The organism is Sulfuricurvum sp., from assembly GCF_041651515.1.
Lineage (GTDB): Bacteria > Campylobacterota > Campylobacteria > Campylobacterales > Sulfurimonadaceae > Sulfuricurvum.
The window spans coordinates 1-42,858 of record NZ_JBAZJF010000012.1 but is presented as its reverse complement, the minus strand read 5'-3'; the positions used below and the strand labels follow the sequence as shown (position 1 = coordinate 42,858).

Genomic DNA, 42,858 nt, shown 5'->3' with positions numbered 1-42,858 from the left:
TTTGATGACTGGCGACTTCGCGTTTATCTTGGAGTTCTGTATTGAGTTCTTGAATTTCCGAAGCATCATTTGATATTTTGTTTCAGTGATTTGCTCCGAGTTTAATTCTTTGTCGCGGTGTAAAATTCGATCAAGTATTCCCTCACAAATAAGCTGACCACCCATTGCCTGAATCTGTGGGTCGAGCTTGCACAACTCGCGGGTTTTTCTGATAGAGACGGGACCGCGCGTTTCGACAAGCGTATAAACCTGTGCCGAATACATCTCGGGGCATAACGTGGCCGTTATGTTCGTGTACTTCGTGTTGATCGCGGACACTATTTCGCCGAACGTGTTTGTTGCGCTGTCCGCGCAGTTGATTGAATACGCCCCTGACTCCGGGCCACCCACAACGCTGAAATCAATCGTCGTTGCGCCGAATGTGATCGTGACAGTTGTTTCGGAATCCCCGGCGTGTTCAATCGCAAACGCGTAAGGCGCAATCCTCTTGTAGTACCATACTTCAAGCGTCTTGGCCTCACTCGGTATGGGCCACAACGCAATCGTATTTTTCCCAAACCACGCCCATTCTTGCGGTGCTGAAATAACGTCGGATGATGTCATAACCCGCTCTTGGTTCTGTTCAAGCGGTGTGGTGTCGTACTTCATTTTAAACGGTTCAATGCAATCAGCGGGCAATGATACTCCTGCCGCGCTTGCCGTGGTTGTAAGTGATGCCGTGGTTACAATGCAATTTGTTTCTTCTGATATTTCCTGTTCGACAAAGCCACCAATAAGCCGCACATAATACGGCGTTACGCTTTTCCCGGCGGAAACGTCGTAACTGGCTTCTTTGCGGATATATTCTTCAATGTCTTTCCAGAGCATTGCGTGCCCCCGTTAATCCGTCATATATGTAATGCTAAACTGTGCGGTAAAATCCTCATCGTTTGGTGCATCGGATTGTGTGCTTGTAGCCGTGTCCCACTGCTGGAGATACAGCTTTTTATCATTCGAGTTGTCCACATAGCCAATCATGATATTCCCGGCGGTAAGCCCAAACCCCGCCAATGTTCCGACGGTCATGTTTGCATAATATCCGGACGCGGTTTTTTGTGAAATTGGCAATGTAACGTAAGGTGTGCCGGTTGGGGCGATTGCACATGATCCACCTACGGTTAGGCGAATATCGACATGAACCACGTTGCCAATTTGCGTGTATGTGCCGGTCGCTTCGGTTGTGGCCGTGGCACAATCGCCACCATCATCACCGGCGTAGACAACGGTATAAGTCCCCTCGTTGTACGTGTCCATCGGCTCGTCATCAAACTGGAGCGTGTTCGCGGTAACGGGCCACGCCATCGTAATCATTTCAGTGCCGCCGACCATCGTAATGGGAGCGGCGAGAACGCCGTCATCCACGACGCGGAAGTACATGCCGCCGTCAATCGTGCCCGTGGCCGGGGAAACAATTTCCGTGGCAATCTGCCCGTAGGTGTAGAGCGTGGACGTGCCGGTGTCATTAAGCCCTTCCCACGTAACATTGAAAATATCGTCGCCGGCCTGTGCCACCTGATAAATCGAGCCGTCCCCGCGCTTTCTATCCAAGAGCAGAGAGCCACCATCGGCAGTGTTCGCGTTGTTTTGGACCCGCGCGCCGCCAAGTACAACGGTCGTGCTGGCGAAAATGACGTTGGTATTGTCGATGCCAGAGTAGAATCCCGCCGCAATGTGGCCGTAACCTGAAACGGCAAATGCCTGATTCACAACTCCATCAACGCGAGAATTGAACTTCATCAAATCTGATTGCGCCGCCGTGGTCGTTTGGTTGAACCAGTTGTACCCGAAATACGGCGCGGTCGACGCGTAATACGTTTTTGCTGAAACCGCATTATTCCCGGTTGACGCGTGATCAACCAACAGGCTTTCGTTGCCAGAACCATTTTGTTGCGCAATATAAATCCCGCGTGCGTTCGCAGCGTTTGTGTCTATCTGGATGCCGCCCGTGCTTCCGGTATTTGTGATATTAATCCCGTACCCGGCCCGTGTGGTTTTCGTAATATTCAACACGTCGCCGGTGTTCGTACTCGCAAGCCGCGCGGCCACACCCGTGCCAGTCGTATTAGGCATGGTAATCTGAAGCCCGTCGCCGCCCTGCCCTGGCTGCGATGTATGCGTTATCTGCAACGCGTCGTAGGTTGCCGTGGCTGAAAGTTCCATCGTGTTAGCGTCCGTGCGCGCGCCCGTGTTGCCCGTCTCAAGCGTACTCTGGAGCGTTGACGGCGTGCTGCCCGCCACATAGCTATCAGCCACAAGCTCCTGCTGAAACTTGAAGAAGCCGACCGAGGCCACCAGAAAGAACGTGACACATATTTTCGTAATCGCATTTTTCATCTCTTACCTCCGAGCCTGTGAATAAAGCGTGCAGTCGCCCGTGTGCGCATTGTAATACCGAACCCCGGTCGCCGCGATTGCCGCGTCCTCGATAACGATACAGGCGTTCGGGAACAGCGGAACGCCGCTTGTGGCTGACGCGTCAGTGCCGTCAAAGCGCATCGTGACAATGCCCGAGCATGAGTTGCACACCATAACTTTTGTTGAAGTCGCGCTCAATGTAATCGTTCCGGTCGCCGTGGTTGCCACCGTCGCGTAGTCGTACTCCCAATCTGTCAACACCGTGGGACTGGTTGTAACGGTTCCATCAACCGTGAGGCTTGATGCGTTGTCATCCACGCTCACGACATTCGTGATCGTGCCGACTGTGGTTACAGCCGTGAGCGTGCCGGTGGCAATATTCACGTTTTGCGCACTGTCGGTACACCGGAGATATTCCGCTGATAAATCAGTTGTGGTTTCAAGGCACTGGCCTACCGACGCGTCAGCACGGGGCGCAAGCAGCAGCAGTGACACCGCAATCGCAAGGAGAAACCTTTTCATTTTCATCCACGTCCTTTTCAAGTAATTTAACAAGGCTACTCGCTTCACATCTGTAAAAATCCTCGATCAGCCCAAATGAAGCGTCTATCCAAAAAGGCGCATCGTCTTCTGGAACCATGTCGCCGTCTGGAAATACAAGTTTGAGAAATTTCGGCGTGTTCGCCGCCCGCAAAAATCCTTCGTTTGTGTAAACGGTTATTCCAATATCTTTGATATAATGATTTCTCAAATCCGATTCGACAAAACTTTTCATTGCATCTTCTTTGTTGTACCAGCAAAGTTCATTGCCTATTGAAATAATTTGTTTCGCGCCCATCCACATTGCTATTTCGAGTGCGTTTATACCGACAACATTGTGGGCGTGGGTTGCGTAAAGCCGCGTTCCAAACCGCGACTCAATGAGCTTTTTGTTTATGTCTGAAATCATTTTATCATTCGGGTTGAACGTCGCGAATGGGTATATTTTTGCCTTGCCGAGTTTTTCATAAACCATTGGGCTGTTGAATACGTTAAGTGCAAACACGTCGTCATTTTCAATAAGGCTGTCGTCAAACATGTCCACGATAATATTTTGTACGTCAATGGATACCGTGATGTCCGGCTTGATACCGTTCTGTTTCAGGAAATTAAATGACTTGTCCACGGCCATGATCTTTACGCCGTATTCCGCGAGCTTCTTGATGTGTTCAATCTCACTGTAAAGCGACGGCCCCGCGCCGACAACAAGACACGGCTGGCCTTCCCATGAACCGTAAAGACTTTTCAGCGGGGTCAGCTTCTTGATCGTCTCGGTATTCTGATCAATGTTAAACGCCAAGTATTGCCACCAATGAGAAATCCATTTCGCGTGCCATGTCTGCGCGTAGTTCTTCCGGTAGCGCATCTTGAACGCGGCAGACATGCACTTTCTGTAATCGAATTTTCTCATTGGTCTCCTGAAAATCCGAGGGGCCGAAGCCCCCCGGTTATATTTCAGTTACACTTCGTCAGTTGCTTGCGCTCTGGATGATCAGATAGGCCGCAACAGTGTCCTGACTGTCGACGTCTGCGGCGGTCGCAATGCCAAACGCATTGTAAGTCGGCGCGGTTCCGCCAGCCACGGAATCGCATGTACCGGTTGAAGAAAGCCCGATAAGCGAATCACCGGCGGCAATGTCATCGTCGCCGTTGGTTTTGACTGCCGTGTGGTCGCCCCACGTCTGCACCCATCCGAAGCTGCCTGCGGCAATCGCGTGATTGCCAACGCCTTTAACGAGATTCCGCACAGCGGCGGTTCCGCTTGTGGTGAACACGCCCTCCGTGGACGTGTAGTAAAGAACCGAACCATTTGCGCACGCCCCGGACGCTGCCGCAATCTGGCAATAGATGTAACTCTTGTCGCCAACTTTGCGGGTGGTTCCGAGCGTAAACTTCTGATCGGTTCCTGTTACCGTGAGTTCATCAAAAATAAGGCCCATTTCTTTTTTCTCCTTTCGTGGTTTAGCTTGTCACCGTCAGAATGCCCTGATAGCGGGGGTTGCAGCAGATAAGCTGCCCGGTCCACGTGATGTACTTGGTTTTAACAAGCTGCGTGGTTCCCTGTAAGAACGGGGTCGCTACCATGTCATCGTCCTGGTGGACTTTGAGATAGAGGTAGTCGGTGTTGAGCATGTACACATGGTAGTCCGAGCAGTTCTTGTCTACAATCAGCGGCACGCCGTTGAAGTAGATGTTCTGGTAACCCATTTTTGCCACTTCGGCAACGCCAAGCTGCTGGCGCGCGTCGGCCAATTCCCACAGACGGTCGAAAATGGCCTGAGTCGTGACAATCACGTCGGGGTGGTCCGCGCCGTCACTGCACTTGCCCCACAGATTTTGGAGCATCTTCATTGTCAGCGCCGTGGTCGCAACGCCGGTGGCGGTGTACTGGTTTTTCCAGAAGTCCGTCGCCGTGGTCGAGTCGCGCGTGATGCCGCCGTATGCCCCGGCGGTCGGGTTCGAGGTCGGGTCAATCGGAACAGCCGCTTTGAGGCCCACGAGCGGCGCCATGCCGTATGTGGCCTTCACGCCGTCGCCAAACAGCGCGGTTGTCAGATTGTATTCCATCGTTTTCTTGGCGTTCTCGTACTTCGCCTCCAGAAGATCGAACACGGCCGACTTGCCACGGTTCGCGAGATCGTCGGTGTACGACAGGGAAATATCGACCTCGTAGTGCGCGGGCTCGAAAATTGCGTTTTCGACAAGCTGCTTGTCCACGGGGGTCAAGTCCTGCATACCGGTGTAGGAGCCGCCGTTGCCGCGCTTGTTCATGATCGGCTCGGCGAGGAACACGCCGCCGTCGTAGGTCTTCTGCTTTTCGCGGAGCTTGTTCAGAATAAAATGCTTCTTGAAGATCGTGTCTTTCAGGGTGGAATCGAACTGTCCCATCGTGGACGTGTTCAGATTGTCCCATGTGATGGTTCGTGAGGACATTGTTTATTTCCCCTTCCTTTTTTGCTTTTTGTTACGAATCCGATTTCAATGCCGCCGTCAAATCCCTGAAACTGGAATATTTCACTGGCGGCTTTTCCGGGTTCGCCGGTGATCCTGGCGAAGCATGACGCTCGGATGCCCGGGCCGCAGTTGGTTCTTTGGCCTTGACAGCCGCGCTTGTCGAATGCCCATTGCCGGATACCTTTTTACCGAGTCGTTTCAGCCTGTAGGTCGAAATTCGGTGGTGCGCTTCATGCTGTATAAACGTCTTTGGAAACTTGGCGATAGCGGGATCATTCTCTTTCAATCCCTGCTTGGCGAAGTCGCGGATAATGTAGTCTCGCGCGTCCGGGTCTGTAATGCCCTCTTCACGCAAGGCCGTGTCAATCGCGTCCATGAGTTTTGACTTGGCTTGCCCCACGAGGCCGATTGTCTGTGTTTCGGTGAGTTCTGAATAAAGCTCATTGACGGCATACGCGAGATACCGTACCGAGTCACCGACTTCCTTAGAGACTTCGCCTTCCTCGACTTGCGCGGCAATGTTTCTGTCAACCCATTTCGCGACATCCGCGACTGACGGTTTTTGTCGATTCTGCTGCGGTGCCGCCTCTTGTGGAGCGTCCTTTGAATTGGCAATCTTCTCGACGAGATTGTGGTATCTGTCCTTGTAGGACTGTTCCTCTCGCCGGGCAATTTCCGCTTCATCTGGTTCGGCATCCTCATCCTCGAAATATTTCATTCGAAGATCGTCTTCGCTTATGCCGCCGTCTTCGCCTTTCGCCTCCCCGTCAACTGTGCCGTCATCGGGTGATTCAGGTTCCTGATTACCATCCTCGGGCACTTCTGTTTCAGGGTCCAATACTGTTTCGTCTGCGTCCATTGTTGGTTCCCGATTCGATTTATGAACGGCTACCGGATATACCGATCCGTCAATCCTCGACTACCGGGCCTCCTTTGGGTGTTTGTGAAGCCGCCATTTTTTCGGCTGATAGAATCCGTCGTAACTCGTTAATCTGCTTTGTGTTGGCCTCAACTTGCGAAGTCCACTTTTCAGTGTCGTCGCTCATCTGTTGGCGAAGTGTTCTGTATTGCTCTTGAATCTCCATTGACTGTTGCTTTATTTGAGCCGAGCCAGCCTGTGTCTTCATGGCAAACTTGGCGCGTTCAACTTCGTCCTCTGCCTTTTGAAGTGCCGCCGCGTACTCTTGCATTTGCTGCTGTAGCATTTCATTCTGCTGTGTAAGCTCTTGAATGATGTTTTTGAGTCCGGCGGCTTCATCGGCATCGGCCAATATCTCTTCGGCGTTATCAACGCGGAGAGTCTTAATAAGATGTTTGCGCCCGACGACGGGGCCGCCATCTTCGGCAATCATGTTCCCCAATGTCAAAATCGTGTTGGCTTGCGACACAGGGTCAATCGGCATGATCGAGTCCGGCATTACATTTATGTCCGCGCCCCAAAGAAACATGTCGAGCGGCAGCGGTAGCTTGTGCCATTTTTTGTCGTAAATAACCTTATATCCTGCTTTTGCAATGGAGAGAAACAAGCTGAAATATCCCGTTCCAATCCGGCTTAACGTGTTCGCATACTGGTTGACCGACAACGACATGGTTTGCGAGACGCGGCCATTCTCAATCATCATGGCCTTGCCCGAAACCACTTTGCTGTAATTATCGCCCTCTGATGGGGTGTTGATTCCAACGGATTCTTTGGCGTGGCGCGAGAAGAAAATATGCGCGTCCATCGCCTCTGTCAGCATGTTTTGCGGCTTGTGATACTGTATCGCGCCGATGCTGTTTACTTTTTGTTTTATCCCAATTTGATTCGAAAGGTTTTGTATATTTGCTTCTTCGCCTTCTTCGTAGAAAAGAATATCATTCCCGTTGGCGCGGAGGTTGGCCTGACCGAGTTGGACGCATTCCGTGGCAATCAGGTGATCATTCATTGCATCCTGTGCCGGCGCGCGCCCGTGAAGGTCGTCAATCGGGTCTGGAAAGAAACTGAAAACAGGACCGCCAACAACATCATTGGCCTCGTCTTTCAAAATCCATAAGCCTGATTCGGTTTCCTGCCCGGGAATGAAAGTGATTACACGGCCATTCGGGTAAACATATACTTCATCGTAGATTTCAAACTGTGATGCTGTTTCAAGGTCAACGGTTGTATCGTCGTAGCAAAACGCGCGGACAACAAGCGCACGCCTTACTTTGAATTTATTTTCCCCATCGGTTACATCAAAATTTTCCTTGAACTCTGAATATTCAGGGATTGCCTTTATTTTGTCCTCATTGATTCCGTACTCTTTTGCAATGTCGCGGACATCCATCGGCTTAATGTGAAAATATATTTTTCTGTCGCCGATGCTTTTCGCAAGGGGATCTTCAATTATGTTTTCCTGCGGGATATTTTCAAGGATGATGTGCGGCCCGGATCCAGGCCACGCACCCGGCTTGTTCTCCACAATGCGTATCTGTACGTCGCCGCGCCCGTGGAGATACCCATGCGTGCAAAGCACGTTAAGAATGCCCTGTTTTGAATTATCATGGTGGAGCCAACGGATAATATTCTGGTCTATCAGATCGTCAAAAAATTCAAGCGCGCCAGCCTCGTTAATGTCTACGAGTTGCTTTTCCCCGTCCGGCCCATCCTCGTAAACAAAACCATTGTGTTTTTCAATACCTTCCTCAAACCATCCGAGCTTATTGGTCGCGGCATTGTACATGACGTTCTGTTTAAAATTCTCAACGGCGTATGGGTCGATGTCCCAAACAGGAGATTCTTTCAATTGAAACGATGTGTATGTTTTCGCAGTGTCGCTGATAATGTTGCTGTTGAAAAGCATCCGTCCCATCTCTTTTGACCCGTCAGTCTGATCAAAAAAGTCGGGCGGTTTCTTGGCTATGTATTCCGCATCATAAAATTTAATTTCCTTGATTCTGTCTTTGTGGAGTTCGTACGCCTTTTTAAAAACGTCGCGGAGATTGAATAAATACTCGTGGTCCTCTGGTAGTTTTTCGGCGTTCTTAACGCGAAAATGGCTTAGGCACGTCGTGAGTTTTTCAGCGTCGTAGGTCTTTCTACCGGCCAAACCGCTTCACCATTTTCCATTCGTTTTCGGCGACGATGGTTGACAGTGTTGCGCGGAGTGTCACGCCGTCGCTTTTGAATTTCAACAGGTCGGGAATAAGGTCAAAGGCGCGCGGGCCACAGTAAACCTGAAATTCGTCAAGGTTCTCGAAGTTCATGTTGTGTTCTTTGGCGACGTGCCAAATCTCTTTGATCAAAACCGACTCGTAATCGGTAGCGTCCGAAATTTTCTTGGCCGTCTCGGACCCGCATTCTGGGCATTTTTCAGTTTCGCCGAGTTTCTTTGCCGCCATGAAGTCCTTTTTCGTCGGATAGGACCAGTCATGGCCGCACTTTTCATTGAGGCATCGGACCTCGTACACCGGCACGTCGATATTCGCGCCAGAATCCGGCACAATGCCCCTGATTTCAGCCGTGCCGCCACCAAAATGGTTATTGTTGTTCACCCACCCCTTAACGTAAAAAAGCCCGTCAGTGGGCTTTGTGGCTTTGGCTTCGGCTTCGACTGCCTCTGCTCGCGCGGATGATGCCTTGCGGTTGGCTTCGCGCTTGAAGTGCAGAAACACGGCTGAATTAGGATCAAATTCGGGAAGTTGTGCGCTCATATTGTACCCTTTTTACAAAATGTACATTCTGCAAACAATGTACCTTATCATTTCAGGGTACAACAAAATATACACCGTGTCAATAGGTGTATAAAAATATATTCATGTTGGTTTTGGCGTTATTTTACGACGGTCATGCCCTTGTAGGACTGGCCGATGCGAAGTTGCCGCATGTTTTTAAGGTCATTCAGCCGCGCCTCGATGCTGTCTTTGCCTTGCAGGTCGCTGAATGCGCTCTTAACCATTTTCGGGTCGCGGTAGGCCTGGACGGCGATTGCCGCTGACATCAAAGCATCATCCCGGCACCCGCGCGCGGCCTGAAACTTCCCTTTTATGTCAATGAATGTTGAAACCTCTTTGATAAATTCCTTCGAGTAGAAAGAACAGTACCCCAAATTCACGGCTTCGCAGAAATTGTCAATGAGCGGCCCGCGCGTTTTACTGGTGGTCATCCAACCGAGCTTGTTTGTCCCGCGTGTCCGGGTCACATTGAACGTCTGTGAGTTCATCATGCGCGACGATGGGTATTTCAAATCCTTATGCAGCTTTTTAATGACGGATATTCCGTGATTGTTGGCCTCAATCGCCGTGAACGCCTTGAAATACATTTCGGCGATAACGTGGATAATGTAGGCAAGGTCAGTCGGTTCACACTTGCCGTACCAACTCGCCACCTGATACGGTGACAACACGCGGTCCTGACACCCGAGCAACACCGGCAGGTGCCACGACCTTGCAAATATTGCTCCGACATCAATAACCGTTATTGCGTGATTGTCGCGGCTGTACTTTTCATCGTCGTCCACGCCCTCAATTTCAATGCCCTCTGAAACATCGACCCCAATAACATACGAATGCCCCTTCTGCGGCATCTCGAACATTGTGAACCGGCCATCACTGTTCCGTCGCATCCTGTGTTCATAAGAACCGTTGTCGAGCTGGTTAACTATCGTTATTTCCCCGATCCACGGACGCTTGAATTCCTTGAGCTTTTCCATGAGCAGATTGTGATTGTTGTTCAGCTCCTCTTGGATAACGCCGTCAAACACGTTGTGGCCCTTGCCCAAAAATGCCTCGCGCTCGTTGATCGGGTATTCCTGTTTGAACTGGGTATCAGACCCGTTGCACTTTTTGTTTATGATGTACCGACGCCAGTGCATCTGTTCGAGCGTGAGATTGTAGGCCCGCATCAAGGTATGTTCTTCGTCTTTCAACTCCTTGATAAAATCATCCCGGGTAATATCGTCAAGCGCACCGGCAATCTTATCATAGACAAACGGCATGGTGTATTCTTCAATCTCATGCCACCCAACAAATATTCTGGAAATTCCGTCACGGATGTCGCTCGTGTACCGCTTGTGGAAATAAGTCCCCTGCCCCTTGGCCGTCGTTTCAATCCACAGCATCGAAAGAGGTTCCTCGGGTACTGCCTGTAACATGGCAAGGAACGCACCCTCCGGGTCACGCCACAGTTCAATCTCGCTCGCGTGGAGGCCATGTGTGGTCGTTGACTTCAACAAATCATCGTCGTACCCGCTCTCGACGTTTATCTCCCCATCCTCTTTATCCTCAATCGACGATTTCAATATTTTCATTTCTGACTTGTTCGGGTCGTTCTCATACGCAACTTTCAGTTTCTGGTGAATCTTTTTGCTGAATTGTGTCTTGTGCGCAATAATAAATTGCAACCGCCCAGGCATGGCCCGCTGAAACAAATAAAAAAGCAGGGCAATGAATGTGCTGCCGCCGAACTGCCGCGCTTTCAACAGCATAACCGCGATTGGCCGGTCAAGTGTCGCCTGGTCCCACGCCGCTTGAAGCATTTTGCGCTGACCGGTATTAAGTTTTATTTCCTGCTTTTTCCCTTTTTTGTTTACAATCCGAAGCCGCTGAATGACAGCCACGAACCGTTCAATCCGGCATTTGCCGAAACTCCTGATAACCTCATCTTCGTATTCTTTGTCAGCCGCAATGCGACGCTCAAGTTCTTTCTGAAATTCTTTTTCGCTGAGGACGCCCCGCTCGTTTTCTTTCTGTGCGCTTTCCCACCGCGCCTTGGCCTCATCACGTGCCGCTTCCAGTATTTCAAGCTGATGCTCAATTTCAGCGTCGACAACTTCTTTTAATTCAACTTCACTTCGGATTAATGCCTTGTAAACATCGTCTTCGGGGATTGGTCTTAAATTGTCTATCCCATATTCTTCTTGAATTTTATTTTCTTCTTCGGTCATGTGCCAAACACCAAAGCCTTGTTTTGTTTGTTCATTGTTTTTTTCATATCAATTTTTATATCACTCCATTTTATGCAGCCAGTAGCCGGGTAAACATCCACATCAAGAGTCTGTTGGCTCCTTGAGATATCGAAAGTCACATATTCAGGTGGCATCTCTGTCCAAATACATGCCTCCCCGGGATTCTCCAACTTCAATATCCGATATTCCAACTCCGATATTCGTTCATTTAATTTTTTCTTCTTCATTGTCCGCTCCCTTCAAGTTGTATCGCCTCCATCTGCGCCACCACCCACATCACAAAATCACTCTGGCTCTTGCGCTCCCTCTGACATACCGCGTTGAATCGCGCCCGTTCCCCTTGGCTCAACCTGAAATTGATATTCACGTCACGCCCACCATCCACCTTGTTCGGGCGTCCCACTCTGATTCCGTCGTTGTCAGGCATCGAAAAATACCTGCCCCGTCCATGTCACATACGCCACGTACACAGTTTTATCTATGTTGGTCAATAACGGTGTGAAGCAAAGCGTGTCCAGCGAATGGCTTTTAAGTTTGGCCTTGCGTATTCTGATGATGTCAACGCCAACTCTGTCAAGCTCTGGGATTATATCTAATCCGCAGCCAACGATTTTCTTTTCATCGTGCATCAAATAGTGCAGCATGTCTTTCTCAAGCCGGTCAAACGCCGCACCCACTTTGATGTTGAAGAAAAATGCCAACTCATCATTTTCAAGAGCCTCACACATTATCATTTGCTTTCGGGAAAGGCAAATTTCGTTTTGGTAATGCGCCGGCGGCTTCGATACAAACCCGCCACGAACCGAGTTGATTATTTCAACCCCTCCATCATACCGCTCCTTCCCGGCGTCCAAAGCCGCAAGTATCTCATTCTGAAACCCAGCCCGCTGATGTACCTCACAAATATGCCGCACAATCCTTTGTACCCGCTCGCTCACTTCGTAACTCATTCCATTTACCCCCATTCCTTTAACTACCATATCCATTTTATTTAATTTTGTCAAGTAGTCGCCGCTTTCTCGCCAAGGGACGTTACTGTGTGTGTGTATAACAGATTCCTTAACCCGATATATATATATACCCCGCGCCACGTCAAGTCATCCGCTGACCGGGGAACCTAAACGAAATCGAGCCGGGGGCCCCTGGGCGTTTGAAATCGTGACAATGATATGCGGCACGCTCTGGCCAGTCTGTAACAATATGTTCATGGTGCGCGCTGGCCGTCGCCATCACCATGGCCGTGACACTCACAACATAACAAACAATCTATAATAATATGAAATTGTATTGAATACACATTTAATACAAAAAGGTGTATGATATCTATATAATTTTCAGCTTTGATTGAAACATACGCGCGCTTATCTGATAAATTGTACAATAGTGATATTATCGTACACGCACAGAATGCGATTTGCGGGCTTTTTAATGGTATATTGATAGTATGATATCAATTCCCGGAATTTGCGGCTTGCGTGATTGTAGGCGCTCGGGCCTGCCCACTGGCCACTGTCACGATCATGCCGGATATCGACCTTTTAGTGTATAAATATTTATACAGGTATGTTGTGTCGTGTCAACTCCAGGACGGCAAGCTTGTAGTCTTGAGGACTACAACGCTGCAATGAAACGCGTGCGCGCGCGAATAAAAAAATAAGATACCGCTTCTTATGGAATAAAAATATGCTGTTGCTACTATCTACCCATTGGGATAAAAAATAGGACTACCGAAAATATCAATACTCGGACAACTGGCTCTAGAAAATAATACATAAAATCATTTTACCAAAAAGATTAAAAGCATTTAATAAACAATAACAAATGCTTTTTATTATTTGAGTTATGGTTTTTTCCGCCCGTGCGCGCGTGCGCATACGATAATTACTCTTATATATAAGATATATGTCGTGAAAATGCCTTTATTCATGCGGATAAAAAAAACTTTGAAAATATTTATAAATAAGTATTGACATTATTATAAATAGGATTATAATGTAAGTAGGCCAGTGAGACACACGGCGCGGCCACAACTTAGAAAAGAGGATAACGAAATGAAATATCCAACACTTGAAAAGCTTTCAAAAAAATACGGGGACACTGTTGAATCAATTGCCCGCGACATCTTTGAAAATATGGCCTGTGGAAATAATCTGTTTTCGACAAAAGAATGTGCAGAAGCACGCAAATATATTTCAGATCATGAAATCAAAACAGGCCGCTGGAACACTTATATAAGAACAACCGTTTGACCCGTTAACCGGCTGCATTCGTGCGGCTGCTTAACCGGCCATGCTGGAAAAACCCGCGCTGCGGGAAACTTGAAACGAGGTTAAGGACATGACAACAATCTTAAAAGCAACAGCAGACAAAAACCCACGTGGCGGGTATTCATGCATTATGACCTGTACTTTTGACGGGATAAACCAATGCAATACTCATTTCGGCGAACACTCAATAGCTTCTTTTTTGTATGAAGTTTTTCAAGCAAGATCGGGTAAAATTCCAGTTGTTAACGACATTTTTATCAATGGGAAAAAAATCCCGCACTATGAATTAAAGAAAATGATGTTGCGCAAACTGGCAACAGCACGGAAAACGGGACGCGGCAGCGAACACTTTCCCGAAGTCGCAATCATTGGAATTGATGCACAATATCAGTTGACGAAATCAGCCTAACCCCCGCGCGGCGGATCCCTTCGGGGATCTTCCGGGCCGGTGTTGACCGGGCAAATTATCGGAGGTGATTGAAATGAAACGCAAAATAGGAAACACGGTATTCATGAATGAAGACGCATTAGAAAATTATGGCAATGGATATAAAGACAAGCCATTGACCATAACGCACATTGCGACAAAATACATGCCTTCAAAACAATTTTTTGCAGAGGGAAAACCTAAGGGCTATCATCCAGGCTATGATGAAAGTGTTAGCCCTATGGCACTATATGACTTCGAAGAACTGGAATTTTCTCTTTACGAATGGGAAATAGCATAACCCGCGCCCCCGCGCCGGTGACCCAGCCTAAAAACTGGAGATCCGGGGCCGGGAACGGCACTAAAACGAAGGAGGCGATTGAGATGGAATTTAAGCCAATTGATTTTTTTGGTAAGCCAGTCAATTCGGGCGATCTTGTACAAATCGTGGAAAAGAAGTACGGCCATGGATTTGAATTTTTTGAATTGGCCGAAGTTACGAGAGTTACAAATCATAATTTTTTAATTACCGGCAAAAATGATTTTTGGTATTTACACAACGAGGAAATTGTACGAATTGGCAAAATCTAAGCAAAATAAGCCGATAGCGGCTACGAATGGAGAGTGACTACCCCGCGAGGCCGAAAATAGCCTCGAAACGCGGTAAAAACAGCACCAAAACCGCTTGACGCGGTGTGGTATAAAAACGCAAAGGAGCGTGAGTCATGAAAACGAAAATCCTGATTACTGGCAAACGGGAAATTGAAAAATTCTCCGAGTTTTACTATGAATGCAAAGCGGGCGGCAAATGTGGGCTTTGCGGCTGCGAGATTCCGGCCAACCACGACAATACGGTCGAAACATTCGCAATTTTGGGCCAGCCTGCAAAGTTGGTCCGGGCCAGCGACGGCGACGAAATGTACACGGTTTATTTAACCGCATGGTGTACGCCGTGCGGGCTGAAATTCAACACGTGGATGAATGAAAACAGAAAAAAAGGAGCGTGACGAGATGTTAAAATGTCCAAAATGCGGGGCTTGGATTACATCAAAAGGCTGTGAAAACTGCGGATATAAACGCGGCAAGCGTGACGAGATGAGCGGACACACACCAGGGAAATGGAAAACAGTAAAAACCCAAGTGCTTACAGGATGGGAAATACACGTTGTTGACGAAAGAGGGATATCAATTTGCGCAACAAATCCAAACGAGCCCATTAGTATTCAACAGGCCAACGCGCGGCTGATAGCGGCGGCGCCGAAGACGAAACAACAGCGTGACGACCTGCTTTGGGCGGCGAAAAAACTATTTGCCGTGTCAACATCAGATTATACTGACCAAGACAAAATAAACGCATGGCTTGAACTCAAAGCCGCCATCGCCAAGGCCGAGGGAAAGGAGTAACAAAAATGCTACAGGAAGCAATGACTGTTTTGTCAAATCCGCAACTTTACGGAATGCACGGCGTGATCCTGCTGACCAGCATCGCCACTGCCCTACTGGCTATCGGCTACCGTTTAAAGTAATTCTAAGCCACGAAAAGCCCCGAGGTATACGTCGGTATACCTTAGGGCCGTTTCGTCACACCAGCGTCCATTTAGGCACACTGTGAGCCATTGTGGATAAATTCTGAAAGGGGTTATAAACATGACAATGAACCGAAAGCTCCAAACATTCATCACTGACGAGATGTTCACGGAGATCGGCCAACACCAAGAGGCTGAAATGAAACTGACCGGGGAGAAACCAAGCGTGGGCTGTATCGTCCGGCGCGCGCTGCGGGATTATCTGAATTCAAAAAAACCTGAAACGGAGTCTTGACAAGCGCGCCGGGCCGTGGTATATTACTGGCATGGCTCGGCAAGCTGATTCCAACAACGTGAAGAAAACACCCAACGGTTGACGTTACACCTCTTGCCGGGCCATACGTCGCCGTTGGGTTGTTTTTTTATAGGATTCGTTAAGAATGGCGACTTTGATTAACAGAAGACAGGCGGCAAAAATGCTCTGTATCAGTTATGGAACACTTAAAAACGCGCGGCCACCACTTGATAAAATCAAATTCTACCATGTAGGGACAAGCGTTGTTTACGTGAAAGAAGAAATACAAAAACTCATCGATGTCGAAATTGTTGGTTTATTACCTGTAGTGCCCTGTAGTGACCCCCAATTACCTGTAGTGCCCTGTAGTGACCCCGGCGCGCAATATTCTTTTATTATTAATAAGGCAGTTGGTAAAGAATATAAATTAAGCAGTGTTATACGGGCATACTATCATAAGCAATACGAAGAAATGACAAAAGAAACAATAAAGCCTGATGCTAAACAAGTAAAAGCATTTAATAGTATTATTAAGCGGCTTTCGGAGTCCAAACCAGAAAAGTACAATGAACAATATTTTTGCGCGCTTGTAGAATTTTGTCTACAGCAGGGAATCGTAGCATTATCGGCAATCGTTTCAGAATCATTGCGCGGGTCGTTTGAATTGGAATTGAAAAAAAGGGAACAGCCCAAAAAATCAGCACGACGGTCAGCCGCCGACAACATGGAGTACGTATAATGCTACACGACATCCAAAGTGAACTTTCTATACTCGGGGCCATCCTATTGGACAACAGCATTATAAAGCTCGTGGCCGGGCAACTGTATCAAAACGACTTCCACAATGTGATACACTCGCAGATTTACGGGGCCATGGTTGAAATGACCGGGGCCGTGGACATGGTGACGGTCAACACGGAACTCGAAAAGCGGCATGGCCGTGGATTCGCCGCCGAACTCGCAACCTGCATGGAAACCGTACCGGCACCCGGCGACTGGAAATATTACGCGGCCTCCGTCATTGCATGTTCGCAACGCCGAAAATACCGGGAAGCGGGGCTGACGCTTTCGGTTGAATCAGAATCCGGGCAGGACTCGCCGGACACCATCGGGATCAAAGCCATTGAGAACCTTCGAAAAATAATGCGCAGGACACCCGTAGAGGCCGTGAACATCAAAACGCAGTGCATTGAGGCCATACAAGAGTTTTCCGCGCTCTACGGCGCCGGTGGTGGCCTTGTGGGCCATTCCACGGGGATAACCAAGCTCGACAATCTCCTGTGCGGAATTCGACCGCAATCCCTGAACCTCATTGCCGGGCGCGCCAAGCACGGGAAAACGTCTATGGCCGTTCAAATTTCCGACCATATTCAAAGCCCGGAAAACTCCGTGCTTATGTTTTCCCTCGAAATGCCAGCTCGTGACATCTTAACGAAAATTGTTTCCCAGCGCACCGGCATAAACTCGCAATCAATTATGCGCGGGAATACGTCCGAGTGGGAAACCGGGCGCGTCATGGATGAGTTTGAGAAGATTGCCGGGTCCGGTTGGATTATCCGCGACAACCCTAACCAGACGATTGAACAGATTGAATCCACGATCTACCAGACGCACGCTGAATCTCCGTTGAGCATGATTGTAGTGGACCACGTGCAACTCATCCGGCACAGCTTCCGTGAAAAACGGTACCAAGCAATCGGACGCGCGGCCATGACGCTGTATGAAATATCCAAAACCTTGCGCGTTCCGGTTATTCTGGTTTCACAACTCGGGCGCGGGGCCGAGGAAGGGGACACGCCGAGACTTTCCGATCTCCGGGAATCCGGCGACCTTGAACAAAACGCGACTTCCGTGACTTTCATTTACAGGCCCGCGCTCACTGGAAAGAATGTCCCGAAAGAGGATACAGACATCATCGTGATTGCTAACAGGTACGGGCCGATTGGGAAATTCAAGGCGCACATGAGCCTGTTAACACAATTCTTTTATGAAGAAAAAGGAGAGGACGCGTTATGAGCAACCTACTCGACATCGGCAAGCGCACGGACGTAATCCGCCGTAGGCTGAAAGAAATCCAATGCGAGCGCGAAGTTTTGAACGCCGAACTGGAAGCCTTAAACGGTAAGGCTCTGGCCGAGGCGTCCCGGATGCGCGGCGAGTTTTTCGAGCTTGCGGCGCACGAGACGTTGCCGGACGGCGTGGCGGGATATCGCAAATGAAGCCGCAGCCCGTGATCATCATTTTAAAAAGGAGAACGACATGAAAACGCTTGAACAGGTATTAAATCAGTTTGAATCAGAATGTATTGATAACAGGGACGCAAACAGATTGGCCCGGTTTGTACCAGAAGAACACTTAGACAAAATCGGAATCGAGCTTAAAGACGAATTCAAGGGCAAGCATGTCGCCGAAGAATTCACAAGGGAAAATATTCTCGAACAACTCAAAAGTGATGTCGCGTTCGGGTTTGAAAAAGCCCTTGGCCAACGCGGCATATCCGCATCCTTGATGTTTGAAGTAGTAAAGATGTGGAATTGGATTCTTGAAGAAGGGCTTGAAGATTTTGATGAATATCCAATGTACGGCTTACCCCTGTTCAAAGCAACCGCGCTGAAATACGGCTTTGATAATCCTATCGGCAACGATAACGGAGACGAAAGCAAATATGAAAGCGAGTAATCCCGTAATTATCGTGGACACGCGATAGAAAAAAGGAGATTAATATGGATAGCATTGGCGACAGGATGAAAAACAATTACGAAAATCGTTCGCGGTTCTATCTGAATCGGCGAACGCCCGTGATAATGCGGCTTGACGGAAAAGCGTTTCATACAATGACGCGGAAATACAAAAAGCCATTTGACGTGGATTTTATAAACGCAATGTCAAGCACAGCCGCACAAGTTCTAAAAGAAATTCAAGGGGCAAAATGCGCGTACATCCAAAGCGATGAAATATCAATCCTGATAACGGACTTTGATCGGTTGAATACTGACGCGTGGTTTGATTACAACATCCAGAAAATGACAAGTGTGTCCGCCGGTATTGCTTCCGTTGCATTTTCACATCAACTACACGTCAGAGCATTTTTTGACAGCCGCGTGTTCAACATCCCAAAAGAGGAAGTCACAAATTATTTTGTATGGCGGCAAAAGGATTGGTTTAGGAATTCAATACAGATGTTGGCACAGGCGCACTTTTCACATAAGCAACTTCACGGGAAAAACACTTCGGACATGCACGAAATGCTTCACACCAAAGATATAAACTGGGCCGATTTAGACGACGTTCTAAAGAATGGCCGCTTTATCTGTTACGATAGAGAATGGACTGTTATTTGTCCGTGTCCAATATTCACAAAAGACAGACAGGTGATTGAAAACTTGTTGATTCCGGTTGAGGAATAATGCAGAAACCCCCGATCATTATAGTGGTTGACACGCGAGAGCAGCTTCCGAGCGCGCGGGTATCGGAATCGGCCTACGAATTCAAGGGCTATCAAACCATTCGCCAGAAACTCGACGCGGGCGACTACAGCGTGCAGGGATATGAGGTTGACGGTATCAGCATAGAGCGAAAGACGCTTGACGATTATGTTGGTTCAATCATCCTGAATCGAGAGCGGTTCCTGCGAGAGATGGAGCTTGCGCGCCGGTATGAATTTTTTGCAGTGGTGGTAGAATGTTCAATGCTCGACATCGTAAAAAATGTTTATAGAAGCCTTGCACACCCTAACGCAGTGGTTGGGGCCACCGCCGCATTGATGCTTGATTATCACATACCCGTGATATTCTGTTGCAATCGGAAAGTTGGTGAAATGTTCACGCTGAGATTGCTGACGAAATTCTACGAGCGCAAGGTCAAGGCCGCTGCCGCGTGGCCGGTAGTGGACATGGGCGTGATGGACGAAATTACAAGGCGCACAAAATAATTTGCCACGACTGTTGACAAGTGTAAGCAAACGATATATACTGTCTGATAACGGAGGCTTAACAAAATGGGATGTGAAGGCGATCACCAAGTAAGAGTAGACGATCTGACGTATGATTTAATAGAGAAGTACCGCACTGATAAAGAGTGGACGGTCAAACAGACAATCCGGCATCTTGTCAGGACGCACCCAAACATCAAAAAATATATTACAGACGACGCGGAGGTGTGACGATGAAAATTGAATTACAAACAGACAATACATTGCCGTTTGGAGTGATCGAATTGCGCGATAAAGACGGGATTACACTCGCGGCAATATATAACGCATCTACTCTGGTTGTTAAACGAATCGACGAGCCGCGCGCGGAGCCGAAAACAGGATTCATTAAAGAAAGTAAAAACGCATTCTGCAAAGGTTATTACAGCGAAAAAGTTGCGAAGCTTGAGGCCGAGCGCGACACCTACAAAGAACTGTTCGAGGACGAAAATAAAAAATGCAAGACGCTGAAAGAGGCCGGGGACCGGTTCATGCAAGAGCGCGACGAAAATAAAAATATGTTTTATGCACAATGCGCGTCCTACAAAGAACTCATGGAAACATGTATGGAGCGAGAAAAAGAGCGCGACGCGTACAAGGCGTGGATTGACGCTGCGAAAATAAAGCTCAATGACCCGCCGTATGATGTCCCAATTTGGTCAAAACAAATCATAGACATCCTCACCGGGAAGGAATAACATGTCTGACATTACAAAATCAGGACTTTTAACACTGGCATTATCGGCAATCTCCTTCGTCTTCTTCATGGGCTTTCGGTTTCTGCTCATGAAATACTGCCGATTCCTGGACGGTGGTGAATGAACAACATAATCACCAACAGCGCGGCGGCGAAGTTCAACGAATGCCACCAACTTTACAACCTATCAATGGAAATGAACATTCACCCCGTTAAGCGCGAAGAAAACGATGGAATGTCAGTCGGTAGCGCGCTTCATGCGGCACTGGCATTCAACACGCCGATAAAGGTCCACGACGACAAGACAGCCAAGCTCGCGGGTGTCCTGCAAGCTTACGAGGCGCACTACGGGGCCGATGGCGGCTACCCATTAGCGCTGATTGAGCAGGGATTTAAAATTCTTATGCACAAAAATGAAGGATGGGCTCTGTGCGGCGTGGCAGACAAGGTTTGCGCCGACCGCGTTGTGGACCACAAATTTTACGCGCAACAGAATCAGTATCTTCATGACCGGTTCGCCGTCAACAGTCAGCGCGTATATTTGAGCGCGTTCGATAAAGACGTTTTCGAGTATGACATTGTGATCAAGCCGTCGATCAGGCTGAAAAAGAACCAAAGCCTTGCAGAGTATCAAATCGAATGTTGCGAGAAAATGCTTGGCGACCGGAGCAAGCACTTCACGCGCGTGGAACTCTATTTTGACGCGCAGCAGATTGATGAAATGTTCCAGTGGTATTCGCTGATTATTGACGCGATTGAGCGCAACAGGGAAACAAAGATATGGCGCAAGAATTATTCGGCGTGCGTGGGCCAGTATTCGCGGTGCGCGTATTATGCGTACTGCCACCATTATAACGGCAAGCATGACCTCGCGTTGCAAAATGGCTACGTAATTGACGAGGCGCGCACGCACGAGGAACTCAAAAGGGCAAAGGTGATATAAAATGATCGAGAGTAAATTCAAAATGACAAGGCCTGTGTATTCTTTCCCTAAAGAAAAAATTCTTCTTTATGGAACTCAAAAAATTGGTAAAACACAAATTACTCAATTTCTATCTCCGAAAATGGGGTTCATTGCGGCAGAAAGAGGAGATGGGAAAATTTCAGCATTATCAAATAGAATATCTGGATGGGATGATTTTACATCCTGCATGTCAACAATAAAAAACGAACCAATAGACATGATTGCAATCGACACAATAACGGCATTATGGTATATGTTCGTCGATTGGTTTTTAAAGGCGAATGGAATTCAACACGAACAAGACATCGCTTGGGGCGTTGGAAGGGATAGGCTTATTAGGGAATTTGTATTGCCAATAAATGAACTACAAAGATGCGGCAAGGGAGTTATTCTTATAGCGCATGAAAAACAATGCGAGGAAAACGGGAAGATTATTATAAGGCCCTCTTTACCAACAGACAAAAACAATCAAATTCGTGACGCCATTCTTGCAATGGTAGATTCAGTTTGGTACCTTCGCTATCGGGCAAAAATTGAAAAGGGTGAAACGACAAAAGTAAGAGAACTTAGGACAAAAGGCGATCCACAATATGTCGCTGGTGGACGATACAACATGGACGACCCGATTGAGCTTGTAACTGACGATCCAAGAGCGAGCGCGGAATTAATTCTTGCGGCATATAAACGCGTTGCAGACGCAGCCACAGGTGCCGAAAAACCAATCCAAAAGGAGCTTATGAAATGAACCGTGAAGAACTGGAACAAAAATACAAAGAATTACCACCTGATGATCAATTTAACAAGCCAAAGAATGCTTTCCCCGACGGAAAACACATCGTACAGGTGACGGGAGTACGCGAGGGCGGAGACGAAGCCGAAGGGACGATCACATACTCTCTCGGGCTGAATGTGTACCAGGGGCCATTCATCGGGAGCCGTGGTGAGGAATTCTACTACATCAAAGAAGGCGGAAACAACGATTTCACGTTTCAAAAATTGCGTTGGTTTCTAACGGCGGCAGGCTTGGAAAACGAAGGCCCATTTTGCCTAAGCGATCCAGACACCGTTGAGGCCATAACCGGATTGCTGTTCGAAGCCACGCTGACCACGAACAAAAAACAGAAACGGGACAAAAACGGGAACCTGTACAAATCGTGGGGCTACTGGAAAAAATGCGATGCTCAACCCGCGTACATGGACGACACCGACGGAATCACCAACGCGGACGTTGACAACGCGGAGAACAATCTGGGGGAGCCGCCGTTTTGAACATACCATACTTTTTCAACCATCATTTTGCTTATTATCAGGGGGCGGACGGGTATATTGATGTCAAGGAATACCCACAAATTCTTGGATACCTACTGCCGCCGGTATTTTTGACAAAATCTGGATTCGGTAAACCGACATTGGTTTGTGAGTTGACCATCAAAGTTGCAGCAAAATAACAAAGGGGGTATAAAGGCAATGAACGCATCGGAATTCATGAAGCGCAATCTGCAAGGCATTTCAATCTCGCGGCTGACATCGTTGGCCCATGACCAGATTGAAGCTGCGAAAGCCATCGGAGCACAGGACATTAAGGAAGTGGCCGAAATGTCGCTTAAAACGAGGCTCACGGGCCTTGGAGCGACAGCCACGGACGCAATCATCGAGTACGCCGTGGAATGTGCCATGTCCGGGAAAGAACTTCCGTTGGACGGCGTGCCGGCAGGCGAAGCGTAATTAGCGCGGTCTACGGACTCACGCGCTCTTTTTATTTTCCGCGTTACAAGTAGTTCCGGTGTCCGGCTCGCAACCGGCCCACGGGGTTGGCGGTAACACCAAGGGTAGGAACCGCCACGGGTGATAGCTCAGTGTAGAGCGCGGCCCGTGTGAACCCTGTTGAAAGACAGGTTTTTCAGGGGCCGAGGTCACGGGTTCAACTCCTGTTCACCCGATAGACAACGAAACGAGGGAACGACGATGACATACAAGGCAAAGGTATATCTTGCAATAATATTATGCTTCATCCCTGTTCCTGTCGCGCTGGTAGTTCTAACAAGTGGAATAATACAAATAGTCGGTATCTTGATTGTATTCAATATGGGATATTTACTTTCATCAATATTGAATTCGGAGAGCAAATAAAATGCCTTGCACCCACTACTTTATCGGACAGAATGAATTCCAGAACCGCTACTACCAACAGCGGCTGAAATCACGCGGCATGACAATGCTGAAAAATAAACGGTATGAAAAATACGCATGTTCGAAATGCGGCTGCGTGGAGTGGTTCCCGGTCGGCCAGTGCCTGAGGGACACGGGGCGTACAGACAACAGATCGGCGGTGAGTGTGTTATGAGCGACGAAAACAGATACATGATGGCAAACGGCAATATATGGTGGTACTCCGAATGCACACCCACCGAATTCCTTGATGAAATAATTTCAAAAGTTGATTCTCAAATACAAAAAATCAAATCGCTTGAAGAAATCATAATGCAACAGGTTGCCTATATGAAATCAAAAGGAATATCTGTTGATGATATGCTTGATGGGATTGCAGAAATAGAAAACACCTCGCGGGCGAGCGGTGCCGCGAATTCCCGAAAGGACTGATGAAATGATAAGAACATTCAAGGCCATTAGATATATGCCGTTGCCCGTCACGATCAAAGACGGCCATGAAATATATCCCAAAAAATCTTTTGGTTCACGCGGAGCGGCAGAAAAATGGATATGCAAGATATTGGCAATGGATGAAGTTTGTTCTGATTTAACGCTCGACGAATCATTCCATAAAGAAAAATCTCCAGACCGAGCAATACGAATGATGTATGCCGCAAACAGGATAGCAGAAAAAAATGGATTCCATCGTCCGTATAACCCTAAAGTAAGGTGTAATCGTTGCGGAAACGAATACTTTATATTGGAATGCGATAGCACCGAGGAAATAGACGATGAGTCCGGGTACTCACGATGGTATGACGTGAAGCCGGAATACAGAAAATCAAAAAACTGTGAATGTGATGAGATTGAATATTAGCGGGAGATCTGTGCCGCGAGTGGCCGGGAGGCGCGAAGTGAACTGTCTTGAAATCGTAAAGAAATACCTGAAAGATAACGGATACGACGGGCTTGTAAATCATGATTGCGGCTGCGGACTCGATGATTTTGAACCGTGCGATGGGCTCGACTCAAAAGAATGCTTACCGGCATATAAACATCCCAATGGTGGATACACCACAACAAAGGCCGGTGTCCAAAATGACGTTTAAAAAATGGATACTGTGCGCGGTGACCGGGTTTGTAGGCTGGATGCACATCGTTTCCGTGTTCCCTACGCCGACAAGCAAACTGATTTTATCTTTAAACGCATACGCTACCGGTTTAATCGTGATGCTCGTGTGCGTACTTATCGTCAGGGACGGTGAATGAAATGGCAAAACGCGAAACGATAGTTCTCCACCACAGCGCAAGCCCGCGCGTGTCCACCACGCCGGAGATGATAGCCGAGTGGCACAGGGCGCGCGGATTCAACTCGATTGGCTACCATTGGATCATTGACCGTCTCGGGAAGCGCGTGGCCGGGCGACCGGCAAGCAAGGTTGGGGCGCACTGCAAGGGATTCAACAGCCAATCATACGGAGTGTGCGTGGTCGGCAACTTTGAAAACGAGGAGCCGACACAAAAACAGATTGATGAGCTTGTCTCGCTTCTGCGCGACATCCGGCAGTATTACGGAGTTATTCATCTCATCGGCCACAAAGACGCGCCACACGCGGCGACAGCGTGCCCAGGGCGCAACCTGTACGCGCTTCTGCCCGAGATTCGCAAAATGACGGGGCTGGTGAAGTGATGCACACAATCCTATTCATCGCCGGATTCGTTATCGCGCTCAACACGTCGCAACCGGAGTACGTTAAGCGCATTCAGCAGCCACGAGCCTGTGACACGCACACGTCTGACGGTAAATGCGTCCGGTTCGGAAATTCTACGGACTACAGCTACATGATTCCGTGTTGCTCGAAAAGCATCTATATCCCGGGACTGATCAAATGACAATCTGTTCCGACTGCTACAACGAATGGGATGCCGCGCTCATGACGTTTATGCCGGACGGCGAAATCATCTGCCCGGACTGCGTGCGGATCTGCGGCGGGTGTGGCAGGAAGTTCCATATCGATGAACTGTGCGACGACGGGAACTGTGTCGAGTGCGGAATCATCAACTTGATCTGTGATCATTGTAAAAAACCGGCTGGCAGTTGCCGGACGTGTAAGATAACCAACGCCGCGAGCGCGGCAATCGAAAACGACGAGGGAGATTGAACCATGATTAAATTTGAAGGGGCAAACATTCTAATCAATATCAACGATTTATATTCAGCAATGAGCGAACAAGATCAAAAAGATTTTGTAAAATCAGTTGCCCTGAATGATGATATTATAAACTGGGTATTGGATTATATCTGCGGCGATGATAATGACGGGTATTGGACATCAGACGACTCAAACATAAGGCAAAGATTTTTAAATAGAGTTGAAAAAACACAACTGACAAAATCAATTATTTCATGGGACACTATTAGAAAAATAGATCAACACCTAAAAGATATAAAATGCAAACAGCATATATATTGGAGCCTGTATCATGATATTCCACAAATAATATCTCAATGGCTATATGAAAAACATGGCATTGCCATTGAAAAGGGATACATAGATGCTGCCGTATCATACGCATTGAAATGTTTGGGACAAGAAAGCAACTTCACAACAGAACAGGCAGATAAGGAAATACAAGAGTTGAAAGATTTTATAACGGATAAGATGTTGGAAATGTCAAGGGCAATCGAAAACGACGAGGCGGTGTCCTGATGGCGGCGAAAACGAAGCGGCTGAAAAATGTTATCATGGAATATGACGAATTGGGAGTTGTGTTGTCTTTCCCTATTTTGAAAATAAACATACGGATAACAACCAGAGAAGCCGCCGCGCTGCGCGACTGGCTGAATGCCGAATTGCCAGCGAAACGATGTCACATGTACGATTCTCAAATTATATGCAAATCTAACCTGACGCATATCTGTACACAGCCTTATTGGGAGAATTGTCAACACGGGCGAAAATGGAAAGGGGAGAAGTGATATGGTATGTCCAGAATGTCATAAACCGGGAATGTCTGATAGGGAAATCAATGGTATGCACCCGGCATGTTTTGTAAAAAAGATGATACATGAAGAGGCCCAAACGGCCACGCTGCGCGACCAGTTCGCAATGGCGGCGCTCAGGGGGATTATCTCAAATAAATATTGGGACTATGACATTGAAAGAGCGGTGAAATTAGCATACGAAATTGCCGACGCGATGCTTGCCGCGCGGAAGCAAAACGGAAACGAAAAGGAGAATGACTGACATGGATATTTTTGAACAGATTGAAAAAGACGAATTGCTCAGGCCAAAATTAAATATATCATCGCGTACACTCTTGCGACTCCCGAAGTGCGCCAGAGATGAAATGTTAAGGCTACAAACAGAAGTACTACATCAAAGAAAAATTGCGGAAACATTATCAAATATACTCGACGCTAAAAATCATGATTGGTTTTGTATAAATGGCCCGATGGAAGATGCACCCGAAAACGATAAAACAATTCTATATGCCTTGCAAAAGAATGATGCCATAGCGGTGTGCTCATTGTTTAAGGGCGATCAGTTGTTCATTGGGCGCAAAGCGCGGAAGCAGGGAGGCGGCGATGGATGACTGACATCGGAAATTGGGGAGGATGGGAACCTATATCACCGGAGGAAATTATGAAACCAACGCGAATACCGGTAACGGTAAACATCGAGTACGACGGCGACGCTTGCGGCGATAACTGTCATTTTTTAATAGGGCAAATATATTCAGGGATATTCAAAAAAGTTGTTTATTCCTGCATGAGGCCCATAGATAAAGTAATTGATCTGAAATTTCACAAAGACGTTATCTACCGTTGCGCCGCGTGCCGAGAGGAGTTCCAGAAATGATTATCGGATACATAATGCTTGCCATTTTTGCGATTGCATTAATTGCCGTATTATTTTGTGCGTTTGGTTGGCGCGAAGCGGTATTTGTTTTAGGTGGAACATTGATTTGTGTTACATGGCTTGCGATTGCTGCTTATTTAATCGAGAAAAAATGAGAGGAGTTCCCGAAATGAATCTCAAAAAAGGCGACGTGTGTTTGATTTATTCCCCGTATGCCGATGAATATTACATTGGCGTTTTCATCGGCTATCAAAAAATAATCGGTATGACGGGGCTTTCAGCCACGTTTGATTTTGGGATGCCTAATGTCCGGTGGCACGTCCCGCCGCACCTTAGAGTCAAGATCGGAGAGCTGTGATTAACTTGCAAAAGCTCACAGACATGATCGGAATCGCGGCGATTATCATCGGCTCCATCCTGCTAATCAGGTGGCTGCCGGTAGAAATTTGGCGGGGGTGAATGGAATGCCACTACTTAAAGACATGAAAATCAAGGCTCAAAAAATAACCACTGGTCTTGGACACAATATAGGAGAATTTAAGCAAACAAGAAAAATGAAGTATGAGGCTAAGTGCGAATATTGTAATGAGATAATATATATATTTCATTGGTCGGATGTTATATCTGGGCCTGCATCAAAAAACCAATGTGCAAAAAAGGGGTGAATGGTATGAAGTGCGGCGAGTGTAAGGCACTTATCACACCACAATATGACTGTATGACTTGTGATATTACAAGTTATGCGGTTGAGTCTGTTGATTCGGAATGCGAGATAGAATATTGGATTTCAAGGCGCGACGCGGCGAACGGCGTGGACTCGGAGAAAAAGGAGAACGGAAATGGCTAAATGTTGTGAGCAGTTTATGTCTGGATGGCACATTAAGCAATGCGATAGAAACGCTACAACCGAATATGAGGGCAATCCATATTGCAAACAGCATAACCCTGAATTAAGAAGGATGCGCGATGAAGAATCAACTCGCAAATGGAATGAAAAACGCGAGCATGAAAAGAAGCGCAAGCTGATCGAGGCGTACTGGCTCGTAATAGACGATCTGAATGATTGCGGCCTATTAAAATCATCGGAAGATACATTGCTGAATCGGGTGGACCAACTTAAAAAACAACTGGAGTCCGAGAATGGATAACAAGGGCAAGCACGGCGAGCCATGGACAACGAATAAAATGAGCAACGTGAATGTTGCAATAATAGAAAAGGCAGACGATACAGATGTCGGATATGATTTTACACACACAGATGCAGACAGGATTATCGCCTGTGTCAACGCCTGCGACGGCATGGAGAATCCCGAGCAGGAGATTCCGGCCATGAGAAGCGAGATCGCGCGGCTGAAAGAATGCTTGCTTAATATGCTAAATTTGTATTATAAAAAACATCCACGCGGATCAGATATAAAGAAAACCACCGACAAGGAATTGGAAAACCGAATGAACATTATTGGGAAAAATATATTTGAGATTGGCCCCGTTTTAGATGCTCGTAAAATATTGGGGATACAAATTATTAAGGAGGCTTCCGATGGCTGACATGAAAAGCGCGTACTGTAATTATTGTATGCGCATCCATAACCCCGACGTAAATTGCAAAGGAGAAAATAATCCGATGCCTGACATGACGTTTGAAGATGTTGAAAAGCTATTAAAAACATGGATACCGGACATGATGGCTGATGAAATAATGCAGTCAATCCGCGACCGCGTGGCCGAGCTTGAAAAAGAAAATGAAGCCCTTAACCACTGGCGCGAAACCGGGACATACAAGGGCGTGTATGAGGTTGACGCTGTTGTAGCCAAACAATGTTTTGATTTGCAAACAGAAAATGTTAATCTGAAAAACCGCGTGGCCGAGCTTGAGCGTGAACTTTCCACCGCTATTTATCCGAGTTATTCAAATGGAGAATTATGCGCTGATCCATTAATTGATCAGGTAAAAGAAGCTCATGATGATGCGGTATCAGATTATCATAATTGCTTAGAAGATAATGGCAGGTTAATAATACAAGTTGTAAGGTTGAAATCCGAAAACGCCGCCATGCGCGCGCTGCTGAAAGAACATGAGTGGGCTGCTGATGTTATTTATGTTGGATACTGCCCAAAATGTAAAAGACATCAAAGCCAAGGCCACGCTCCCGGATGCGAGTGGGGCAAGTTCGCGGAGGGAGAAAAACACAATGAAATTATTCCATAAATTAAAACGATGGTTCTTACGACATTTTGGCAAGCGTCCAAGAATCGGCGACATTAAAACCGTCGGTGGAAATACTTATGTTTATGGATATTGTGAAGAAACAATACCTGTTGGATGGATGGTTTCAATAGATTCAAATTACGTGTTTCATCCTGTTGACAATAGAAATAATATTCCAATCGGTATGGTTTTATCAGATGTTAAAGCTGGTAGTCATGTGGCCGTTAAAGTATCATGCTGTGTGACTCACAAGTTCGCGGAGGGAGAAAAGGCATGAAGCAATACCCTAAATTTGTGCAGTTATACGTCAACAAAGCATTGGATGAGAACTATCAGACCGGCGATAAGATTCCGGTCGAGGATATTCTGGTGGCGATTAAAAGCACGCTTGGAAACTGTACGGAGCGCGGAGTTATCGAGGAGCTTTTAAAGAAGAATAAGTTTGATAGATAAAAAAACGCCGCCCGAGTGAGCGGCTTGTAATTGGTGGTATTCAAAGGAGCAAAGGTTTACTTTTTCATATCCTTGCTGAGAACGCCGATAAGTCCGATCACAGCCTGTAAAATCGCCGGTTGCAACTGAATCTTACCGAGCGCGTAAGCCTGTGCCGCGTGAGCGATAACCGCAAGTCCTGCCCACGTTGTCGGGCTTTTGATGTGTGCCATGATGAATGCTTTCATTATTTCGTGACCTCCGTTTTCTTGTAGACAATCCCATCTATGCTTTCGATGGTGTGCCGCGCAACTTCCTTGCTCGTGGGCCAGTGAGCCATAGCCGCGTCAAAGGCCTTGGACATGAGCATGAGTTGATTTTCATCGGCACAAGCCATTCTGATAGCCGCGTGCGCATCTGTAACGAACGAATCACGCCGCCTCCGCATGTAGGCCTTGTTCTTGTCGTAAATCGACTGGTGAAGCGCGTCGCGCACTTTCTGGTAATCCTTGCGGATGGCGAGTGACAGGATCGGGATCATTCCGCAATCGCATCCTCGAGGGCTTTGATGAACACGTCGAACAACTCCCGGGTCGCCATGCCCTTGCTGTATTCCTGAATCAGCTCGAACGCGCGCTCCTTGTTGTCCTGGATGAAGTCCATGAGTTCTGCGTCCACGATGGCCTTTATCTTTTCGCCTATTGCCTTAATGCCATCCTCGTGATTACCGAGCCACTTCTTGAATTTACGTTCGACGTTGTGCTGTAATTCCGAAAGTTCACTCATGTTGTCACTTCCCTTTATTTGTGGTTTTAACTTCCAAACAATTTGGTAATTGCGGCTCCAGCAACCAACAGTAAAATCGCCGTAAGGACAGCGAGCCCGCCAAGCTGTCGACCGATAGCCACATGAACATTGTTGTGTCTATCATAATATCCATGCAACTCACCGGTGAGCGCGTCCATTTTCTTAAACAACTCAACGACGTTTTCATGATCAATATCCACCTGTCTTTCAAGTCCGCCGAATTCCCTGTCATTAATTGGTGCCATGTTGGCTTCTCTCCCTGCTGGCCGTGGTTTTGTTTATGAATCCTTTTCTACTCCAGTTATCGTGACCGTCAATTCAGCCATACGGCCCGATCCGGGTTTGTAGTCAAGGATTTTTTCAGAGGCATCATTCAATGCCTGTTTGAGCTTCTTTGAGCCGTCCAGTGAAACCGGCACGCTGTACAATATTTGCTTTTCGATGTCTGCCATTATGCCTCCTCGAAACCATTGACTGTGATAATCAAATCCAAGTTTGTTGCCCCGCCGAGCTTAAGAATCGTCTGCCACGAATGGCCTTTGGCAATAAGTATCGGCGTGGAAAACGTAATATTCCCATTCGTGGGGAGTGACAGCGTGCCGAACCATCTATTTTGCCCGTCCGTGGTATCCGAAATAATAACCTGTATTGGAATTTCCTGCACGGCACATTCTGCGGTAGGGTCGGTCCCGGTATAGATGCTTAATCCAGTCACCCAAAGATTGTACGTTCCGCTCTGCGCTACCGCCGTTGCACTATCCGCCGACCAGTCAGCTGTGACCGTGCCGTGGTTGAACGCGATAATTGCCGCGCCCAAATCGGAAGCAGGCCGGTCGGGGTATCCGAGTGTTCGGAGAACATGGCTTGTCGGCGAACAACGCACCCGGTCCCAATTTGTCCCGTCAAACGCCAACATCATTGGATATGTGAGTATGCCGCTGTAGGTCGTTGCCACATCGTCAGCATTGCCAAGCCCTGATATTGTCGGAGCCACAAGCGTGTTCGCAGTGGACTGACCATACATCATTGTCCCGCGCTTCGCATACGTGGATTCGCCCGTGAACCCGCTATCATTCGCCGGGTACGGCACAAGGATTGTCTGGAGCCGGAATGTCGTTTGCCCCGTGCCGCCGTTAGTGTACACCACGCGCATGTAACGCGCGAGCTTATTCTGCGTAATCGTCCGCGCCCCGGCCACAGCCGCCGCCACATAATAAGTTGACGGTATGATGTCCCAGTTCGTTCCGTCGCTTGACCACTGGACTGATATTCCCGCCGCCGCGCTTGCCACATTGGAGAATGCGTTGATCAGGACACTGCCATAAAGTAACATGTCCGTGGCGGTCCCCGTAAACACGCCCGAGATTCCAAGAGCAACCGTGCTGCTGTTATTCGCGTCCACGACCGGCGTGAGAACCGTTTCAATCGCCGCCGCGTCCGTGGCTATCGCCGCAAGGTTGCCCCCGGTTTCGAGCGCAAATCCATTTGACACGGCAACAGTACCTGTGACCGCCACAGCGTCGAGAATCTTCTTTATCCCGTCTGTGTCCTTGATTGCGGTTACAAGTCCGTTCAGCGTCGTTATGAGGCCATTGAGTGTTGTTTCAAGAGCAATCTGTGAATCCTGCTTTGTCTCGCGTGACGCATCTGTTGGCAGTGGGCCAGCCCCTGTGCCTGCCGAACTGACATACCAAGGAGCCGCCGCTGATTCTCCAATAGCCGCGCCTGTAACAGAATGTTTCGCGTTCGTCTTGACCGCGCTGATTACTTTTTCGAGGATCACGTTTATTGTCATTCGCGGCATTATTCCGATCCACCTTTTGCGGATTCAAATCTCTTGTCAAGATTTTCGGGTGTTGATAATTCAGGGGCTTTTTTATCGAGCCAATCAACCATTGTGTCTATTTTTTTCTTTGCTTCTTTTTTCTGATCATCGGTTTTTGCTTCAATATGATCCGATATGAGTTCAGTTAATTTTGTATTTATAATCCGATTGCTTATCCTTGTTTCAATTCCCCTGTCTTCATATATATTTTCGAACCGGTCAAACACAAGATTATACTGATCGGAATCATCTTCAAGAACAGAATCCATGAGAAGCCGCGTAAACGTGTTGTCCAGTTTTTTGTTGTATCCATCAAGAAGAGCGTCACCGATTTCTTCTTTGGTATCCTGTGGATTTTTCCAATCATATTTTCCGCCATGCTGTTTGAACAGACGTTCCGCTTGTTTGTCGTCGCCAACTCCGATTGCCCCGTAATACATCCGTCTAAGTTTCTTACCTTTGGTTTCATCCGGGTAAACGGCCTGTGCGCGAGTCGGCATTTCATACGTCTGATAAAAGCCTATCTGCCTTAGAAGCGTTTCTCCAACGGATTCAACATCATAAGGGATTGCGCGTTCATCTGGCTTGCGGGCATATCTTTCACGTTCAAACATTCCGGGCTGTTCATCGTATCCGTATTTCACGCCGCCACGGGATAACGTCATGGCCCCTGAACCAATGCGGCCCAACCCTACGCCGCCGGGAATCAATGCCGTAAGCCCTCTTTGGACGTTTCTTGAACGCTTCTTCATTGTCGCGTCAGAAACATTCGTTATATCATCGGTTGGGTCCATTCTCGAACGCACGCCTTGACCATAATGATAGATGTCCCTTGCCATTCCTAATGCAAATGGTAATCTCAAGTCATATTCGCCTGTTGCAGTGGGATTGTAATACCCCTGAACAGGATTGATAACGCCTATGTTTGTGTCTTTTTCCCTTTTCAAATATTCTTCACCGGCAACGTATCCGGCGTATGTCAGTGGGAATGCTGCCGCCGCCGCCATTGCTCTACGTCTGTCCGGTTTCGGTAGTTGTTCCGCTCCCGAAAATTGTTCTGCATATTCAGTGCCGCGCTTATATTTCAGATATTCATCAACGAATGTTCCTGTCTTATACTTGCCCTCTTTTTCAAGCTGTTCTCCTGTGCGGCGCAGATAATCAAAAAGAATATCATCGGGCGGCGGCATACTCTGGTCAAGGGAATATTTCAGCGCGTCGCCAATGCCGCGCGCCTGTGTCGATATGGTATGTACTGGATACGAAAGGAACATTGTCAAAAGTTTTGTCGGCGCGCCGCCTGATAGAATTGTTGGGCCTTTCCACCCGAAACCAACCTGTGTGAATTCAGAGGACTGGTTCCCGAACATTTCAGCCATTTTTTGTACGGTTGGGCTATCGAGATCATACCCCATCATTTTTGCGTGGTCGAGATATTTCAGAACGCCGCCAATCCATGCCGTGCGCCGGTTGTCGAATTCAGCCACGTTGAACGGAACAAACAACCCTTTTCCAAGACGATCATAGTATTCGCGCGCACCCGCCATAAATTTTGTTCTGTCATCAAACGAATGTTTTTTAATGTCCTGAATAATATCGCGCATAATAGACGACCGCAACTGCGGATTATCAAATGCCATGTCAAGAAGTTCTCTGCCGCGCTCTGTATGCTTTGCAATGCCGGGATATTTTTTAATCGTCTTGAACCTGTCGAGATAACCGAGAGCCTGATACCCGCGCGCCAAGGCGTAATACTTCGGGCCAACATACTGAATCGTGTATAAATCCTGAAACTTCTGCTTAACCGATGTAGCGAGATTGCCGCCGATGGTTCCTTTATAAAGAGTGTCGCGTAATCCTTCGAGGAAAGCGTTGCCGATAACCGTCATGTCCCCCTGTTCAATGTTGAGACGAGAACCGAGTACTGGCAACTTCTTCAAACTTTCGCCGCCCCATTCCATTACAGACGCAAACGCCTTGTCAAGCCCTGTCGGTTCCGTTCCGGCTGTCATTTCAGTTGCGAACTTTTGAAGATAATTCCGCGCAAGTCCTTCATCGTCGCCGAGTAATGCAATGTACTGATTCGCCTTTTTCACAACAGGGTCATAGGCGATTTTGCTTTCAGCCGCCATTGTGTATTTCCATATCGCCTCGACGGGGTCAGTTCCATACGCTTCATCGCTGACACGAGCGTTAAGGAATCTATTCTTTATTTCCTCTGGAACCATTTTCCAAATATACGGCGGCAATTCATTCGGGTCGCGTCGCCCCATAATTGCATCAAACAAGTGCGGCATGTAGTTCTGTCGATACTTGCCGAGTTCTTCAAGCCCCATGCGTTCCGCGTATTCATCAAGATATTTTCTTAATCCAGTTGCAGATTCAATAAGCAGATCAATTTCGTCTTTTTCCAATACGGATTTATTCCGAAGTAGATACTCGGGGTCTTCTGCCATTCTGAAAAGAGAATCCATAATATTGCGATTGAACATCTGGCCTTGACGCTTATTCATTTTACGGGCTTTAATCTGCCGGTCAACGTATGATGTGACGGGGCTGAATATTTCGCCGAGCTTTTTTTCTTGGTCCACCATCTTTTTAACTTCAAGCGTTTCGCGTTCCACCTTAAGATCGTACAGGTCAGAGAATCCAAACCGTTGCATTACGACCTGACGCGGTGACAATGACGGCCACAATAATTCCCTACCAGTGCCACCCTTAAACGCCCCCATCGTTTCAAGCTGATATTCAAGTTTCGGCGGCTTCGTTTTACCGGTCGGGGTGCGGACGGTATTCATCCGCGCTATCAAGTCTTCAAGTTGCGTGTCAGTCAGATCGCGAATGTTTTCAAAAAGTGGCGACTGGTTGCCCTCGATGGAACCATAATTTTTTACAGCCCACTTCTGGAGTTGCCCATAATTTATGTTGGTTTCACGCGCTATCCTTTTAAGGAAGCTTTCACCGCTTGCATTTATATGTGAGCCTTGTTCGAGATACTTCTGAACGCTTGGAAGTTTGCTTATTTCCTCATTCGCCATGCGCAACATTTCATCGGAATACTGGAGATCGTCTGTGCGCCGCGCGAGAATATCAATGGACCGGTCGCGGCCCTCACCCGCATAAGCCCTTTTGTTCGCGGCACGTGACAAGTCTTTATCCACGGCTTTTTGAAGCATTTTGTTTGGTGGTTCGAATGTTTCTGCCCGGTCTATCGTCCTGTATAAATCCTGTTTTGCATCTCCAAGTTTGCCGCTTGCCCGACCAAGTGCCGTTTCAGCCGACTCCGCGCGCTTTGCGCCACGTTCACCCTGTACCACGTTCTGATAGACGCGCCACACGGCGGCGGGGTCGTCCTGCATTGCGAGCTTCCACATCGTAGGCGACATCTTCTCGCCCATCGTGCGTTCCATTTCAAGTGCCTGTTGCGCGGCGAAGTCAAGAGGATCAACATTTCCAGTAAGACGGCCACCCTTATAGATGGGAATATCCGATAGCTTGTTGAATATATTCCTTTCAGCAATGCCAATGTTTTCATCGGCCCACGCTGTTTTCATAAACCCACGTGCGCCCGCGTGCGTGTCGAGCAAAGTGAAAATATCGTCAGCATTTTTTGCATTGTCTACTTCATCAATTACCCACGGGGACTTTGATTTAAGCCCGCGCCACACGCTGTTCGGAACCATGAAACGCGCAACTTCTTTGTTGCGAAGTATCTGTATTTTGCCTTGTGACTTGTGCGCGAAATATCCTTTTTTTGGAACCACGTCACCGGTTTCGAGTTGTTTCTTCAACAGGATAAGTTCTTCATTTGACAGGTCCGCGAGACGCGACTTGTTGCCGGGAAGTATTTTGTGGAGGTCGCCGGAGTCAACCCACCTGAAATCCATACCGATCCTGATCGCGGCCTGTGCTTCTCTGCGCTGTTCTCGTAGTGCTGTAACCGTTTCTCCGACAAGTTTCTTGTTGTCCCTTAGGGTCGATGCCAATTCGCGCAATTCAAACGATTCGAGCTTATCAAGGCGGGACGTTCCATATTGGTTCCGGGCAAGCTGATTGAATTCGCGCGGCCTGATATTGGCTTCACGAATTGCCACGTTCAATTCCTTGCGCGCGGCGAGCATGTCAGATAATGTGGCCTCGTCAATCATCGAGGATTGTTCATCGGCAATAATCTTTTGAACAACAGGACTATTGTCCCACAACTGGCCCGCTGATTCCATAGCTTCATTTTCTGGCTTCAAGGCAATATTTAAATATGTCTGCATGAACGCGTCTGGATCGTCTTCATATATCTTTTGTGCCGTTGCTGAATCAATGCCGACAAACCGAGCCACGCGGCCTACAACCGTTCTGTCGAAGTCCGTATCCTTTTTTGAATGCTTTACAATCTTCTCATACTCTGGCATTGTGCGCGCAAGGTCAATGGCCTGATCGGTATCCTGGACTTCGGCTACATTCCCGATGATTTTGTCGAAAGCCTTTTTCTTTGTGACCGTTGCGGCATTGGGGTTTCTACCGAGTACGATTGTCCCATACTGCCTGTTTTTTTCAAGCCTTAGATTCGCCTCGACGTGGCTTGTTGACTTGTCCATTTTCTTTGACAGTCGTTCAAGCCTGTTATCAAGTATCGTCGCGGCGCGCTTCTGCGGTTTCGTTACGTCGCCAGTGCGGGATGATCTTACAATGGCACGGAAATTATCAATGTCAGCGCGAGTAACTTCTTTTGCTTCAATAAGATCGCGTATTCTTGTGGCTTCCTGCCGGACTTCCTTTTTGCCTATCTTATTTACAATGTCCCACATATCATCGGCCTTTGCCGTGATGCGGAATACGTCCGTTAAATCAGGTGTGAACAACTCGGACATAACTGCCGGGACATACATAAGCCCCTTTGTTTTTGGGTCTTCTATGGGATCAGGTAAATTTAACAGGCTTTCGCCCTTTTTAAAATCATCCAAAGAATTAAAAGTTATCGGGCTTACTGTTTCTGAAAATGGAGCCATTGGATTGGCTATCATTTTACCAACATTAAACGCTGTGTATGGGGTGAGTTCCAATATATCTATTGCGGTTTTGCCATAAGGCTCAACGGCAAATGCGGCATTTTCAACCCATTCAGGTGTCCGCTTTGTTGGCTTTACTGGAACAATCGGATTATCTTTCACGTACTGCTGCGCCGCGCCACGCCTGTATGACACGCCATACTTTTGCTTTGGCTTTACAAACGTTGGTTCATCCGATGTGTCATATTGAATCCACGCCTTGCCACCGCCTGATGTGTCAATGACATCATCCTCTAATAAGGGCATGTCTTTTTCTGGCTTTATTTTATAACCGTTACGGATAATATTTGTGTTTGACGTTGCTTGTTTTAATGTTGCAGTAGACGGAGCCAATGTGTTTGCCGGAATCCCGGCCTCAATCAATGCCTGTGTCCCCGTGAACGGCGCAACACCTGTCAAAAGGAATTCATCAACACCCGTTAGCTTTGGAGTTGGTTTCTTCTTTGGCTTAGTGTTTTTTTTAGACGCGGGTTTAGTAACGCCCTGTGCGGCGCGGTTCATTATCTTGATAGGGTCAACGCCGAATGCCATTATCGAGGCTTGCTCCCATAATTGTCACGCTTGATTGTGGTTGTCCCGCTACTTCCGCCTTTTTTTTCTTCCGCTTTCCCTGTACCCCAACCCGAAGTACCTTTAAGCTGTTTGGCTAAAAATCCAGTTGCCGGATTGTACGTTTTGCCTGATTTAATTTGGCTATTAACGGTATTGGCAACTTCTGATTCAACAGCTTTCTTTTGGGAATCATTGAGTGGTTTCCCGTTTTTCTTTTCTGCTTTTGCTATGGCCTTTTTGTTTATCTTTGGAATATCGTTGACGAGTTTTATCTGGTCAACGCCCTTCCCTTTGGTTGTGTTCGTTGCAAAGTGTTCCGCCACCGCGTCAGTTGCAGAAGAAAATATAATATCATTCATGGCTGATTCGTCTTTTGTCAATTTTTCCGCTTCTGTTTCTGCTTTGTCTGCGGCGGTTTCAGCATTCTTTTTACCCGTCCTGTTGGCAATATAAACATCCGTTTCCAATCCGGGTATCCTTGCCGCCGCCGCATCACGCTTTGACTTAGGCAAGCTCATGTCATTTGCATCAAATATTGCCTGATCGAGTTCACCTTGTTTTGACTGGATAATAAGTTCGTCAACAGGATCAAGAGAATCCAACCCCGGCAATACGCCAATGCGACCACCAGAAATAGGCTTATCGTTAGAGCTGTATTCCTTGATAGGCCAAATATTTTCTATGTTCTGCATTTTCAATTCATCCGCCATCTTCGGGGTTATATATCCGTATGTGGTTCCAAAGTCGCCTACCTCACGATACAGGTCTGTCGGCTTGATCCCCTTCGTCTTTGAACCAAGAATATCATAGAAATCAGGCTCATTCAAATATCCGCGTTCGCCCAACTGCTGTTTGATCTGCGGCTGATTCGGATACTGTTCCTGTGGCAAAATGCCGAGCGCGCCCAAGCCCGGAAGTTGTTCAAGCTGTGAACGCCCTTGTTTGTACAGTGCTTCATTGGCGAATTCCGGTATATTCTGCTTAAACAATTCCGGTTCACGTTCGCGCATGAAATCAATCATCCCCGGACGGTCAGACATGATATTTTCAGGGATTACACGATCAGGAAGCGGAGCAAAGCCCCCCTTATAAAGCATGGGGTTGTCCCAATTTTCCATTGCAAATTTTTCTTGTGGCGTTTGCGGCGGTAGCTCCCAACCCTGATCAAGAGCGTATTGCTTTTCAATTCTGTCTTGTGCAAGCCTATCTTTATAATCATTGTCCGAAAGATCATTGGCAAAAACCATATCACTACGCTTGTCCGCGCGCTCACGGTTGTACTGCGCTTCGGCGGCGGCTTTATCCTGATCGCGCATGTACGCCTGATACTGCAACTGACGGGCAATATTCTTGTCGGCCTCACGTTGCTGCTTATATGCGTAAATCGCTTCTAAAATCTCTTTGTTTGCCATTTTAAGCCACCTAACGCATTTGATTGGTGTTCCGGTTGTAATAGAAGTTTCCGCTCGTCTGTGGGCGTTTTGGCTTACTGTAGCGCGAAGCCATGTCAGCCCACCCCGATCCGAACGTGTTCAACAGATTGCTTTGGGAACCGGCACCCTCGTAATATTGCGACGGCGCGGCGGCGGGCTGTTGTGCGGCCCCGCCCATCAGCGCGGCATACGGGTTCCCGCCCATTGCCATGCCCGCGATACCGCCTACCAGTTGACCCCACCCGGCGTTCTTCTGCTTGCGCGCCTGTTCATTCGCCAGATTGCCTTGAAGCTCAAACTGGTGGTCACCATAGCGGCGGGAATACTCGTTCTCCCGGATACCCTGCAATGAGTTGGCAATGTCAGCGGCCATCCCGAGATCGGCGCGCTGTAGCCCTTCCGCGAAAGAGCCAATTTCAGCCGAGCCTATGCCGCTGTCCGAAAACCCGCGCCGCCGCAAACTGGCCTGAATCGCCTTTAACTGTGCGGAGCGTGCGCCCGTGGCCGACGCTTGCATGTCGCCGTATACATTTTTCCAGTTGGCCTGTTCCTTATCGAGATCAATTCCCCACCGGCCACCGTAGATTGAATCTGCCATGATGTTTCTCCTTTAATAGCCAACGACACAAAGCCAAAATTTTTCGTGGCCATACGTTGTCCCCGTATAAGAGGCCGCAATGTAATTAAACGTGGTTGTTTTCCCCGCTGTCGGGGTTATCTTCGCCGCCGCACAGGTTGTTGATGAAACATTTACGCCACCGCCAAAAGCGGCTTCAAGAGCAACGCGCAATACAAATGCGTCAGCGGCGGCGGCATCTTGTATTGTATACTGGCATGTTTCAGTAGCGATTGAGTATGTTCCGGCACTGTGTGCAAGTGCTTGAAAACATCCGCCAATAGCAATGAGCGTTGTGGCTTTATCAGCCGGAACCACTATGGGAGTTAATGCTGTCGGGTCACTGGCATGTGTTGCAAATCCGAATATTTTCAAACCTGTCGATACGCCAGCGGCCATGCCCAACGCCGCGCCGAGTTCCGCAAGAATCTCTTCATCATCGTCACCGGCAAAATAATTTGCGGCATCCGTTATTTTTACGCCTTTGCCGCTGTGCATCGTCTTGGTAATATTCGCGCTCAAATCAGCGTGAGCCGCCGCCGTAACAGAGTCAGCCCCGAGCGCGGTAACACCGGCATTGATAGCATTCTTTATCCGGTCAAAGTTTTCCTGCAACGTAGTGCGGGCAACTTGGCCGGTCAATAAATCAAGAAGTGTAAGAGCCATATCAATACCCTCAATTTCTGTTTTTCGTTTTCAGGCGCAACGTAATCCCATGAATTGACAGCGGATAATGCCCCGTGTAGCTGTAGATAAACTTGACCGTGCTGCCCTCGAGTTCCGCGTCGTAATCAGCGTGGGCCAACCGCGTCATGGAATCCGCATAAATGCTTTCGTCATAAATCGTCAGCGGGTCATCATACGTCGCGTAATGCGCCGGAGCTTCCACGCTTATCTGAACGTCAGCAACTTTTTTGTTGAACTGGTGGCCGCTTTCAAGACTCGATGTAATTATCTGCATCGTTCCAATCGTGTTTGTAAGCGTGTTGCATCGGACAATGACGCGGCTTATGAGCTTGTCCATCGACCAATCGCCGAGCGCATATTCTGGTGACTCTATCAGTACCGTGATGTCCGTTCCGTTATCCGTGTAGGTGTAGTCGTCAAAGTAATATAAATTGTTGTCGTCAGAGAACGAGAAGTAAATTGCATTCGTGTTCCCGTCAGTCTGCCGCGCAATGTGGCTGACTCCCTCAATGTCGAAAACAGTCCAACCGTTTGTGATGCTGTTGTAACAGAGGATACCATTCAAGTAGGTGAATAGAACGCTGTTCCACTGCGGGACCGTACACGCCACACAGTTTGACATGTCCGTGCCTTTTACGAGCGGCCATACACCATTCCCGATAGGATAATTGTTGTCCGCCCGGAACATGTAGAAATTCGTTTTGCCGACATAAACGGCCATTCCGTTGCCGCTCATGTCGTCTGTTTCGGCAATCCCGTGTTGAGCCACACAGCCGTCTTTCCGGGATGTCTGGCGGTTCTCATAGTTGCCGCCGTACTCGCCGATAAGTATCCGGGAGTTGTTGCGCGTGTAATTCAACAGATTATCCGTGTCGCTGTAACTCCAGAGACATGTTGCCCCGGTGCTGTCGAGGAACCTGTTGTCCACCTGAAACGTGTCATTCGCCTCAAACTCCATGTCGGTACCAGGGTCGGTAGTCCATCCGCCCTCAATGCTGAAATAGCAGGTGTTGCGCTCCCCCGTGACAGCCGTTACGACGAACAGCCGCCCGTCGCTTACCTCTGCAATTTTAGGAATCGGCGAATATGCCGACGTACCCGCAAACACAACGTCAGCCTTGGTCGTGGTGTTGTCCATGTATTGGAATACGTTCCCATTGTAAATCAAAAGGTATTGCTGAAAGACAAGGAAGTGGACCTTGTACCCGTCAAGGAGTGTGCCGCCGCCTGTGACCTCTGTGAACGTCGTGCCGTCAAACGTGTATATTTTTGTGTAAGTCGCAGTCTTTGCCGCGATAACCCACACGCTGCCGGTTGGCCGTTCCCACCGGATAAAGCTGTCAATTCCGATGCAGCCAGTTATGCCGGAAGCGTGCGCCTTGAGGTATCCGGGTCGAACTTTTGCAAGGCCGCGCTCATCAAGAATGAAGTTTGTCATGCGCCGCATTTCATTGCCGGGTCCAAAGGGTGGCTCAAGAAGCGACTCTGATTTGTCGAGCCGCATCCCACCTTCAAAATTATCTACCAGTGGTGCCTTGCGCCATTCCTCTGTCAGTGGACTCATGGGATATACACGCTCCCCCCCATACCGAGAGGATAGCCGCGCCCGCGCCCGGTAAACCGGCCATAGACATCTTTGATGACTGGCGACTTCGCGTTTATCTTGGAGTTCTGTATTGAGTTCTTGAATTTCCGAAGCATCATTTGATATTTTGTTTCAGTGATTTGCTCCGAGTTTAATTCTTTGTCGCGGTGTAAAATT

General features: G+C 48.0%; 61 protein-coding genes and 1 tRNA gene. 38 read left to right on the top strand and 24 right to left on the bottom strand.

Annotated features, from left to right (window positions below; all coding sequences use genetic code 11):
• The 12 genes from WC407_RS14085 to WC407_RS14030 all read right to left on the bottom strand — a co-directional run.
• A partial coding sequence (locus WC407_RS14085; protein ID WP_373023318.1) for a hypothetical protein occupies positions 1 to 867 on the bottom strand: 867 nt, incomplete at its 3' end.
• Positions 868 to 879: 12 nt separating this feature from the next.
• On the bottom strand, positions 880 to 2,373 hold the full coding sequence (locus WC407_RS14080; RefSeq protein WP_373023317.1) for a hypothetical protein: 1,494 nt from the start codon (positions 2,371 to 2,373) through the stop codon (positions 880 to 882).
• Positions 2,374 to 2,376: 3 nt separating this feature from the next.
• Positions 2,377 to 2,916 (bottom strand): hypothetical protein, encoded by a 540-nt coding sequence (locus tag WC407_RS14075; protein WP_373023316.1) that lies wholly within the window; start codon positions 2,914 to 2,916, stop codon positions 2,377 to 2,379.
• Positions 2,858 to 3,733, bottom strand: coding sequence for a 6-hydroxymethylpterin diphosphokinase MptE-like protein (locus WC407_RS14070; RefSeq protein ID WP_373023315.1), 876 nt, complete (start codon positions 3,731 to 3,733; stop codon positions 2,858 to 2,860). Before WC407_RS14070 ends, WC407_RS14075 begins: the two co-directional genes overlap by 59 nt.
• A gap of 169 nt (positions 3,734 to 3,902) precedes the next feature.
• Positions 3,903 to 4,373 carry a hypothetical protein gene (locus WC407_RS14065; RefSeq protein WP_373023314.1) on the bottom strand — a complete coding sequence of 157 codons (471 nt, stop codon included), beginning with the start codon at positions 4,371 to 4,373 and terminating at the stop codon, positions 3,903 to 3,905.
• 22 nt (positions 4,374 to 4,395) lie between these two features.
• Positions 4,396 to 5,367 (bottom strand): phage major capsid protein, encoded by a 972-nt coding sequence (locus WC407_RS14060; RefSeq protein WP_373023313.1) that lies wholly within the window; start codon positions 5,365 to 5,367, stop codon positions 4,396 to 4,398.
• A 31-nt stretch (positions 5,368 to 5,398) separates the two neighbouring features.
• Entirely contained in the window at positions 5,399 to 6,247 is an 849-nt protein-coding gene (locus tag WC407_RS14055) for a hypothetical protein (RefSeq protein WP_373023312.1), read from the bottom strand.
• 49 nt (positions 6,248 to 6,296) lie between these two features.
• Positions 6,297 to 8,456: a hypothetical protein gene (locus tag WC407_RS14050; RefSeq protein ID WP_373023311.1), complete on the bottom strand. Its 2,160-nt coding sequence runs from the start codon at positions 8,454 to 8,456 to the stop codon at positions 6,297 to 6,299.
• A complete protein-coding gene (locus WC407_RS14045) occupies positions 8,446 to 9,060 on the bottom strand; it encodes a zinc ribbon domain-containing protein (RefSeq protein ID WP_373023310.1) in 615 nt (204 codons plus the stop codon). Before WC407_RS14045 ends, WC407_RS14050 begins: the two co-directional genes overlap by 11 nt.
• Positions 9,061 to 9,179: 119 nt before the next feature.
• On the bottom strand, positions 9,180 to 11,291 hold the full coding sequence (locus tag WC407_RS14040; protein WP_373023309.1) for a hypothetical protein: 2,112 nt from the start codon (positions 11,289 to 11,291) through the stop codon (positions 9,180 to 9,182).
• The gene (locus WC407_RS14035; protein ID WP_373023308.1) at positions 11,288 to 11,539 is read right to left on the bottom strand and encodes a hypothetical protein; all 252 of its coding nucleotides are present in this window, start codon (positions 11,537 to 11,539) and stop codon (positions 11,288 to 11,290) included. Before WC407_RS14035 ends, WC407_RS14040 begins: the two co-directional genes overlap by 4 nt.
• A 192-nt stretch (positions 11,540 to 11,731) precedes the next feature.
• Positions 11,732 to 12,316, bottom strand: a complete 585-nt coding sequence (locus tag WC407_RS14030) for a hypothetical protein (protein WP_373023307.1) — start codon at positions 12,314 to 12,316, stop codon at positions 11,732 to 11,734.
• A 1,047-nt stretch (positions 12,317 to 13,363) separates the two neighbouring features.
• Here WC407_RS14030 and WC407_RS14025 point away from each other — a divergent pair.
• The 38 genes from WC407_RS14025 (at position 13,364) to WC407_RS13840 (ending at position 30,134) form a co-directional block, all read left to right on the top strand.
• Entirely contained in the window at positions 13,364 to 13,561 is a 198-nt protein-coding gene (locus tag WC407_RS14025) for a hypothetical protein (protein ID WP_373023306.1), read from the top strand.
• An 88-nt stretch (positions 13,562 to 13,649) separates the two neighbouring features.
• Positions 13,650 to 13,988, top strand: a complete 339-nt coding sequence (locus WC407_RS14020; RefSeq protein WP_373023305.1) for a hypothetical protein — start codon at positions 13,650 to 13,652, stop codon at positions 13,986 to 13,988.
• A gap of 73 nt (positions 13,989 to 14,061) precedes the next feature.
• On the top strand, positions 14,062 to 14,307 hold the full coding sequence (locus WC407_RS14015; protein ID WP_373023304.1) for a hypothetical protein: 246 nt from the start codon (positions 14,062 to 14,064) through the stop codon (positions 14,305 to 14,307).
• Between the two features lie 83 nt (positions 14,308 to 14,390).
• Positions 14,391 to 14,597, top strand: a complete 207-nt coding sequence (locus WC407_RS14010; protein ID WP_373023303.1) for a hypothetical protein — start codon at positions 14,391 to 14,393, stop codon at positions 14,595 to 14,597.
• A gap of 134 nt (positions 14,598 to 14,731) precedes the next feature.
• Positions 14,732 to 15,013, top strand: a complete 282-nt coding sequence (locus WC407_RS14005; RefSeq protein ID WP_373023302.1) for a hypothetical protein — start codon at positions 14,732 to 14,734, stop codon at positions 15,011 to 15,013.
• On the top strand, positions 14,988 to 15,410 hold the full coding sequence (locus WC407_RS14000; protein WP_373023301.1) for a hypothetical protein: 423 nt from the start codon (positions 14,988 to 14,990) through the stop codon (positions 15,408 to 15,410). Before WC407_RS14005 ends, WC407_RS14000 begins: the two co-directional genes overlap by 26 nt.
• A 243-nt stretch (positions 15,411 to 15,653) precedes the next feature.
• Positions 15,654 to 15,827 (top strand): hypothetical protein, encoded by a 174-nt coding sequence (locus tag WC407_RS13995; protein ID WP_373023300.1) that lies wholly within the window; start codon positions 15,654 to 15,656, stop codon positions 15,825 to 15,827.
• 145 nt (positions 15,828 to 15,972) lie between these two features.
• Positions 15,973 to 16,566 carry a hypothetical protein gene (locus tag WC407_RS13990; RefSeq protein ID WP_373023299.1) on the top strand — a complete coding sequence of 198 codons (594 nt, stop codon included), beginning with the start codon at positions 15,973 to 15,975 and terminating at the stop codon, positions 16,564 to 16,566.
• The gene (locus tag WC407_RS13985; RefSeq protein WP_373023298.1) at positions 16,566 to 17,843 is read left to right on the top strand and encodes a replicative DNA helicase; all 1,278 of its coding nucleotides are present in this window, start codon (positions 16,566 to 16,568) and stop codon (positions 17,841 to 17,843) included. The genes WC407_RS13990 and WC407_RS13985 overlap by 1 nt, the downstream gene beginning before the upstream one ends.
• Positions 17,840 to 18,046, top strand: a complete 207-nt coding sequence (locus WC407_RS13980) for a hypothetical protein (protein ID WP_373023297.1) — start codon at positions 17,840 to 17,842, stop codon at positions 18,044 to 18,046. The genes WC407_RS13985 and WC407_RS13980 overlap by 4 nt, the downstream gene beginning before the upstream one ends.
• Before the next feature lie 40 nt (positions 18,047 to 18,086).
• Entirely contained in the window at positions 18,087 to 18,506 is a 420-nt protein-coding gene (locus tag WC407_RS13975) for a hypothetical protein (RefSeq protein WP_373023296.1), read from the top strand.
• 44 nt (positions 18,507 to 18,550) lie between these two features.
• The gene (locus WC407_RS13970) at positions 18,551 to 19,234 is read left to right on the top strand and encodes a tRNA(His) guanylyltransferase Thg1 family protein (RefSeq protein ID WP_373023295.1); all 684 of its coding nucleotides are present in this window, start codon (positions 18,551 to 18,553) and stop codon (positions 19,232 to 19,234) included.
• On the top strand, positions 19,234 to 19,758 hold the full coding sequence (locus tag WC407_RS13965) for an ERCC4 domain-containing protein (protein WP_373023294.1): 525 nt from the start codon (positions 19,234 to 19,236) through the stop codon (positions 19,756 to 19,758). Before WC407_RS13970 ends, WC407_RS13965 begins: the two co-directional genes overlap by 1 nt.
• A gap of 66 nt (positions 19,759 to 19,824) precedes the next feature.
• Entirely contained in the window at positions 19,825 to 19,989 is a 165-nt protein-coding gene (locus tag WC407_RS13960) for a hypothetical protein (protein WP_373023293.1), read from the top strand.
• A 2-nt stretch (positions 19,990 to 19,991) separates the two neighbouring features.
• The gene (locus tag WC407_RS13955) at positions 19,992 to 20,495 is read left to right on the top strand and encodes a hypothetical protein (protein WP_373023292.1); all 504 of its coding nucleotides are present in this window, start codon (positions 19,992 to 19,994) and stop codon (positions 20,493 to 20,495) included.
• Between the two features lie 120 nt (positions 20,496 to 20,615).
• Positions 20,616 to 21,437 (top strand): hypothetical protein, encoded by an 822-nt coding sequence (locus tag WC407_RS13950; protein ID WP_373023291.1) that lies wholly within the window; start codon positions 20,616 to 20,618, stop codon positions 21,435 to 21,437.
• A 1-nt stretch (position 21,438) separates the two neighbouring features.
• Positions 21,439 to 22,203 (top strand): AAA family ATPase, encoded by a 765-nt coding sequence (locus WC407_RS13945; RefSeq protein ID WP_373023290.1) that lies wholly within the window; start codon positions 21,439 to 21,441, stop codon positions 22,201 to 22,203.
• Positions 22,200 to 22,727, top strand: coding sequence for a hypothetical protein (locus WC407_RS13940; RefSeq protein WP_373023289.1), 528 nt, complete (start codon positions 22,200 to 22,202; stop codon positions 22,725 to 22,727). The genes WC407_RS13945 and WC407_RS13940 overlap by 4 nt, the downstream gene beginning before the upstream one ends.
• Positions 22,724 to 22,906, top strand: coding sequence for a hypothetical protein (locus tag WC407_RS13935; protein WP_373023288.1), 183 nt, complete (start codon positions 22,724 to 22,726; stop codon positions 22,904 to 22,906). The genes WC407_RS13940 and WC407_RS13935 overlap by 4 nt, the downstream gene beginning before the upstream one ends.
• 19 nt (positions 22,907 to 22,925) lie before the next feature.
• Positions 22,926 to 23,183 (top strand): hypothetical protein, encoded by a 258-nt coding sequence (locus WC407_RS13930; protein WP_373023287.1) that lies wholly within the window; start codon positions 22,926 to 22,928, stop codon positions 23,181 to 23,183.
• 117 nt (positions 23,184 to 23,300) lie between these two features.
• Positions 23,301 to 23,398, top strand: a tRNA-OTHER gene (locus WC407_RS13925).
• 307 nt (positions 23,399 to 23,705) lie between these two features.
• On the top strand, positions 23,706 to 24,059 hold the full coding sequence (locus WC407_RS13920; protein WP_373023286.1) for a hypothetical protein: 354 nt from the start codon (positions 23,706 to 23,708) through the stop codon (positions 24,057 to 24,059).
• Between the two features lie 4 nt (positions 24,060 to 24,063).
• Complete coding sequence (locus tag WC407_RS13915) at positions 24,064 to 24,486, top strand: hypothetical protein (protein WP_373023285.1); 423 nt, start codon at positions 24,064 to 24,066, stop codon at positions 24,484 to 24,486.
• A gap of 37 nt (positions 24,487 to 24,523) precedes the next feature.
• Positions 24,524 to 24,718, top strand: a complete 195-nt coding sequence (locus WC407_RS13910; RefSeq protein WP_373023284.1) for a hypothetical protein — start codon at positions 24,524 to 24,526, stop codon at positions 24,716 to 24,718.
• Between the two features lie 161 nt (positions 24,719 to 24,879).
• Positions 24,880 to 25,299 (top strand): peptidoglycan recognition family protein, encoded by a 420-nt coding sequence (locus tag WC407_RS13905; protein ID WP_373023283.1) that lies wholly within the window; start codon positions 24,880 to 24,882, stop codon positions 25,297 to 25,299.
• Positions 25,299 to 25,502, top strand: a complete 204-nt coding sequence (locus WC407_RS13900) for a hypothetical protein (RefSeq protein WP_373023282.1) — start codon at positions 25,299 to 25,301, stop codon at positions 25,500 to 25,502. The genes WC407_RS13905 and WC407_RS13900 overlap by 1 nt, the downstream gene beginning before the upstream one ends.
• Positions 25,503 to 25,774: 272 nt before the next feature.
• Entirely contained in the window at positions 25,775 to 26,320 is a 546-nt protein-coding gene (locus WC407_RS13895) for a hypothetical protein (RefSeq protein WP_373023281.1), read from the top strand.
• On the top strand, positions 26,320 to 26,589 hold the full coding sequence (locus tag WC407_RS13890; protein ID WP_373023280.1) for a hypothetical protein: 270 nt from the start codon (positions 26,320 to 26,322) through the stop codon (positions 26,587 to 26,589). The genes WC407_RS13895 and WC407_RS13890 overlap by 1 nt, the downstream gene beginning before the upstream one ends.
• Before the next feature lies 1 nt (position 26,590).
• On the top strand, positions 26,591 to 26,857 hold the full coding sequence (locus WC407_RS13885) for a hypothetical protein (RefSeq protein ID WP_373023279.1): 267 nt from the start codon (positions 26,591 to 26,593) through the stop codon (positions 26,855 to 26,857).
• A gap of 1 nt (position 26,858) precedes the next feature.
• Positions 26,859 to 27,206, top strand: a complete 348-nt coding sequence (locus WC407_RS13880) for a hypothetical protein (protein ID WP_373023278.1) — start codon at positions 26,859 to 26,861, stop codon at positions 27,204 to 27,206.
• The gene (locus tag WC407_RS13875; RefSeq protein ID WP_373023277.1) at positions 27,203 to 27,472 is read left to right on the top strand and encodes a hypothetical protein; all 270 of its coding nucleotides are present in this window, start codon (positions 27,203 to 27,205) and stop codon (positions 27,470 to 27,472) included. Before WC407_RS13880 ends, WC407_RS13875 begins: the two co-directional genes overlap by 4 nt.
• On the top strand, positions 27,469 to 27,627 hold the full coding sequence (locus WC407_RS13870) for a hypothetical protein (protein ID WP_373023276.1): 159 nt from the start codon (positions 27,469 to 27,471) through the stop codon (positions 27,625 to 27,627). Before WC407_RS13875 ends, WC407_RS13870 begins: the two co-directional genes overlap by 4 nt.
• A gap of 14 nt (positions 27,628 to 27,641) precedes the next feature.
• Positions 27,642 to 27,830 (top strand): hypothetical protein, encoded by a 189-nt coding sequence (locus tag WC407_RS13865; RefSeq protein ID WP_373023275.1) that lies wholly within the window; start codon positions 27,642 to 27,644, stop codon positions 27,828 to 27,830.
• Positions 27,831 to 28,311: 481 nt separating this feature from the next.
• Complete coding sequence (locus tag WC407_RS13860) at positions 28,312 to 28,620, top strand: hypothetical protein (RefSeq protein ID WP_373023274.1); 309 nt, start codon at positions 28,312 to 28,314, stop codon at positions 28,618 to 28,620.
• The gene (locus WC407_RS13855; protein ID WP_373023273.1) at positions 28,613 to 29,020 is read left to right on the top strand and encodes a hypothetical protein; all 408 of its coding nucleotides are present in this window, start codon (positions 28,613 to 28,615) and stop codon (positions 29,018 to 29,020) included. Before WC407_RS13860 ends, WC407_RS13855 begins: the two co-directional genes overlap by 8 nt.
• A complete protein-coding gene (locus WC407_RS13850) occupies positions 29,013 to 29,681 on the top strand; it encodes a hypothetical protein (RefSeq protein ID WP_373023272.1) in 669 nt (222 codons plus the stop codon). Before WC407_RS13855 ends, WC407_RS13850 begins: the two co-directional genes overlap by 8 nt.
• Positions 29,665 to 29,958: a hypothetical protein gene (locus tag WC407_RS13845; RefSeq protein ID WP_373023271.1), complete on the top strand. Its 294-nt coding sequence runs from the start codon at positions 29,665 to 29,667 to the stop codon at positions 29,956 to 29,958. The genes WC407_RS13850 and WC407_RS13845 overlap by 17 nt, the downstream gene beginning before the upstream one ends.
• Positions 29,955 to 30,134 carry a hypothetical protein gene (locus tag WC407_RS13840; RefSeq protein ID WP_373023270.1) on the top strand — a complete coding sequence of 60 codons (180 nt, stop codon included), beginning with the start codon at positions 29,955 to 29,957 and terminating at the stop codon, positions 30,132 to 30,134. The genes WC407_RS13845 and WC407_RS13840 overlap by 4 nt, the downstream gene beginning before the upstream one ends.
• A 56-nt stretch (positions 30,135 to 30,190) precedes the next feature.
• Here WC407_RS13840 and WC407_RS13835 read toward each other — a convergent pair whose 3' ends face one another.
• The 12 genes from WC407_RS13835 to WC407_RS13780 form a co-directional block, all read right to left on the bottom strand.
• A complete protein-coding gene (locus tag WC407_RS13835; protein WP_373023269.1) occupies positions 30,191 to 30,361 on the bottom strand; it encodes a hypothetical protein in 171 nt (56 codons plus the stop codon).
• A complete protein-coding gene (locus tag WC407_RS13830; RefSeq protein ID WP_373023268.1) occupies positions 30,361 to 30,654 on the bottom strand; it encodes a hypothetical protein in 294 nt (97 codons plus the stop codon). The genes WC407_RS13835 and WC407_RS13830 overlap by 1 nt, the downstream gene beginning before the upstream one ends.
• Positions 30,651 to 30,899, bottom strand: a complete 249-nt coding sequence (locus WC407_RS13825) for a hypothetical protein (protein ID WP_373023267.1) — start codon at positions 30,897 to 30,899, stop codon at positions 30,651 to 30,653. The genes WC407_RS13830 and WC407_RS13825 overlap by 4 nt, the downstream gene beginning before the upstream one ends.
• Positions 30,900 to 30,925: 26 nt before the next feature.
• Positions 30,926 to 31,165: a hypothetical protein gene (locus WC407_RS13820; protein ID WP_373023266.1), complete on the bottom strand. Its 240-nt coding sequence runs from the start codon at positions 31,163 to 31,165 to the stop codon at positions 30,926 to 30,928.
• A gap of 33 nt (positions 31,166 to 31,198) precedes the next feature.
• The gene (locus WC407_RS13815) at positions 31,199 to 31,372 is read right to left on the bottom strand and encodes a hypothetical protein (RefSeq protein ID WP_373023265.1); all 174 of its coding nucleotides are present in this window, start codon (positions 31,370 to 31,372) and stop codon (positions 31,199 to 31,201) included.
• On the bottom strand, positions 31,372 to 32,715 hold the full coding sequence (locus tag WC407_RS13810) for a hypothetical protein (RefSeq protein ID WP_373023264.1): 1,344 nt from the start codon (positions 32,713 to 32,715) through the stop codon (positions 31,372 to 31,374). The genes WC407_RS13815 and WC407_RS13810 overlap by 1 nt, the downstream gene beginning before the upstream one ends.
• A gap of 8 nt (positions 32,716 to 32,723) precedes the next feature.
• Positions 32,724 to 38,339, bottom strand: a complete 5,616-nt coding sequence (locus WC407_RS13805; protein WP_373023263.1) for a hypothetical protein — start codon at positions 38,337 to 38,339, stop codon at positions 32,724 to 32,726.
• Positions 38,339 to 39,772 carry a hypothetical protein gene (locus WC407_RS13800; RefSeq protein WP_373023262.1) on the bottom strand — a complete coding sequence of 478 codons (1,434 nt, stop codon included), beginning with the start codon at positions 39,770 to 39,772 and terminating at the stop codon, positions 38,339 to 38,341. Before WC407_RS13800 ends, WC407_RS13805 begins: the two co-directional genes overlap by 1 nt.
• Positions 39,773 to 39,782: 10 nt before the next feature.
• Entirely contained in the window at positions 39,783 to 40,391 is a 609-nt protein-coding gene (locus WC407_RS13795) for a hypothetical protein (RefSeq protein ID WP_373023261.1), read from the bottom strand.
• 12 nt (positions 40,392 to 40,403) lie between these two features.
• Positions 40,404 to 41,075, bottom strand: coding sequence for a hypothetical protein (locus tag WC407_RS13790; protein WP_373023260.1), 672 nt, complete (start codon positions 41,073 to 41,075; stop codon positions 40,404 to 40,406).
• A 10-nt stretch (positions 41,076 to 41,085) separates the two neighbouring features.
• On the bottom strand, positions 41,086 to 42,660 hold the full coding sequence (locus WC407_RS13785; protein WP_373023259.1) for a hypothetical protein: 1,575 nt from the start codon (positions 42,658 to 42,660) through the stop codon (positions 41,086 to 41,088).
• Positions 42,657 to 42,858: hypothetical protein (locus tag WC407_RS13780; protein ID WP_373023258.1), on the bottom strand; the 202-nt coding region annotated here is incomplete at its 5' end. The genes WC407_RS13785 and WC407_RS13780, both read right to left, overlap by 4 nt.

Coding starts and splice junctions, on each gene's coding strand:
- WC407_RS13970 (WP_373023295.1), top strand. CDS start 18,551: ATGGATAGCATTGGCGACAGGATGAAAAACAATTACGAAAATCGTTCG.
- WC407_RS13955 (WP_373023292.1), top strand. CDS start 19,992: ATGAAAATTGAATTACAAACAGACAATACATTGCCGTTTGGAGTGATC.
- WC407_RS13795 (WP_373023261.1), bottom strand. CDS start 40,391: ATGGCAGATTCAATCTACGGTGGCCGGTGGGGAATTGATCTCGATAAG.
- WC407_RS14025 (WP_373023306.1), top strand. CDS start 13,364: ATGAAATATCCAACACTTGAAAAGCTTTCAAAAAAATACGGGGACACT.
- WC407_RS13790 (WP_373023260.1), bottom strand. CDS start 41,075: ATGGCTCTTACACTTCTTGATTTATTGACCGGCCAAGTTGCCCGCACT.
- WC407_RS13995 (WP_373023300.1), top strand. CDS start 15,654: ATGACAATGAACCGAAAGCTCCAAACATTCATCACTGACGAGATGTTC.
- WC407_RS14010 (WP_373023303.1), top strand. CDS start 14,391: ATGGAATTTAAGCCAATTGATTTTTTTGGTAAGCCAGTCAATTCGGGC.
- WC407_RS13945 (WP_373023290.1), top strand. CDS start 21,439: ATGATCGAGAGTAAATTCAAAATGACAAGGCCTGTGTATTCTTTCCCT.
- WC407_RS13850 (WP_373023272.1), top strand. CDS start 29,013: ATGGCTGACATGAAAAGCGCGTACTGTAATTATTGTATGCGCATCCAT.
- WC407_RS13865 (WP_373023275.1), top strand. CDS start 27,642: ATGAATCTCAAAAAAGGCGACGTGTGTTTGATTTATTCCCCGTATGCC.
- WC407_RS13815 (WP_373023265.1), bottom strand. CDS start 31,372: ATGGCAGACATCGAAAAGCAAATATTGTACAGCGTGCCGGTTTCACTG.
- WC407_RS13855 (WP_373023273.1), top strand. CDS start 28,613: ATGGATAACAAGGGCAAGCACGGCGAGCCATGGACAACGAATAAAATG.
- WC407_RS14065 (WP_373023314.1), bottom strand. CDS start 4,373: ATGGGCCTTATTTTTGATGAACTCACGGTAACAGGAACCGATCAGAAG.
- WC407_RS14035 (WP_373023308.1), bottom strand. CDS start 11,539: ATGAAGAAGAAAAAATTAAATGAACGAATATCGGAGTTGGAATATCGG.
- WC407_RS13915 (WP_373023285.1), top strand. CDS start 24,064: ATGATAAGAACATTCAAGGCCATTAGATATATGCCGTTGCCCGTCACG.
- WC407_RS13960 (WP_373023293.1), top strand. CDS start 19,825: ATGGGATGTGAAGGCGATCACCAAGTAAGAGTAGACGATCTGACGTAT.
- WC407_RS14000 (WP_373023301.1), top strand. CDS start 14,988: ATGAAAACAGAAAAAAAGGAGCGTGACGAGATGTTAAAATGTCCAAAA.
- WC407_RS13905 (WP_373023283.1), top strand. CDS start 24,880: ATGGCAAAACGCGAAACGATAGTTCTCCACCACAGCGCAAGCCCGCGC.
- WC407_RS13800 (WP_373023262.1), bottom strand. CDS start 39,772: ATGGCAAACAAAGAGATTTTAGAAGCGATTTACGCATATAAGCAGCAA.
- WC407_RS13940 (WP_373023289.1), top strand. CDS start 22,200: ATGAACCGTGAAGAACTGGAACAAAAATACAAAGAATTACCACCTGAT.
- WC407_RS13820 (WP_373023266.1), bottom strand. CDS start 31,165: ATGGCACCAATTAATGACAGGGAATTCGGCGGACTTGAAAGACAGGTG.
- WC407_RS13985 (WP_373023298.1), top strand. CDS start 16,566: ATGCTACACGACATCCAAAGTGAACTTTCTATACTCGGGGCCATCCTA.
- WC407_RS13835 (WP_373023269.1), bottom strand. CDS start 30,361: ATGAAAGCATTCATCATGGCACACATCAAAAGCCCGACAACGTGGGCA.
- WC407_RS13845 (WP_373023271.1), top strand. CDS start 29,665: ATGAAATTATTCCATAAATTAAAACGATGGTTCTTACGACATTTTGGC.
- WC407_RS13830 (WP_373023268.1), bottom strand. CDS start 30,654: ATGATCCCGATCCTGTCACTCGCCATCCGCAAGGATTACCAGAAAGTG.
- WC407_RS13880 (WP_373023278.1), top strand. CDS start 26,859: ATGGATATTTTTGAACAGATTGAAAAAGACGAATTGCTCAGGCCAAAA.
- WC407_RS13885 (WP_373023279.1), top strand. CDS start 26,591: ATGGTATGTCCAGAATGTCATAAACCGGGAATGTCTGATAGGGAAATC.
- WC407_RS13975 (WP_373023296.1), top strand. CDS start 18,087: ATGAAAACGCTTGAACAGGTATTAAATCAGTTTGAATCAGAATGTATT.
- WC407_RS14075 (WP_373023316.1), bottom strand. CDS start 2,916: ATGAAAAGGTTTCTCCTTGCGATTGCGGTGTCACTGCTGCTGCTTGCG.
- WC407_RS13825 (WP_373023267.1), bottom strand. CDS start 30,899: ATGAGTGAACTTTCGGAATTACAGCACAACGTCGAACGTAAATTCAAG.
- WC407_RS14055 (WP_373023312.1), bottom strand. CDS start 6,247: ATGGACGCAGACGAAACAGTATTGGACCCTGAAACAGAAGTGCCCGAG.
- WC407_RS14020 (WP_373023305.1), top strand. CDS start 13,650: ATGACAACAATCTTAAAAGCAACAGCAGACAAAAACCCACGTGGCGGG.
- WC407_RS13785 (WP_373023259.1), bottom strand. CDS start 42,660: ATGAGTCCACTGACAGAGGAATGGCGCAAGGCACCACTGGTAGATAAT.
- WC407_RS13895 (WP_373023281.1), top strand. CDS start 25,775: ATGATTAAATTTGAAGGGGCAAACATTCTAATCAATATCAACGATTTA.
- WC407_RS13805 (WP_373023263.1), bottom strand. CDS start 38,339: ATGGCATTCGGCGTTGACCCTATCAAGATAATGAACCGCGCCGCACAG.
- WC407_RS13840 (WP_373023270.1), top strand. CDS start 29,955: ATGAAGCAATACCCTAAATTTGTGCAGTTATACGTCAACAAAGCATTG.
- WC407_RS13890 (WP_373023280.1), top strand. CDS start 26,320: ATGGCGGCGAAAACGAAGCGGCTGAAAAATGTTATCATGGAATATGAC.
- WC407_RS13810 (WP_373023264.1), bottom strand. CDS start 32,715: ATGACAATAAACGTGATCCTCGAAAAAGTAATCAGCGCGGTCAAGACG.
- WC407_RS14005 (WP_373023302.1), top strand. CDS start 14,732: ATGAAAACGAAAATCCTGATTACTGGCAAACGGGAAATTGAAAAATTC.
- WC407_RS13950 (WP_373023291.1), top strand. CDS start 20,616: ATGAACAACATAATCACCAACAGCGCGGCGGCGAAGTTCAACGAATGC.
- WC407_RS13930 (WP_373023287.1), top strand. CDS start 22,926: ATGAACGCATCGGAATTCATGAAGCGCAATCTGCAAGGCATTTCAATC.
- WC407_RS14045 (WP_373023310.1), bottom strand. CDS start 9,060: ATGAGCGCACAACTTCCCGAATTTGATCCTAATTCAGCCGTGTTTCTG.
- WC407_RS14015 (WP_373023304.1), top strand. CDS start 14,062: ATGAAACGCAAAATAGGAAACACGGTATTCATGAATGAAGACGCATTA.
- WC407_RS13980 (WP_373023297.1), top strand. CDS start 17,840: ATGAGCAACCTACTCGACATCGGCAAGCGCACGGACGTAATCCGCCGT.
- WC407_RS13875 (WP_373023277.1), top strand. CDS start 27,203: ATGACTGACATCGGAAATTGGGGAGGATGGGAACCTATATCACCGGAG.
- WC407_RS13920 (WP_373023286.1), top strand. CDS start 23,706: ATGTTCGAAATGCGGCTGCGTGGAGTGGTTCCCGGTCGGCCAGTGCCT.
- WC407_RS14040 (WP_373023309.1), bottom strand. CDS start 11,291: ATGACCGAAGAAGAAAATAAAATTCAAGAAGAATATGGGATAGACAAT.
- WC407_RS13900 (WP_373023282.1), top strand. CDS start 25,299: ATGCACACAATCCTATTCATCGCCGGATTCGTTATCGCGCTCAACACG.
- WC407_RS13965 (WP_373023294.1), top strand. CDS start 19,234: ATGCAGAAACCCCCGATCATTATAGTGGTTGACACGCGAGAGCAGCTT.
- WC407_RS13870 (WP_373023276.1), top strand. CDS start 27,469: ATGATTATCGGATACATAATGCTTGCCATTTTTGCGATTGCATTAATT.
- WC407_RS13990 (WP_373023299.1), top strand. CDS start 15,973: ATGGCGACTTTGATTAACAGAAGACAGGCGGCAAAAATGCTCTGTATC.
- WC407_RS14080 (WP_373023317.1), bottom strand. CDS start 2,373: ATGAAAAATGCGATTACGAAAATATGTGTCACGTTCTTTCTGGTGGCC.
- WC407_RS13860 (WP_373023274.1), top strand. CDS start 28,312: ATGGCTAAATGTTGTGAGCAGTTTATGTCTGGATGGCACATTAAGCAA.
- WC407_RS14060 (WP_373023313.1), bottom strand. CDS start 5,367: ATGTCCTCACGAACCATCACATGGGACAATCTGAACACGTCCACGATG.